At 69.1% G+C, this 48,318-nt stretch carries 46 protein-coding genes; 35 read left to right on the plus strand and 11 right to left on the minus strand.

Annotated elements, in window-relative coordinates; translation table 11 throughout:
- On the plus strand, nt 1-327 hold a 327-nt coding region (locus ASF45_RS20550), incomplete at its 5' end, for an HD-GYP domain-containing protein (RefSeq protein ID WP_156473111.1).
- Between the two features lie 220 nt (nt 328-547).
- Here ASF45_RS20550 and ASF45_RS20555 read toward each other — a convergent pair.
- Both ASF45_RS20555 and ASF45_RS20560 read right to left on the minus strand, forming a co-directional pair.
- On the minus strand, nt 548-2,254 hold the full coding sequence (locus ASF45_RS20555) for a bifunctional diguanylate cyclase/phosphodiesterase (RefSeq protein WP_162244038.1): 1,707 nt from the start codon (nt 2,252-2,254) through the stop codon (nt 548-550).
- 77 nt (nt 2,255-2,331) lie between these two features.
- The gene (locus ASF45_RS20560) at nt 2,332-3,105 is read right to left on the minus strand and encodes a PP2C family serine/threonine-protein phosphatase (protein WP_056667091.1); all 774 of its coding nucleotides are present in this window, start codon (nt 3,103-3,105) and stop codon (nt 2,332-2,334) included.
- Between the two features lie 78 nt (nt 3,106-3,183).
- Here ASF45_RS20560 and ASF45_RS20565 point away from each other — a divergent pair, with 78 nt between their 5' ends.
- Nucleotides 3,184-3,387 carry a YdcH family protein gene (locus ASF45_RS20565; protein WP_056667094.1) on the plus strand — a complete coding sequence of 68 codons (204 nt, stop codon included), beginning with the start codon at nt 3,184-3,186 and terminating at the stop codon, nt 3,385-3,387.
- Nucleotides 3,357-5,408: an ATP-dependent DNA helicase gene (locus ASF45_RS20570; RefSeq protein ID WP_082551167.1), complete on the plus strand. Its 2,052-nt coding sequence runs from the start codon at nt 3,357-3,359 to the stop codon at nt 5,406-5,408. The genes ASF45_RS20565 and ASF45_RS20570 overlap by 31 nt, the downstream gene beginning before the upstream one ends.
- Here the strand turns inward: ASF45_RS20570 and ASF45_RS20575 are convergent.
- Entirely contained in the window at nt 5,371-6,174 is an 804-nt protein-coding gene (locus tag ASF45_RS20575; protein WP_056667098.1) for an outer membrane protein assembly factor BamD, read from the minus strand. The genes ASF45_RS20570 and ASF45_RS20575 overlap by 38 nt on opposite strands.
- Nucleotides 6,175-6,233: 59 nt before the next feature.
- Here ASF45_RS20575 and ASF45_RS20580 point away from each other — a divergent pair, with 59 nt between their 5' ends.
- From ASF45_RS20580 to ASF45_RS20685, 22 genes are all read left to right on the plus strand, one after another.
- Nucleotides 6,234-7,205, plus strand: coding sequence for an RluA family pseudouridine synthase (locus ASF45_RS20580; RefSeq protein ID WP_056667101.1), 972 nt, complete (start codon nt 6,234-6,236; stop codon nt 7,203-7,205).
- A gap of 138 nt (nt 7,206-7,343) precedes the next feature.
- A complete protein-coding gene (scpB, locus tag ASF45_RS20585) occupies nt 7,344-8,042 on the plus strand; it encodes an SMC-Scp complex subunit ScpB (RefSeq protein WP_056667104.1) in 699 nt (232 codons plus the stop codon).
- Nucleotides 8,039-9,484 (plus strand): pseudouridine synthase, encoded by a 1,446-nt coding sequence (locus ASF45_RS20590; protein WP_056667108.1) that lies wholly within the window; start codon nt 8,039-8,041, stop codon nt 9,482-9,484. Before scpB ends, ASF45_RS20590 begins: the two co-directional genes overlap by 4 nt.
- A gap of 144 nt (nt 9,485-9,628) precedes the next feature.
- Nucleotides 9,629-10,054, plus strand: coding sequence for a nucleoside-diphosphate kinase (gene ndk / locus ASF45_RS20595; protein ID WP_056667110.1), 426 nt, complete (start codon nt 9,629-9,631; stop codon nt 10,052-10,054).
- A gap of 75 nt (nt 10,055-10,129) precedes the next feature.
- On the plus strand, nt 10,130-11,278 hold the full coding sequence (rlmN, locus tag ASF45_RS20600; RefSeq protein ID WP_056667113.1) for a 23S rRNA (adenine(2503)-C(2))-methyltransferase RlmN: 1,149 nt from the start codon (nt 10,130-10,132) through the stop codon (nt 11,276-11,278).
- A 10-nt stretch (nt 11,279-11,288) separates the two neighbouring features.
- Entirely contained in the window at nt 11,289-12,113 is an 825-nt protein-coding gene (gene pilW / locus ASF45_RS20605; protein WP_156473112.1) for a type IV pilus biogenesis/stability protein PilW, read from the plus strand.
- A complete protein-coding gene (locus ASF45_RS20610) occupies nt 12,106-12,969 on the plus strand; it encodes a helix-turn-helix domain-containing protein (protein WP_056667120.1) in 864 nt (287 codons plus the stop codon). Before pilW ends, ASF45_RS20610 begins: the two co-directional genes overlap by 8 nt.
- 2 nt (nt 12,970-12,971) lie before the next feature.
- A complete protein-coding gene (gene ispG / locus ASF45_RS20615) occupies nt 12,972-14,261 on the plus strand; it encodes a flavodoxin-dependent (E)-4-hydroxy-3-methylbut-2-enyl-diphosphate synthase (protein WP_056667122.1) in 1,290 nt (429 codons plus the stop codon).
- 14 nt (nt 14,262-14,275) lie between these two features.
- The gene (gene hisS / locus ASF45_RS20620; protein WP_056667125.1) at nt 14,276-15,589 is read left to right on the plus strand and encodes a histidine--tRNA ligase; all 1,314 of its coding nucleotides are present in this window, start codon (nt 14,276-14,278) and stop codon (nt 15,587-15,589) included.
- 34 nt (nt 15,590-15,623) lie between these two features.
- Nucleotides 15,624-16,295 carry a tetratricopeptide repeat protein gene (locus ASF45_RS20625; protein ID WP_056667128.1) on the plus strand — a complete coding sequence of 224 codons (672 nt, stop codon included), beginning with the start codon at nt 15,624-15,626 and terminating at the stop codon, nt 16,293-16,295.
- Nucleotides 16,295-17,431 carry an outer membrane protein assembly factor BamB gene (bamB, locus tag ASF45_RS20630; protein WP_235580987.1) on the plus strand — a complete coding sequence of 379 codons (1,137 nt, stop codon included), beginning with the start codon at nt 16,295-16,297 and terminating at the stop codon, nt 17,429-17,431. Before ASF45_RS20625 ends, bamB begins: the two co-directional genes overlap by 1 nt.
- A 10-nt stretch (nt 17,432-17,441) precedes the next feature.
- Complete coding sequence (der, locus tag ASF45_RS20635; RefSeq protein ID WP_056667134.1) at nt 17,442-18,785, plus strand: ribosome biogenesis GTPase Der; 1,344 nt, start codon at nt 17,442-17,444, stop codon at nt 18,783-18,785.
- Nucleotides 18,786-18,917: 132 nt separating this feature from the next.
- Nucleotides 18,918-19,187 (plus strand): RNA chaperone Hfq, encoded by a 270-nt coding sequence (hfq, locus tag ASF45_RS20640; RefSeq protein WP_082551168.1) that lies wholly within the window; start codon nt 18,918-18,920, stop codon nt 19,185-19,187.
- Nucleotides 19,188-19,310: 123 nt separating this feature from the next.
- Nucleotides 19,311-20,456: a GTPase HflX gene (gene hflX, locus ASF45_RS20645; protein ID WP_056667201.1), complete on the plus strand. Its 1,146-nt coding sequence runs from the start codon at nt 19,311-19,313 to the stop codon at nt 20,454-20,456.
- Nucleotides 20,457-20,475: 19 nt separating this feature from the next.
- Nucleotides 20,476-21,858 (plus strand): FtsH protease activity modulator HflK, encoded by a 1,383-nt coding sequence (gene hflK, locus ASF45_RS20650; RefSeq protein ID WP_056667140.1) that lies wholly within the window; start codon nt 20,476-20,478, stop codon nt 21,856-21,858.
- A 12-nt stretch (nt 21,859-21,870) separates the two neighbouring features.
- Nucleotides 21,871-22,767, plus strand: a complete 897-nt coding sequence (gene hflC, locus ASF45_RS20655; RefSeq protein WP_056667141.1) for a protease modulator HflC — start codon at nt 21,871-21,873, stop codon at nt 22,765-22,767.
- A gap of 16 nt (nt 22,768-22,783) precedes the next feature.
- The gene (locus tag ASF45_RS20660; protein WP_056667144.1) at nt 22,784-22,966 is read left to right on the plus strand and encodes a DUF2065 family protein; all 183 of its coding nucleotides are present in this window, start codon (nt 22,784-22,786) and stop codon (nt 22,964-22,966) included.
- A 74-nt stretch (nt 22,967-23,040) separates the two neighbouring features.
- On the plus strand, nt 23,041-24,189 hold the full coding sequence (locus ASF45_RS20665) for an ATP phosphoribosyltransferase regulatory subunit (RefSeq protein WP_056667147.1): 1,149 nt from the start codon (nt 23,041-23,043) through the stop codon (nt 24,187-24,189).
- A 27-nt stretch (nt 24,190-24,216) separates the two neighbouring features.
- The gene (locus ASF45_RS20670) at nt 24,217-25,560 is read left to right on the plus strand and encodes an adenylosuccinate synthase (RefSeq protein WP_056667149.1); all 1,344 of its coding nucleotides are present in this window, start codon (nt 24,217-24,219) and stop codon (nt 25,558-25,560) included.
- Nucleotides 25,561-25,588: 28 nt separating this feature from the next.
- Complete coding sequence (locus ASF45_RS20675; protein ID WP_056667153.1) at nt 25,589-26,113, plus strand: phosphoribosyltransferase; 525 nt, start codon at nt 25,589-25,591, stop codon at nt 26,111-26,113.
- Nucleotides 26,114-26,145: 32 nt separating this feature from the next.
- Entirely contained in the window at nt 26,146-27,366 is a 1,221-nt protein-coding gene (locus ASF45_RS20680) for a PLP-dependent transferase (RefSeq protein WP_056667157.1), read from the plus strand.
- Nucleotides 27,367-27,458: 92 nt separating this feature from the next.
- A complete protein-coding gene (locus tag ASF45_RS20685; protein ID WP_056667158.1) occupies nt 27,459-27,644 on the plus strand; it encodes a hypothetical protein in 186 nt (61 codons plus the stop codon).
- Nucleotides 27,645-27,686: 42 nt separating this feature from the next.
- Here the strand turns inward: ASF45_RS20685 and ASF45_RS20690 are convergent, their stop codons facing one another.
- A complete protein-coding gene (locus tag ASF45_RS20690) occupies nt 27,687-28,334 on the minus strand; it encodes an arylesterase (RefSeq protein WP_369802149.1) in 648 nt (215 codons plus the stop codon).
- Between the two features lie 16 nt (nt 28,335-28,350).
- Here ASF45_RS20690 and ASF45_RS20695 point away from each other — a divergent pair, with 16 nt between their 5' ends.
- The 4 genes from ASF45_RS20695 (at nt 28,351) to xdp1 (ending at nt 33,736) form a co-directional block, all read left to right on the plus strand.
- The gene (locus ASF45_RS20695) at nt 28,351-29,034 is read left to right on the plus strand and encodes an ABC transporter ATP-binding protein (RefSeq protein ID WP_056667213.1); all 684 of its coding nucleotides are present in this window, start codon (nt 28,351-28,353) and stop codon (nt 29,032-29,034) included.
- Nucleotides 29,035-29,068: 34 nt separating this feature from the next.
- Nucleotides 29,069-29,806, plus strand: a complete 738-nt coding sequence (gene rlmB, locus ASF45_RS20700; protein ID WP_056667161.1) for a 23S rRNA (guanosine(2251)-2'-O)-methyltransferase RlmB — start codon at nt 29,069-29,071, stop codon at nt 29,804-29,806.
- 141 nt (nt 29,807-29,947) lie between these two features.
- Entirely contained in the window at nt 29,948-32,773 is a 2,826-nt protein-coding gene (prsT, locus tag ASF45_RS20705; RefSeq protein ID WP_056667164.1) for an XrtA/PEP-CTERM system TPR-repeat protein PrsT, read from the plus strand.
- A gap of 144 nt (nt 32,774-32,917) precedes the next feature.
- On the plus strand, nt 32,918-33,736 hold the full coding sequence (gene xdp1 / locus ASF45_RS20710; protein ID WP_056667167.1) for an exosortase-dependent surface protein XDP1: 819 nt from the start codon (nt 32,918-32,920) through the stop codon (nt 33,734-33,736).
- 69 nt (nt 33,737-33,805) lie between these two features.
- Here xdp1 and ASF45_RS20715 read toward each other — a convergent pair whose 3' ends face one another.
- Both ASF45_RS20715 and ASF45_RS20720 read right to left on the minus strand, forming a co-directional pair.
- Nucleotides 33,806-35,053: a CaiB/BaiF CoA-transferase family protein gene (locus ASF45_RS20715; protein ID WP_056667169.1), complete on the minus strand. Its 1,248-nt coding sequence runs from the start codon at nt 35,051-35,053 to the stop codon at nt 33,806-33,808.
- Nucleotides 35,054-35,055: 2 nt separating this feature from the next.
- The gene (locus ASF45_RS20720; protein ID WP_056667172.1) at nt 35,056-36,252 is read right to left on the minus strand and encodes an acyl-CoA dehydrogenase; all 1,197 of its coding nucleotides are present in this window, start codon (nt 36,250-36,252) and stop codon (nt 35,056-35,058) included.
- A 155-nt stretch (nt 36,253-36,407) separates the two neighbouring features.
- On the opposite strand from ASF45_RS20720, the gene ASF45_RS20725 reads away from it, so the two are divergent.
- Nucleotides 36,408-37,343: a LysR substrate-binding domain-containing protein gene (locus ASF45_RS20725; protein ID WP_056667176.1), complete on the plus strand. Its 936-nt coding sequence runs from the start codon at nt 36,408-36,410 to the stop codon at nt 37,341-37,343.
- Between the two features lie 154 nt (nt 37,344-37,497).
- Here the strand turns inward: ASF45_RS20725 and ASF45_RS20730 are convergent, their stop codons facing one another.
- The 3 genes from ASF45_RS20730 to ASF45_RS20740 are packed head-to-tail and all read right to left on the minus strand — an operon-like array spanning nt 37,498 to nt 39,357.
- Nucleotides 37,498-38,469, minus strand: a complete 972-nt coding sequence (locus ASF45_RS20730; protein ID WP_082551171.1) for a LysR substrate-binding domain-containing protein — start codon at nt 38,467-38,469, stop codon at nt 37,498-37,500.
- Nucleotides 38,470-38,473: 4 nt separating this feature from the next.
- A complete protein-coding gene (locus ASF45_RS20735) occupies nt 38,474-38,806 on the minus strand; it encodes a multidrug efflux SMR transporter (RefSeq protein ID WP_056667179.1) in 333 nt (110 codons plus the stop codon).
- Entirely contained in the window at nt 38,803-39,357 is a 555-nt protein-coding gene (locus ASF45_RS20740; RefSeq protein ID WP_056667182.1) for a TetR/AcrR family transcriptional regulator, read from the minus strand. Before ASF45_RS20740 ends, ASF45_RS20735 begins: the two co-directional genes overlap by 4 nt.
- Nucleotides 39,358-39,494: 137 nt before the next feature.
- Here ASF45_RS20740 and tssJ point away from each other — a divergent pair, with 137 nt between their 5' ends.
- The 5 genes from tssJ to tagF are packed head-to-tail and all read left to right on the plus strand — an operon-like array spanning nt 39,495 to nt 46,994.
- Nucleotides 39,495-40,004: a type VI secretion system lipoprotein TssJ gene (tssJ, locus tag ASF45_RS20745; protein WP_056667184.1), complete on the plus strand. Its 510-nt coding sequence runs from the start codon at nt 39,495-39,497 to the stop codon at nt 40,002-40,004.
- Nucleotides 40,001-41,407: a type VI secretion system baseplate subunit TssK gene (gene tssK, locus ASF45_RS20750; RefSeq protein ID WP_082551172.1), complete on the plus strand. Its 1,407-nt coding sequence runs from the start codon at nt 40,001-40,003 to the stop codon at nt 41,405-41,407. The genes tssJ and tssK overlap by 4 nt, the downstream gene beginning before the upstream one ends.
- Before the next feature lie 12 nt (nt 41,408-41,419).
- Nucleotides 41,420-42,763 carry a DotU family type VI secretion system protein gene (locus tag ASF45_RS20755; RefSeq protein WP_056667187.1) on the plus strand — a complete coding sequence of 448 codons (1,344 nt, stop codon included), beginning with the start codon at nt 41,420-41,422 and terminating at the stop codon, nt 42,761-42,763.
- Entirely contained in the window at nt 42,760-46,305 is a 3,546-nt protein-coding gene (tssM, locus tag ASF45_RS20760) for a type VI secretion system membrane subunit TssM (RefSeq protein WP_056667190.1), read from the plus strand. Before ASF45_RS20755 ends, tssM begins: the two co-directional genes overlap by 4 nt.
- Complete coding sequence (gene tagF, locus ASF45_RS20765; RefSeq protein WP_056667193.1) at nt 46,305-46,994, plus strand: type VI secretion system-associated protein TagF; 690 nt, start codon at nt 46,305-46,307, stop codon at nt 46,992-46,994. Before tssM ends, tagF begins: the two co-directional genes overlap by 1 nt.
- 266 nt (nt 46,995-47,260) lie before the next feature.
- On the opposite strand, the gene ASF45_RS34715 is transcribed toward tagF, so the two are convergent.
- Both ASF45_RS34715 and ASF45_RS20770 read right to left on the minus strand, forming a co-directional pair.
- On the minus strand, nt 47,261-47,722 hold the full coding sequence (locus ASF45_RS34715) for a GyrI-like domain-containing protein (RefSeq protein WP_162244039.1): 462 nt from the start codon (nt 47,720-47,722) through the stop codon (nt 47,261-47,263).
- A gap of 36 nt (nt 47,723-47,758) precedes the next feature.
- The gene (locus ASF45_RS20770) at nt 47,759-48,106 is read right to left on the minus strand and encodes a hypothetical protein (protein WP_056667195.1); all 348 of its coding nucleotides are present in this window, start codon (nt 48,104-48,106) and stop codon (nt 47,759-47,761) included.
- Nucleotides 48,107-48,318 lie beyond the last annotated feature (212 nt).

A 48,318-nucleotide genomic window follows, 5' to 3' on the forward strand; every position in this document is an offset into this window, starting at 1 on the left:
GAGCAGCGCCTTGGCATGAAGGTGGACTTCCTGTCGCTGGCCAAGGAGATCGCGCTGTCGCACCAGGAGAAGTGGGACGGCTCGGGCTACCCGCAGGCACTGGCGGGCGATGCGATTGCGCTGTCGGCGCGGCTCATGGCGTTGGCCGACGTGTACGACGCGCTGATCAGCAAGCGCGTGTACAAGCCGGCCTTCCCGCACGAGGAGGCCGTGCGCATCGTGGTGGAAGGCCGTGGCAAGCATTTCGACCCCGATGTGGTCGACGCCTTCCTGGCCGTGGCCGAGGATTTCCGCCAGATCGCCGCGGCGCACCGCGACGACGACTGACGGGGAGGGCGGGGCTTGGAGCGGCTGACAAGACGTTCAGGAGTTCGCAAACAGATGACGCAGCATGCCGGGGAAAGCAGAGCGACCGGATGTTTCGTGAAAGCCGTGCTGGTAGCGCTGCAGGGGCCGCACGGCGTGTGAAGCGCGTCGATGTGGGTGTACCGGCGATGTCTCAGCCGTACCAAGCCCAGAACCCAGATGCACAAGAAGACGCGCGGGATCAGGGCTGCTGCAGGTCGCGCACGAAGGCTTCGAGTTGCGCGGCCGACAGCGGCCGGCTGAACAGGTAGCCCTGGGCCTCGTCGCAGCCCTGCTGGCGCAGAAAGCGCAGCTGGGCTTCGGTCTCCACGCCTTCCGCGATGGTCTGCAGGCCCAGGCTGCTGGCCATGTGGATGACGGCGGCGACGATGGCGCGGTCGTCCGCGTCGACGCTGATGTCGCGCACGAAGGACTGGTCGATCTTGAGCTTGTAGGCGCGAAAGCGCTTGAGGTAACTCAGCGAGGAATGGCCGGTGCCGAAGTCGTCGATCGACACGCGCAGGCCGCGCTCGTGCAGCGCCTGCAGCACGGCGATGGCATGCTGTGGGTCCTGCATGGCGGCGCCTTCGGTCAGCTCCAGCTCCAGATCGGACGGTGCGAGGCCGGCCTCGCGCAGCACGTCGTCGATCAGCGCAGGCAGCTGTGTCTGCTGCAATTGCATGGCCGACAGGTTGACTGCCATGGTCAGGCCTGGCAGGCCGCGGTCGCGCCAGGCCTTGAGCTGGAAGGCTGCGTTGCGCAGTGCCCACTCGCCGAGCGTGTCGATGAGGCCGCAGGCCTCGGCCAGTGGAATGAATTCGGCCGGGGAGACATTGCCGAGTTCCGGATGGCGCCAGCGCAGCAGCGCCTCGACACCGGTCACATGGCCACTGCGCAGATCCACCATGGGCTGGAAGACCAGTGCGAACTGCTGGCGTTCCAGCGCGCGGCGTAGTGCGTTCTCCATGGCCAGTGCGCGCGCCGCCTCGCTCTGCATGGCCGGCGTGAAGAAGCGGTAGGCGCTGCCGCCGCTGCGCTTGGCCTGGTGCACGGCCGCATCGGCGCGCTGCGTGAGCGTGTCGAAGTCCTCGCCGTCCTGTGGGTACATCGCGATGCCGATGGAGGAGGAGATGCTCAGTTCGCGTTGCGCGATGTCGTAGACGGGTGCGGTGCGCGCCATGAGCTTGTCGGCCACATGGGCTGCGCCATGCACATCGGTATCGGGCAGCACGAGCATGAATTCGTCGCCGCCCAGGCGTGCGACCAGGTCGCGTTCACGCACGGCCGAGCGCAGACGCGTTGCCAGCGCGGCCAGCAGTTGGTCGCCGATGCGGTGCCCCAGCGAATCGTTGACGTACTTGAAGCGGTCCAGGTCCAGGTACAGCACGGCCAGCGGCTTGGTGCCTGCATGCGCCTGCGCGATCGCCTGCGTGGCAGCGCGCGCCAGCAGGGTGCGGTTGGGCAGGTTGGTCAGTTCATCGATGTCGGCCTGGCGCCACGCGCGCGAAGCACTCTCCGCGTACTGCGCGACCTGCTCCTGCAGCAGCTGCACCTGGCGTTGCAATGCGTCGGCAGGGTCCGCGGCCAGGCCGGCATCCGTCAACAGCCAGACCGTGCCGGCTTCCGGCCGGCCGGCGTGCTGCGCCTGCACGCGCGCATGGCAGCGCAGGGCGCTGCCGTCCTGGCGCTGCAACGTCAGCACCGTGCTGAACACCTGGCCGGCCTTCAGCGCGGCGGCGCAGCGGCGCTCCACCTCCACCCATTGCGCATCGTCCGCATGCCAGGCGCGCGAGGTCAGGCCCACAAGGTCCTGTGCAGCATGGCCCAGCATGTCGGCCAGCGCAGCGTTGCAGTACTGGATGCGCAGATCCCGCAGCCAGGCCACGCCGGCGGGCAGGGCGTCCAGCACAATGCGCAGTCCGTCGGAGGGCGTGAGGAGCGATGGAGAGTCGTGTGACGCGCGCAGCGGGCTGGCCATTGGGAGGATCAGTCTTCCAGGGGCGAGATGCCGACCACCACCAAGGACAGGTTGTCGCCGCCGCCGCGCGCACGCGAGCGTGCTTTGTCCACCAACAGTTCGGCGGCATCGCGCGGCGATACCGCCGCCAGCAGGGCGCCGAGCTCGGCGTCGTTGAAGTAGTGCCATAAGCCGTCGCTGCAGGCCAGCAGCACGTCGCCGGGTGCGAGTTGCGCGATGCGGTGTTCGTCCAGGGGGGGCTCGGCCTCGCTGCCCAGGCAGCCGATCAGGATGTTGGAATCGGGATGGACACGCGCCTGCTCTTCGCTCAATTCGCCGCGGTCTACGAGCGACTGCACGTACGAATGGTCACGCGTGCGGTGGATCAGCCGGCCCTGGTGGAAGTGGTAGATGCGCGAGTCGCCGACATGCGCCCACTGGCAGTCGCCCTTGGGCAGTACAAGGAAGGCTGCGATCGTGCTGTGCGGTTCCTGCTCGGCCGAGATGGCCGTCAGCTTGATCACCATGTGCGCCTGCGCGACCACGCTGCGCAGCAATGCCGCGCTGTCGTCGCCGACCGGGTCGAAGCGCTCGAACAGCTGCCGCGCGGTCAGCAGCACCTGGTCGGCGGCCTCACGCCCGCCGCTGCGCCCGCCCATGCCGTCGGCCACCACGCCGAGCAGACAGCCCTTGATGCGCGGATGCTGCAGCAGTGCCACCTGGTCCTGCTGGTACTGCCGATCACCCTTGTGGATGCCGGTCGCGGCGCTGATCCGGAATCCTGGAGGGAGCGGCTGGGGCATCGTGGGTGCTGGGCGTCTTGTAACGAGCGCGTATTATCAAACGATCCGGCGCATCTCCCGTGCACGCCGGCCCCCATCTTGTCTGCCAATCTCCACTCCCCCGAACGCCAGCTGATCGAGTTGCGCATCGAGCATGCCGACCTCGACGCCCTGGTGGACCGCATGGCCCACGCCACACCTGTCGACGAGTTGCTGGTGCAGCGCCTGAAGAAGCGCCGCCTCGCCCTGCGCGACCGCATCGCCCGGTTGGAATGGCAACTCGAGCCCAAGGAGCCTGCGTGAACCCAACGCCCGGCGCCGCGGTGCCGGCGCTGGTGCAGCAGGTGCGCGCGGCCTTCGCCGAAGGCGGCGTGCTGGCCCGCGCTGCCGAGCACTATCGGCCGCGCCAGGGCCAGATCGACATGGCCGAGGCCGTGGCCCGCACCATCGCGGATGGCGGCGCCCTGGTCGTGGAGGCGGGCACCGGCGTCGGCAAGACCTTCTCGTACCTCGTGCCGGCGCTGCTGAGCGGCGAGCGCGTGCTGGTTTCCACCGCCACCAAGACCTTGCAGGACCAACTGTTCGGCCGCGACCTGCCGCGCCTGCGCGATGCGCTGGGCCTGGCCTTGCGCGCGGCCCTGCTCAAGGGGCGCGGCAGCTACCTGTGCCTGCACCGCATGCGGCAGGCCGGCCAGACACTGGCCCGCGAGGAGACCGCGGCCTGGCGCATGCTGACCGCGGTGCAGCACTGGGCGACAGCCACGCGCACGGGCGATCTGGCCGAGCTGGCGGGCCTGGACGAGCGCTCGCCCATCACGCCGCTGGTCAGTTCCACGCGCGAGAACTGCCTGGGCAGCGACTGCCCCGATGTCCAGGCCTGCCATGTGTACCGCGCACGGCGCGAGGCCATGGCGGCCGACGTGGTGGTGGTCAACCACCACCTGTTCTTCGCCGACCTGGCGGTGCGCGAGTCGGGCATGGCCGAATTGCTGCCCACGGTGCGCGTGGCGATCTTCGATGAGGCGCACCAGCTCAACGAGACCGGCGTGCAGTTCCTGGGCCAGCAGCTGGGCACGGGCCAGTTGTTGGACTTCGTGCGCGACGCCCTGGCCACCGTGGGGCCGCTGGCGGGTGGCCTGGTCGACTGGCAGGCCGAACTGGAGCCCGTGGAACGCAGTGCGCGCGACCTGCGCATGCTGGCCGGGCCGGCGGCGCCGGGCACCCGCCTGCGCTGGCTCGGGCTGGCTCCCGAGGGGCTCGACGCGAGCGAATGGGCCGAGACCCTGCAAGCGCTCGCGGCGGCGTTGCAGCGCCTGTGCGGCTGGCTGGAGGGCGTGGTGGCCATGTCGCCCGACCTCGCGCGGCTGCACGCACGCGCAGCTGCGCTGGCCGAGCGTGTCGCGCAGTTCGCGGCGGTGGGGGCCGACGGCGTGGTGCGCTGGGTCGATGTGGGCCTGCAACTGCGGCTGGTCGAGGCGCCGCTGTCCATCGGCACCGCCGTGCACGCCCAGCTGTTGCAGCAGCCCGGCCGGTCTTGTGTCTTCACCTCGGCCACGCTGGGGGACGACCCGGGCCTGCGCTGGTTCACCGAGCCGTGTGGGCTGGAGCAGGCCGAGATCCTGCGCGTGGACAGCCCTTTCGACTACGCACGCCAGGCTGCTCTGTACGTGCCGCGCAGCTTGCCCAAGCCGGCCGATGCGGCCCACGGTGGCGCCGTGGCAGCGCTCGTCGCCGACGCGGCCATGCGGCTGGGCGGCCGCACGTTGGTGCTGACCACCACGCTGCGTGCGCTGCGCAGCATCGGCCAGGCGTTGCAGGCGCAACTGCAGGGGCAGATCGAGGTGCTGGTGCAGGGCCAGATGGCGCGCCAGCGCATCCTGGACCGCTTCCGCGAGGGCGGGCAGGGCGGCGCTGCGGGCTGTGTGCTGGTGGCCTCGGCCTCGTTCTGGGAGGGGGTGGACGTGCCGGGCGATGCGCTGCAGCTGGTGGTCATCGACAAGCTGCCGTTTCCGCCGCCGAACGACCCCTTGGTCGAAGCGCGGGCCCAGCAGATCGAGCTGGCCGGCGGCAGCGCCTTCAAGGAGTACTTCCTGGCCGAGGCTGCGGTGGCGCTCAAGCAGGGTGCCGGGCGGCTCATCCGCCGCGAGAGCGACCGCGGCGTGCTGGTCGTGGGGGATGCCCGGCTGGTGCAGATGGGCTATGGCAAGCGGTTGCGGGCGGCGCTGCCGCCCATGCGTCAGCTGCAGGACGAGGCCGAATTCCTGCAGGCACTGGACGATCTGGTCGCTACCAGACCTTCCACCACGGATCGTCCTTGGGCTTGAAGCCGCCACGCTGCACGAAGGCGCTCTGCGGGTAGTTGGTCTCCAGCACGCGGCGGGCATCGTCGCGCAGCTGGGTCATGCCCAGGGCTTCGTAGCTCTTGTAGATGATGTACAGCGCTTCTTCGAGGGCTGGCACTTCGCGGTAGTCGGCCAGCGCGATCTGGGCGCGGTTGATCGCCGCCACATAGGCGCCGCGCGTGTAGTAGTAGCGCGCCACATGCACTTCGTACTGCGCCAGCGAGTTGACGATGTAGTTCATGCGCTGGCGCGCATCGGGCGTGTAGCGCGAGTCCGGGAAGCGCGTCACCAGTTCCTTGAAGGCCTCGAACGAATCCTTGGCAGCCTTCTGGTCGCGCTCGGACAGGTCCTGCCGGCTGATGAACGCGAACATGCCCATGTTCTCGTTGAAATTGACGATGCCCTTCAGGTACAGCGCGTAGTCCAGCGCCGGGCTGGCCGGGTGCAGCTTGATGAAGCGGTCCAGCGTGGCGATGGCCTGGGCCTGCTCGTTCGACTTGTGGTACGCGTAGGCCTTTTCCAGCTGGGCCTGCTGGGCCAGCGGCGTGCCGGCAGCCCGGCCTTCGAGCTTCTCGAACAGCGTGATGGCGCGCTCGTAGCCGCCCGAGCCGAGCTCTTCCTTGGCCTCGCTGTAGATGCGGTTGGGGCTCCAGTTCGCGGTCTCGTCCACCGACTTGGTTGCGCAGCCCACCAAGGCAGCGGCCAGCAGCAGGGGCGCGAGCGCCGATAATTTGGAACGATGGAACACGGGCAGATCCCTTGAAAGAAGCGGCGGCAATTATATCGACCGCCCCCCCTGGCGACCCGATGGCGGAAGGCCCCGAGGACGAGCAGGGCTTGGCCGCCGAGGTGGAGCTGCGCCAGGTCGTGGTGGATGCCGGCCTGCACGGCCAACGGCTCGACCGGGCGCTGGCGACGCTGGTGTCGGAGTTCTCGCGCAGCTACCTGCAGCAACTGATCGAGGCCGATGCCGTGCAGTTGAACGGCCGGCCAGCGCGCAAGAGCGCGGCACGCGTGCACGTGGGCGATGCGCTGCAGGTGGAATTGCGGCCGACACAGCAGAGCCAGGCCTTCGTCGCCCAGGACATGGCGCTGGACACCGTGTACGAGGACGCCCACCTGCGCGTGCTGCACAAACCCGCGGGTTTGGTCGTGCATCCGGCGCCGGGCAACTGGAGCGGCACCCTGCTCAACGGCCTGCTGGCGCTGGATCCGGCCGCGGCCACGCTGCCGCGCGCCGGCATCGTTCACCGGCTCGACAAGGACACCAGCGGCCTCATGGTCGTGGCGCGCACGCGGGCCTGCATGGACGCGCTGGTGACCCTGATCGCGCAGCGCGCCGTGAGCCGCCAGTACCTGGCGCTCGCGCACCGGCCCTGGAGCGGCCCGGCGCACCGCACGGTGGATGCAGCCATCGGCCGCGATCCACGCAACCGCCTGCGCATGGCCGTGGTGGATCTCGCGCGCGAGGCGGGCAAGACCGCCCGCACGGACTTCGACTGCCTGGACCAGGTGGAGCAGGGGTGCTGGCTGCGCTGCACGCTGCACACCGGCCGCACCCACCAGATCCGTGTGCACGCGGCGTCGCTGGGCCATCCGCTGGTGGCCGACACCTTGTATGGCGGCGCGCCGGCCGCGGGCCTGTCGCGCCAGGCCCTGCACGCCTTCCGGCTCGCATTCGTGCACCCGATGACGGGCCAGGCCCTCGAGCTGTTCGCCCCCCTGCCTGGAGACATGCGCCAGGCGCTGGACGCCTGGGGGCTGCGCTACAATCCTTGACCAGCGCGCCTGGCCTGACCCAAGGTCGGCAGCGCGAATGCCAGATACGCCCGATGCGCTCGCCGAGGCGGCAACCAGTCCACCCAGACGCATCCGTGCCCGCACCGCCCCGGTGCTTTTCCCGGAACCGTAGCAGCCATGAATTCGGCAGAGGCCAAGCATGTCCTCGAGGCGGCCTTGATGTGTTCGCCGCAGCCCTTGCCTGTGCGCGAGCTGCGCGTGCTGTTCGACGACGTGCTCGGCGCCGACACCATCAAGACCCTGCTGGCCGAGCTGCAACTGGAGTGGGCCCAGCGGGGGTTGGAGCTGGTCAGCGTGTCCTCGGGCTGGCGTTTCCAGAGCCGGCCCGCGATGCGCGCCTACTTAGACCGCCTGCACCCCGAGAAGCCGCCGCGCTACACGCGCGCCGCGCTCGAGACGCTGGCCATCATCGCCTACCGCCAGCCCGCGACGCGCGGCGACATGGAGGACATCCGTGGCGTCAGCATCAACGCCCAGGTGCTCAAGCAGCTCGAAGACCGCGGCTGGGTCGAGGTGATCGGCCACCGCGAGACCGTCGGCCGCCCGGCCCTGTTCGCGACCACGCGCCAGTTCCTGGACGACCTGGGGCTGGAGTCGCTGGACCAGCTGCCCGTGGCCGACGATCCGGCCCAGCGTGCGCAGTTGATGGCGGCATTGGCCTCGGCCGATCCGGCCCAGGTGGCTTTGCCCATCGACGAGGTGGAGCCGGCCATGGACGCCGACGAGCCACCCACCCCCCCCGAACCTTCCCCCGACACGAACCCCGACGACGGCGCATCCCGCGCAGCGTCCGAACCAGCGGATCCCAGCCCATGAACGACATTCCCGGCACCGCGCCCGAAGGCGAAGACAACGGCGCGCACGCGGCGGCGCCGCCGCCCGCCGAACAGGCCGAACCGGTTGCAGAGCAGGCCGGGTTGGCGTCCCTATCCGAAGCGGCAGCCGGCCAGCCCGAGGCCGCGCCGCTCGAGAGCCGCTTTGCCGACGTGGTGTCTGGTCGCTTCGACGAGGACGAGGAGGCTGCCGACCTGGCCCCGCCCAAGCGCGTGCTGGCGCCGCAGCCCGAGACACCCAAGCTGCACAAGATCCTGGCCCAGGCCGGCCTCGGCTCACGGCTGGAAATGGAGCAGCTCATCACCGAGGGTCGCATCTCCGTCAACAACGAGCCCGCCCACATCGGCCAGCGCATCCAGTACGGCGACCAGATCAAGGTCAACGGCAAGCCCATCCGCGTGCGCATCGACGCGCCGCCGCCGCGTGTGATCGCCTACCACAAGCCGACCGGGGAAGTCGTGACGCACGACGATCCGCAGAACCGGCCAACGGTGTTCCGCAAGCTGCCCAAGCTGTTCCAAGGCAAGTGGCAGTCGGTCGGGCGGCTGGACCTCAACACCGAAGGCCTGCTGCTGTTCACCAACTCGGGTGAGCTGGCCAACAAGCTCATGCACCCGCGCTTTGGCCTGGAGCGCGAGTACGCCGTGCGCGTGCTGGGTGCGCTCAGCAACGAAGAGAAGCAGCGCCTGCTCGACGGCGTGCGTCTGGACGATGGCCAGGCGCAGTTCGGCAGCATCGAGGACGGCGGCGGCGAGGGGTCCAATTGCTGGTACCGGGTCACGATCTCCGAAGGGCGCAACCGTGAAGTGCGGCGCATGTTCGAAGCCGTTGGCCATGCCGTCAGCCGGCTGATCCGCATCCGCTACGGTGCGATGCAGCTGCCGCGCGGTCTCAAGCGCGGTGCCTCGCTGGAGCTGGACACGCGCGACATCCAGGCGCTGATGCATGCAGCGGGCGCGCAGGCGCCCCAGCCCCGTGCTGAGCGTGCGTCCGGTGGACGCAACCAGGCGCCCGACCGCCGTGGCGGTGGCCGCAATGCACGCGGTGGGCAGGGCCCGCGCCAGGGCGCAGGCGGCGAAGGCGGCATGCCTGCGCAACCGCGTGGCAACGGCGGTGGTCGCGGCAAGCGTGGCGGCCCCAATCCGGGCGGTGCTGGCAACGCCGGTGCGCGCCGCGACGCGGGCGGCCATTCCGAGGGTGCCATCCCCAATCCGCTGACGGTCAGTACCCCGGGCGGCCAGCGCCGCGCTCCGCGTGACGGCGGCGGAGGCGGTGGCAACGGTGGCCAGCCGGATCCGATGAAGACGTCTTTCGGCTACATCGGTGCCGACAGCTTCACGCGCCAGCGCCAGGGCCAGGGCCAGCAACGCCGTGGCGGCGGTGGTGGCGGCGGATCGCAGCGGCGCGGTGGCCGCGGCCGCTGAAGACCTGCATTTCCCTGGCGCGTGCGCAGCTTTCGAATACAGACATCCGCACGGGCTAAAATCACGGGCTTTGCGCGCTTCGGCGCGTTCGCTTTTTCTCAAACGATCCAAGCCTCACGGCTCAACCCAAGGACACTCCAAAAAATGGCACTCGAACGCACCCTCTCCATCATCAAGCCCGACGCCGTCGCCAAGAACGTGATCGGCCAGATCTACGCCCGTTTCGAAGCCGCCGGCCTGAAGATCGCCGCTGCCCGCCTGGTGCAGCTGTCGCGCGCCGAAGCCGAGCAGTTCTACGGCGTGCACAAGGAGCGCCCCTTCTTCAAGGACCTGGTCGAGTTCATGATCTCCGGCCCCGTCATGGTCCAGGTGCTGGAAGGCGAGAACGCGATCCTGAAGAACCGTGACCTGATGGGCGCCACAGACCCGAAGAAGGCAGCCGCCGGCACCATCCGCGCCGACTTCGCCGACAGCATCGACGCCAACGCCGTGCATGGCTCGGACGCTGCCGAAACCGCCCAGGTCGAAGTCGCCTTCTTCTTCCCGGGCCTCAACATCTACGCACGCTGAGATGCTACATCCCGCGCCTTGCCACCCCGCCCGGGGTCGTCGCCGGCGCGGGCTGAGCGCGGCGGGGGCTTCTGTATGAGCGCACCCGCCGTCAACCTGCTGGAGTTCGATCTCGACGGCCTCGCGGCCTTCTGCGAAGGCCTGGGCGAGAAGCGCTTCCGCGCCACCCAGCTGTTCCGCTGGATCCACCAGCGCGGTGCCAGCGATTTCAGCCAGATGAGCGACCTGGCCAAGTCGCTGCGCGGCAAGCTCGAGGGCGCTGCGCAGATCACGGCGCTGCCTGTCATCACCCAGAACATCTCGCAGGACGGCACCGTCAAGTGGCTGTTCGACGTCGGTGCGGGCGATGCGGTCGAGGCCGTGTTCATTCCCGAGGACGACCGCGGCACGCTGTGCATCTCCTCGCAGGCTGGCTGCGCCGTCGGCTGCCGCTTCTGCTCCACCGGCCACCAGGGCTTTTCGCGCAACCTCACGACCGGCGAGATCCTCGCCCAGCTGTGGTTCGCCGAGCATTTCCTGCGCAAGCACCTGGGCGTGGCCGAGCGCGTCATCTCCAACGTGGTGATGATGGGCATGGGCGAGCCGTTGCAAAACTATGCGGCCCTGGTGCCGGCCCTGCGCGTGATGCTGGACGACCATGGCTACGGTCTGTCGCGCCGGCGTGTGACGGTGTCCACCTCGGGCGTGGTGCCCATGATGGACCGGCTCGGCCAGGACTGCCCGGTGGCGCTGGCCGTGTCGCTGCACGCGCCCAACGACGCACTGCGCGACAAGCTGGTGCCGCTGAACCGCAAGTACCCGCTGGCCGAGCTGATGGAGGCCTGCCAGCGCTACCTCGCGCACGCACCGCGCGACTTCATCACCTTCGAATACTGCATGCTCGATGGCGTGAACGACCAGCCCGAGCATGCGCGCGAGCTCATCGCGCTCATCGAGCGCTACCGCACCGGTGGTGTCTGGTGCAAGCTCAATCTCATTCCGTTCAACCCGTTCCCGGCTTCGGGGCTCAAGCGCTCGCCGGCGCCGCAGGTCAGCGCCTTCGCCAAGCTGCTGCTCGACGCCGGCCTGGTCACCACGGTGCGCAAGACGCGCGGCGACGACATCGACGCCGCCTGCGGCCAACTGGCCGGCGATGTGAAAGACCGCACGCGCGTGACCCAGCGCATTGCGCTGCAACGCCAGGTGCCGCTGCAGGTGGTCGCGGCGCCGCCAGAGGGAAGCTGAAACGATGCGCATGACGACGCACCTGCCCGGCAGCACGCTGGCCCTTGGTCTCGTCGGCCTGGCGCTGTCCGGCGCGGCGTTGCTGTCCGGCTGCGCCGCCCCGGCCGGCGGCGCGCGCGGCACCGACCCCTCGGGCGTCGTGCTCCCTTCGGAGGAAACGGAGGCGCGCAAGCGGGCCCGCGTGCGGCTCGAACTGGCCTCGCGCTATTTCGACCAGGGCCAGACCAATGTGGCGCTGGAGGAGGTCAAGCTCGCGCTGGCCACCGATCCCAGCTTCGCCGAAGCCTTCAACCTGCGCGCGCTGGTCTACATGCGGCTCAACGACCTGGCGCTGGCCGAGGAGAGCTTTCGCCAGGCCCAGCGGCTGAGTCCGCGCGATCCCGGCACGGCCCACAACTACGGCTGGTTCCTGTGCCAGCAGAGCCGCTACGACCAGGCCGTGGCGCAGTTCGCCGTGGCGCTGGAGCACCTGACCTATACCGACAAGGCCAAGACCTGGCTGGCGCAGGGCATGTGCCAGCAGCGGGCCGGCCAGGTGACCGAGGCCGAGCGCAGCCTGATGCATTCGTACGAACTCGATCCGGCCAACCCGATCACCGGGTACAACCTGGCGCAGTCGCTGTTCAAGCGCGGCGACCAGCAGCGCGCGCAGTTCTACATCCGCCGCATCAACAACAGCGAGTACGCCAACGCCGAGTCTCTGTGGCTGGGCATCAAGGTCGAGCGCAGCCTGGGCAACCGCCAGGCTGCCGAGCAGCTGGGCACGCAATTGCGCAACCGTTTCGTGCAGTCCCGCGAGTACATGGCTCTGGAGCGCCAAGCTTTCGATGAGTGACAAGAACCTTTCCCCCGACGTGGCCCCCCCACCTTCCGACCAGGCCAGCAGCGGCGCACAGCGCGCCGGAGCCATGCTGCGCCAGGCACGCGAGGACGCAGGCCTGCATGTGGAGGCCTTGGCCGTCGCCCTGAAGGTGACGGTCAAGAAGCTGGAGGCCCTGGAGGCCGGCCGCATCGATCTGTTGCCCGATCCCACCTTCGCGCGTGGGCTGGCGGCCAGCATCTGCCGCGGCCTCAAGCTCGATCCCAAGCCCGTGCTCGACCTGATGCCCGGCATTGCGGGCGAGCGCAGGGCCGTGTCGCCGCCGGCCATCAACGCGCGCTTCGAGCCCGGTGCCGCAGCGTCGGGCAGCGCCGCGCTGCGCAGCAGCCCGAGTCCGGCGATGTGGATCGTGGCCGTGCTGCTGCTGGGTGCGCTGGCCATCTACCTGTGGCCGGGCATGGGCAACAGCCCGGCCGATGCCGACAGCGGGTCTGCCGCCACGCCCTTGGGCGCGCCGAGCACCGTGACCGAGAGCGTGACGGCAGAGCCGGCACCGGCCACGGCACCGACCGTGACCGAGCCGGCGCTGGCTGCCAGCGCTCCGGCTGCACCGGCGCCGGCCGCGGTGGCCGCGCCCGCGCTGCTGCAGTTCGTCGCCAAGAGCGAGACCTGGGTGCAGGTGACCGATGCGACCGGCGCCACGCCGCTGCGCCGCAGCCTCGTGGCCGGCGAGACCGTGACCGCCACCGGCACGCTGCCCTTGGCCGTGGTGGTGGGCCGCATCGATGCGGTCGAGGTGCAGGTGCGCGGCGAGCCACGCGACCTGCGCGCCATCGCCAAGAACAACGTCGCACGTTTCGAGGTGAAGTGACCATGCCGGACGCCGTCGATCCCAGCATCCCCTGTGCCATCGAGCCTGTGGCTCCGGCCGCGCGCCGCAGCCTGCAGGCCGAGGTCCGTTGGAAGGACCATCTGCTCACGCTGGGCGGCGATGCGCCCGTGCGCGTGCAGTCCATGACCAACACCGACACGGCCGACGCCATTGGCACCGCGATCCAAGTCAAGGAACTCGCGCTGGCGGGCTCCGAGATGGTCCGCATCACGGTCAACACGCCCGAGGCGGCCGAAGCTGTGCCGCACATCCGCGAGCAGCTCGACCGCATGGACATCCATGTGCCGCTGATCGGCGACTTCCACTACAACGGCCACCGGTTGCTGACCGACTTCCCGGCCTGCGCGGAGGCCCTGTCCAAGTACCGCATCAACCCCGGCAACGTGGGCAAGGGCGACAAGCACGACAGGCAGTTCGGCCAGATGATCGAGGCCGCCATGCGCTGGAACAAGCCGGTGCGCATCGGCGTCAACTGGGGCAGCCTGGACCAGGAGCTGCTGGCCAGCCTCATGGACGCGAACAGCGCGCGCGCGCAGCCGCTGGACGCCAAGCAGATCATGTACGAGGCGCTGATCACCTCGGCCATCTCCTCGGCCCAGCTGGCCGAAGGCATGGGCATGGCAGCGCAGCAGATCATCCTGTCGTGCAAGGTCAGCGGTGTGCAGGACCTGATCACGGTCTACGGCGAACTGGCGCGCCGCTGTCGCTACCCGCTGCACCTGGGCCTGACCGAGGCCGGCATGGGCACCAAGGGCACGGTGGCTTCTTCGGCCGCGCTGGCGGTGCTGCTGCAGCAGGGCATCGGCGACACCATCCGCGTGTCGCTCACGCCGCAGCCGGGCGAGGCGCGCACGCAGGAGGTGGTGGTGGCGTCCGAGATCCTGCAGGCCCTGGGCATGCGCAGCTTCGTGCCCAGCGTGACGGCCTGCCCGGGCTGCGGCCGCACCACCAGCACCACCTTCCAGGAACTGACCAAGCAGATCGACGACTTCCTGCGGCTGCAGATGCCGGTTTGGCGCAACCGCTATCCCGGCGTGGAGAAGCTCAAGGTCGCCGTGATGGGCTGCATCGTCAACGGCCCGGGCGAGAGCAAGCATGCCGACATCGGCATCAGCCTGCCCGGCACCGGCGAGGCCCCGGCCGCGCCCGTCTTCATCGACGGCGAGAAGGCCATGACGCTGCGCGGCGAAGGCATCGCGCAGGAGTTCCAGCAGGTCGTCGAGAACTACATCGAAAAGCGTTTCGGCCAAGGCTCCACGGCCGTCGCCTGAACAACCGGATTCCCATGGCTGACAAGATCAATGCCGTCAAAGGCATGAACGACATATTGCCGGCGAGCGTGCCGCGCACCGACAAACTGCCCGACTCGGCGCTGTGGCACTGGTTCGAGAGCACCGTGCGCGAGGTGATGGCGCGCTACGGCTACCAGTACATCGTGACGCCCGTGGTCGAGCCCACGGCGCTGTTCGTGCGCGGCCTGGGCGAGGTGACCGACATCGTCGAGAAGGAGATGTACTCCTTCACCGATTCCATGAACGGCGACAAGCTCACGCTGCGGCCCGAGGCCACGGCCGGCATCGTGCGCGCGATGGTCGAGCACAACGCGCTGTACAACGGTCCGCTGCGGCTGTGGACGGCGGGCCCGATGTTCCGCCACGAGCGGCCGCAGAAGGGCCGCTACCGCCAGTTCCACCAGCTCGACGTCGAGGCCCTGGGCTTCGCCGGCCCGGACGTGGACGCCGAACTGATCCTGCTGGTGCGCGCGCTGTGGAAGCAGCTGGGTCTCGTCGAAGGCCAGCACGTGCGGCTGGAACTCAACAGCCTGGGCCAGCCGGCCGAGCGCCAGGCGCACCGCGATGCGCTGGTGCGCCACTTCGAGGCCCATGCCGAGCTGCTGGACGAGGACGCCAAGCGCCGCCTGCACAGCAATCCGCTGCGCATCCTGGACACCAAGAACCCGGCCATGCAGGCCATGGTCGAGGCCGCACCGCAGCTCATGGACTTCCTGGGCGACGAGTCGCGCGCGCACTTCGACGCCGTGCGCGCCGTGCTCGACGCCGCTGGCCTGGAATACCGCGTGAACCCGCGCCTGGTGCGCGGCATGGACTACTACAACCTCACGGTGTTCGAGTGGGTCACCGACCAGCTGGGCTCGCAGGGCACGGTCTGCGGCGGTGGCCGCTACGACGGGCTGATCGCGCAGATGGGCGGCAAGAGCGCGCCGGCCGTGGGCTTCGGCCTGGGCATCGAGCGCCTGCTGCTGCTGATCCAGGGCCTGGGCCTGGCGGTGCCCGATGCGGCGCCCGCGGCCTACGCCATCGTCACCGCGCCCGAGCTGCTGCCGCGGGCCATGGTCGTCCTGGAGCAGTTGCGCGAGACCGGCCTCAAGGTCGTGCTGCATGCCGGCGGCGGCAGCATGAAGTCGCAGTTCAAGAAGGCCGATGCCAGCGGCGCGCAGCACGCGCTGATCTTCGGTGCCGACGAAGCGGCGGCCGGCGAGCTGACCGTCAAGGCGCTGCGCGACGGGCAGGGCGCCCAGCAGCGCCGCTCTCTTTCCAATGTGGCCGAGTGGGCCGCATCCCTACAATCGCGCGCTTGATTTCGTGCGCTGACCGCGCCTTTCGCTCTTCCTCATGGCAAAACATCTCGATCTCGAAGAACAGGAACAGCTCGACCAGGTCAAGCACCTGTGGCAGCGCTACGGCAATGCCATCACCTGGCTGCTGATTCTGGTCCTCGCCGGTTTTGCCGGCTGGAACGGCTGGCAGTACTGGCAACGCAACCAGGCGGCCAAGGCCGCCGCGCTGTACGACGAAGTGGACCGCGCGGCCAAGGCCGGCGACACCGCCCGGCTGGAGCGGGCCTTCGGCGACATCCGCGATGGCTACGGCAGCACCACCTACGCGCAGCAGGCTGGCCTGCTGGCCGGCAAGGTCCTGCAAGAAAAGGGCAATGCCGACGCCGCGAAGGCGGCGCTGGGCTGGGTGGCCGAGAAGTCTTCCGACCCCGCCTACCAGGCCCTGGCCAAGCTGCGCCTGGCTGGCTTGCTGTTCGATGCCAAGGCCTATGACGACGCCTTGAAGCAGCTCGGCGGCGACTTCGCCGGCGAGTTCGCCGCGCTGGCGGCAGACCGCCGAGGCGACATCCTGGCCGCACAGGACAAGAAGGCGGAGGCGCTCGCGGAGTACCGCAAGGCCTACGCCGGCCTGGACGCCCGGTCGGGCTACCGCCGCATGGTCGAGGTCAAGCTCAACGCGATGGGCGTCGACCCGACGACCACTGCCACCACCGGAGCCGCCAAATGATGGCGCGTCGCCTCACCAGCCGCCTGGCGTCCACCGCGACGCTGCTGGGCCTGACGGCCGCCCTGCTGGCGGGCTGCGGCAGCGGCGGCAAGCCCAAGCCGGCGGAACTGGGCCCCAACCCGGGCCTGCTCGGCGTGCGCCAGGTCTGGACCGCCAAGATTGGCGAGATCGGCTACCCGCTGGACGTGCAGGTCACGGGCCAGCAGGTGGCGCTGGCCAGCAGCGACGGCACGGTGCTGGCGCTGGACGCGCGCACCGGCCGCGAACTGTGGCGCGCGGCCACCAAGGCCAAGCTGTCGGCCGGTGTGGGCAGCGACGGCCAGCGCACGGCCGTGGCCACGCAGGCCAATGAGATCGTGGCCTTCGAGGCCGGGCGCGAACTGTGGCGCCAGAAGCTGCCGGCCCAGGTCGCCACGGCGCCCTTCGTGGCCGGTGGCCGCGTGTTCGTGCTGTCGGCCGACCGGTCGGTCACGGCGCTGGACGGCGCCAGCGGCCGCCGCCTGTGGACCCAGCAACGCCCGGGTGATCCGCTGGTGCTGCGCCAGAGCGGCGTGATCCTGGCCATCGGCGACACCTTGGTCGTGGGACTGTCCGGCCGGCTGGTCGGCCTGAACCCATTGAACGGCCAGGTGCGCTGGGACGTGCCCGTGGCCACGCCGCGTGGCACCAACGACGTGGAGCGCCTGGTCGACCTGGTCGGCCGCGTGAGCCGCGTCGGCGACTCCGTCTGCGTGCGTGCCTTCCAGATCGGTGTGGGCTGTGTGGATGCAGCGCGCGGCAACCTGGTCTGGACCAAGCCTTCGTCGGGCTATGTGGGAGTGCATGGCGACGACCGCATGGTCTACGGCCCCGAAAGCGACGGCAAGCTCGTCGCCTGGAGCCGCAGCAACGGCGCGCAGGCCTGGGCGACCGAACGCCTGCGCTACCGGCAGCTGACGGCGCCGCTGGCGCTGGGCCGTTCGGTCATCGTCGGCGACGAGACCGGCCTTGTGCATTTCCTGTCGCGCGAGGACGGCTCGCCGCTCACGCGCGTGAGCACCGATGGCTCGCCCATCGTGGCCGCCCCGGTCGTGGCTGGCGACACCCTGGTGGTCGTCACGCGCAACGGCAACGTGTACGGCTACGCGCCCGAGTGAACTGGACAAGATGAAACCCGTCATCGCCCTGGTGGGCCGACCCAATGTCGGCAAGTCCACGCTGTTCAACCGGCTGACGCGTTCGCGCGACGCCATCGTGGCGGACTTCGCCGGGCTCACGCGCGACCGCCACTACGGCAATGGCAAGCAGGGCAAGCACGAGTACATCGTCATCGACACCGGCGGCTTCGAGCCCACGGCCGAGAGCGGCATCTACAAGGAGATGGCCAAGCAGACGCGCCAGGCGGTGGCCGAGGCGGATGTGGTGATCTTCGTGCTCGATGCGCGCGGCGGCCTGTCGGCCCAGGACCACGACATCGGCAACTACCTGCGCCGCCTGGGCAAGCCCTGCGTGCTGGCGGCCAACAAGGCCGAAGGCATGCACGACGGCCAGCAGCTGGTGGAGTTCTTCGAGCTCGGCCTGGGCGAGGTGCATGCGGTGTCTGCCGCGCACGGCCAGGGCGTGCGCACGCTGGTCGAGCTGGCGCTGGCGCCGCTGGGCCTGCCGGAGGATCCCGCGGAGGCTGCGGACAATGAGCCCGGCGTGATCCGCTTGGCCGTGGCCGGCCGGCCCAACGTCGGCAAGTCCACGCTGATCAACACCTGGCTGGGTGAAGAGCGGCTGGTGGCCTTCGACATGCCGGGCACCACGCGCGACGCGATCAGCGTGCCGTTCGAGCGCCACGGCCAGCGCTTCGAACTCATCGACACGGCTGGCCTGCGCCGTCGCGGCAAGGTGTTCGAAGCGATCGAAAAATTCTCAGTCGTCAAGACGCTGCAGGCCATCGAGGGCGCCAACGTGGTGCTGCTGCTGCTCGACGCCACGCAGGGCGTGACCGACCAGGACGCCCACATCGCGGGCTACATCCTGGAAAGCGGCCGCGCCGTGGTGGTGGCCATCAACAAGTGGGATGCCGTGGATGCCTACCAGCGTGAGCTCGTGCAGCGCTCCATCGAGACCCGGCTGCCCTTCCTCAAGTTCGCTGCGCTGCATTTCATCTCGGCCAAGAAGCGCCAGGGCATCGGGCCGCTGTGGGGTGCCATCGCGCAGGCGCACAAAGCCGCCATGTGCAAGATGTCGACGCCGGTGCTCACGCGCCTGCTGCTGGAGGCGGTGCAGTTCCAGTCGCCCAAGCGCAGCGGCATGTTCAGGCCCAAGATGCGCTATGCGCACCAAGGCGGCATGAACCCGCCCATCATCGTGATCCATGGCAACTCGCTGGAGCACGTGACCGAGGCCTACAAGCGTTTCCTGGAAGGGCGGTTCCGCAAGGAATTCGACCTGACCGGCACGCCGCTGCGCATCGAGATGCGCACCTCGTCCAACCCCTTCGCCGACAAGACCGACCGTTGATGCGGCGAGCCTGGTGCACCGCGCAGGTGCATGCGGCGGGCGTGTCTCAACACGCAATCTAAGGACATCAGTGTTTCTACGGAGGGTGCCCACCCTCTGTGGTATGGTCCCCTTCTTCCAAATAACAACGGTTTGAACACGGAGGATATCGTGAGCAACAAAGGTCAACTTTTGCAGGATCCTTTCCTGAATACGCTGCGCCGCGAGCATGTGCCGGTGTCGATCTACCTGGTCAACGGCATCAAGCTGCAAGGCCAGATCGAGTCGTTCGACCAGTACGTCGTCCTGCTGCGCAACACGGTGACCCAGATGGTGTACAAGCACGCCATCTCCACCATCGTTCCGGGTCGCGCCGTGAACTTCCAACCGGCACAGGACGACAACGCGGACGCCGCGGCCTGACGTCCTGCCGCCGGCACTTGTGTGTCGGCTCCCCGCGCACCACCCAGGGTGGTGCGCACATTCGGTTCTCTCCGATTGACTGAAATTCCTGTTGCGGACGCTGCGGCGGCCTCTGCCATTTTGGTGGGAGTCGATTTCGGCCTTCCGCATTTCGACGCCGAGCTTGAAGAGCTCGGCCTGCTGGCCCAGACCGCCGGGCTGCAGCCCGTGGCCCGCGTCACCTGCAAACGCAAGGCGCCCGATGCCGCGCTGTTCATCGGCAGCGGCAAGGCCGAAGAGATCAAGCTGCTGGCGCGCATGCACAAGGCGACCGAGGTGCTGTTCGACCAGGCCCTGAGCCCGGCCCAGCAGCGCAACCTCGAACGTGCGCTGGAGCTGCCGGTCAACGACCGGACCATGCTGATCCTGACGATCTTCTCGCAGCGTGCGCGCAGCCACGAAGGCAAGTTGCAGGTCGAGCTGGCACGGCTGCAATACCTGTCGACGCGCCTGGTGCGGCGTTGGTCCCACCTGGAGCGCCAGCGCGGGGGCATCGGCACGCGCGGCGGCCCGGGCGAGCGCCAGATCGAACTGGACCGCCGCATGATCGGCGAGTCCATCAAGCGCACACGCGAGCGCCTGTCCAAGGTCGTGCGCCAGCGCGGCACGCAACGGCGCCAGCGCGAGCGGCGCGACGCGTTCACGATCTCGCTGGTGGGCTACACCAACGCCGGCAAGTCCAGCCTGTTCAACGCGATGGTCAAGGCGCGCGCCTACGCCGCCGACCAGCTGTTCGCCACGCTGGACACGACCACGCGCCAGTTGTACCTCGGCGAGGCAGGGCGGTCGGTGTCGCTGTCGGACACCGTGGGGTTCATCCGCGACCTGCCGCACGGCCTGGTCGATGCGTTCCGCGCGACCTTGCAGGAGGCGGCCGACGCCGACCTGCTGCTGCATGTGGTCGATGCGTCCAACCCGCACCATCCCGAGCAGATGGAGGAAGTCCGTCAGGTGCTGGCCGACATCGGTGCCGACGAGGTACCGATGCTGCTGGTGTTCAACAAGCTCGATGCGCTGACACCCGAGCAACGCCCGCTGCATTTGGCCGACACCGTGGAGATCGATGGCCGGCAGATCGGGCGGGTCTTCGTCAGCGCGCGGACCGGCGAGGGCATGCCTGCGCTGCGTGCGGAACTTGCGCGCCGCGCAGAGCAGATCGCGCCCGCGCAGGCCGCTGATTCCCCTGGGTATGATGAGGCCGATCCCCGTTTCGGCACAATCGTCCGTTGACCAAAAGAGACCAGAGCGCATGAACCTTTCTTCTCGGCCGTCGGCTTGGGCAGGCCTTCCCGGCCGCATCCGCGGCATGTTCAATCTGAACGATCCCCGCTGGGGCCGTGGAGACGACAAGGCGAGTGATTCGGACGAGAAGCCCGACACGCGCCGTCCCGACAGCAACGAGCGTCCCTACGAGCCTCAGCGCCCCACGCCCAACCGCGGTGGCAACCAGGGCCCGCCGGATCTGGACGAACTCTGGCGCGACTTCAATCGCAAGCTCGGCGGCCTGTTCGGCGGTGGTCGCAACGGTGGCCGCGGCAACATGGGCTCGGGCAACGGCGGAGGCTTCCAGCCCGACATGAAGGGTGCCGGCATCGGCATCGGCCTGATCGGAGCGGTCGCTGTGCTGATCTGGTTGGGCACCGGCTTCTTCATCGTGCAGGAAGGCCAGCAGGCCGTCATCACGCAGTTCGGCCGCTACCACTCGACCGTGGGCGCCGGCTTCAACTGGCGGCTGCCGTACCCGGTCCAGCGTCACGAGCTGGTGTTCGTGACGCAGATCCGTTCCATCGACATCGGCCGCGACGTGATCATCAAGGCCACCGGCCTGCGCGATTCGGCCATGCTGACCGAAGACGAGAACATCGTCGAGATCCGGTTCGCGGTGCAGTACCGCCTGAATGATGCGCGCGCCTTCCTGTTCGAGAGCAAGGACCCGACCGCGGCCGTGGTGCAGGCGGCCGAGACGGCCGTGCGCGAAGTGGTCGGCAAGATGCGCATGGACTCGGCCCTGGCCGAGGAGCGTGACCAGATCGGCCCGCGCGTGCGCACGCTGATGCAGACCATTCTGGACCGCTACAAGGTCGGCATCGAGATCGTCGGCATCAACCTGCAGCAGAGCGGCGTGCGCCCGCCCGAGCAGGTGCAGGCCGCGTTCGACGACGTGCTCAAGGCCGGCCAGGAGCGCGAGCGCGCCAAGAACGAGGCCCAGGCCTATGCCAACGACGTGATCCCGCGCGCCACCGGTACCGCGTCGCGGCTGATGGAAGAAGCGCAGGCCTATAAGTCGCGTATCACGGCCCAGGCCGACGGTGATGCGCAGCGCTTCCGCTCGGTGCTGGCCGAGTACCAGAAGGCGCCGCAGGTCACGCGCGATCGCCTGTATACGGAGACCATGCAGCAGGTCTATGCCAACGTCACCAAGGTGATGGTGGACTCGCGCCAGGGCTCCAACCTGCTGTACCTGCCGCTGGACAAGCTCATGCAGGCGTCCGGCCAGTCGGCCAGCGTCATCGGTGATCCGGCCCTGGCAGGCAGTGGCCAGGCCACGTCGAGCGCACCGGCGGCACCGCCTTTGTCCAGTGGCGACCTGCGTGCCCGCGACGGCCGCACCCGCGAACGTGATTTGCGCTAGGAGACGCGCCAAGTGAACAGAATCGGATTCATCGCATCCTCGCTGCTGGTGCTGCTGGCACTGGCGAGCTCCATGCTGTTCGTGGTGGACCAGCGCCAGTACGGCGTGGTCTACGCGCTCGGCCAGATCAAGAAGGTCATCACCGAGCCCGGCCTCAACTTCAAGATGCCGCCGCCGTTCCAGAACGTGCGCTACCTCGACAAGCGTCTGCTGACGCTGGAGAGCAGCGACTCCGAGCCCATGCTGACGGCCGAGAAGCAGCGCGTGGTGATCGACTGGTACATCCGCTGGCGCGTGACCGATCCGTCGGAATACATCCGCAACGTGGGCCTGGACGAAAGCGCCGGTGCCAACCAGCTGAACCGCGTCGTGCGCAATGCGTTCCAGGAAGAGATCAACCGCCGCACCGTGCGCGACCTGCTGTCCTCGCGGCGCGAGGAACTCATGGCCGACGTCAAGCGCGAGGTGCTGGAGGTCGTGCGCGGTGGCCGCCCCTGGGGCATCGACGTGGTGGACGTGCGCATCACGCGTGTCGACTACGTGGAGTCCATCACCGAGTCGGTCTACCGCCGCATGGAAGCCGAGCGCAAGCGCGTCGCCAACGAATTGCGCTCCACCGGTGCGGCCGAAGGCGAGAAGATCCGCGCCGAGGCCGACCGCCAGCGCGAGGTGACGATCGCCAACGCCTACCGCGATGCGCAGAAGGCCAAGGGTGAGGGCGACGCCCAGGCCGCGGCGCTGTACAGCGACGCCTTCGGCCGCGACCCGCAGTTCGCACAGTTCTACCGCAGCCTGGAAGCCTACCGCGCGAGCTTCAACAAGAAGAGCGACGTGATGGTGGTCGACCCCTCGTCCGACTTTTTCCGGGCCATGCGCGGGGCGAACCAGCCCGCTCCAGCCGGCCGCTGAGCCGCGGCCGCGCCCCGTGGACACCCTCTGGGCGGCACTGGCCTTGGTGCTGGTCATCGAAGGCCTGATGCCGTTTCTGTCGCCGGGTGGCTGGCGCCGCATGTTCATGCAGGTGCTGCAGCTGTCTGACGGGCAGATCCGCTTCTTCGGCATGTGCGCCGTGCTGCTGGGCTTGCTGCTGCTGGCCCTGTTGTCCTGAGTCCTCGTCGCTCGGACTATCTGGCCTCAATCCGAGGCCGGTAGAATCCCTTTTTTAACAGCGCACTGATTTCCATGTCTGCCTGGGTCCTGCCGGATCACATCGCCGATGTATTGCCTTCCGAGGCCCGGCACATCGAAGAACTCCGCCGCGAATTGCTGGACACCGCTCGGGGCTACGGCTACGAGCTGGTGATGCCGCCGCTGCTGGAGCACCTGGAATCGCTGCTCACCGGGACCGGCGAGGCGCTGGATCTGCTCACCTTCAAGTTGGTCGACCAGCTGTCCGGCCGCATGCTGGGTCTGCGCGCCGACACCACGCCGCAGGTGGCGCGCATCGACGCGCATCTGCTCAACCGCCAGGGCGTGGCCCGGTTGTGCTACTGCGGCCCCGTTGCCCACACCCGCCCCGACCGTGCCTACGCCACGCGCGAGCCGCTGCAGTTCGGTGCCGAGATCTATGGCCACGAGGGCCTGGAAGCCGACTTCGAGGTGCTGCTGCTGGCATTGGACTGCCTGTCGGCTGCCCAGTTGCGCGACCTCACGGTGGACCTGTCGGACGCGCGCATCGTGCAGGCCTTGCTCGCCGACAGTGCGCTGGCACCGGCCGAACTCGCCCGCATCCATGCCGCGCTGACGACCAAGGACGCCGGCGAACTGGCCGCACTGACCGCCAAGTTGCCGGCAGTGGACCGCGAGGGCCTGCAGACCCTGCTGCAGCTGTACGGCGGCACCAGCGTGCTCGACGAGGCCGAACGCGTGCTGCCGAACCGGCCTGCGCTGCGCCATGCCCTGGCCGAGCTGCGCCGCTGCGCGGCTCTGTTGGGTGAGCGCGCCAATGTGCGCGTGGACCTGGCCGACCTGCGCGGCTACGCCTACTACAGCGGCGTGCGGTTCTCGATCTATGCGGCGCATGGCGACGCCCTGGTGCGCGGTGGCCGCTATGACGAGGTCGGCGCGGTGTTCGGCCGCAACCGGCCGGCCGTGGGCTTCAGCCTGGACCTCAAGCAACTCGTCGCGGCCGTGCCGCCGCGTCCGCTGCGTGCGGCCATCCGCGCACCCTGGGGTGAAGACGGCGCCCTGCGCTCCGCCATCGCGGCCTTGCGCCGCGGCGGCGAGACGGTGGTCTGCGCCTTGCCGGGCCATGAAAGTGAAATCGATGAGTTCCATTGCGACCGCGTGCTGACGCACAAGGGCGGCGAATGGGTCGTGCAAGCCATCTGAACCTGCCTAGCTTTGGGCACTCGAGACATGAACACAGGTAATCGCGCGGCCGTCGGTCGCAACGTGGTCGTCGTTGGCACCCAGTGGGGTGACGAAGGCAAGGGCAAGCTGGTCGACTGGCTGACCGAGAGCGCCCAGGGCGTGGTGCGTTTCCAGGGCGGCCACAACGCCGGCCACACGCTGGTCATCAACGGCAAGAAGACGGCGCTGCATCTGATCCCCAGCGGCATCATGCGTCCAGGCGTCAAGTGCTACATCGGCAATGGCGTGGTGCTGTCGGCCGCCAAGCTGCTCGAGGAAATCCAGGGCCTGGAGGCCGCTGGTGTGGAGGTGCGTTCGCGCCTGCGCATCAGCGAGGCCTGCCCGCTGATCCTGCCGTTCCACGCGGCGCTGGACGTGGCGCGCGAGGCCGCGCGCGAGAAGGTCGGCATCGAGAAGATCGGCACCACCGGCCGCGGCATCGGCCCGGCCTACGAGGACAAGATCGCGCGCCGCGCGCTGCGCGTACAGGACCTGAAGTACCCCGAGCGCTTCGCCACCAAGCTGCGCGAACTGCTGGCGCTGCACAACTTCGTGCTGACCGAGTTCCTGCATGCGGCGCCGATCGACTACGACCAGGTCTATGCCGAGTCCATGCAGCATGCCGAGCAGCTGCGTCCCATGATCGCCGACGTTTCGCGCGAGTTGAACGCGGCCCACCAGGCCGGCGCCAACCTGTTGTTCGAAGGCGCCCAGGGCACGCTGCTGGACGTGGACCACGGCACCTATCCCTACGTCACCTCCAGCAACTGCGTGGCCGGCAATGCCGCCGCCGGTGCCGGTGTCGGCCCCAGCCTGCTGCACTATGTGCTGGGCATCACCAAGGCCTATTGCACGCGTGTCGGCGGTGGCCCCTTCCCCACCGAGCTCGAATGGGAGAAGCCCGGCACGCCGGGCTACCACATGAGCACCGTCGGCGCAGAGAAGGGCGTGACCACGGGCCGTTCGCGCCGCTGTGGCTGGTTCGATTCCGCGCTGCTCAAGCGCTCGGCCCAGGTCAACGGCCTGTCGGGCCTGTGCATCACCAAGCTCGACGTGTTGGACGGCCTGGAAGAGCTCAAGCTGTGCACGGGCTACAAGCTCGACGGTGAGCTGATCGACATCCTGCCGATGGGTGCGGACGAGATCGCGCGCTGCGAGCCGGTCTACGAGACCCTGCCGGGCTGGACCGACTCCACCGTGGGCGTGACCGACTACGACGCGCTGCCGGCCGCCGCGCGGCGCTACCTGGAGCGCATCGAGCAGACCACCGGTGTGCCGATCGCGATGGTGTCCACGAGCCCAGACCGCGACCACACCATCCTGATGCACAACCCCTACCAGGCATCCTGAGTCCCAGGCCCGCCCCACGGAGAACCCCATGCTGACCGAAGACGGCAAACACCTGTACGTGAGCTACGACGAGTACCACAACCTGATCGAGAAGCTCGCCATCAAGGTACACCAGTCGGGCTGGGAGTTCGACAACATCCTGTGCCTGGCCCGCGGCGGCATGCGGCCTGGCGACATCCTGTCGCGCATCTTCGACAAGCCGCTGGCCATCATGTCCACGAGTTCGTACCGCGCCGATGCCGGCACGCGGCAGGGCTCGCTGGACATCGCGCGCTACATCACCACGCCCAAGGGCGAGATCGCCGGCAAGGTGCTGCTGGTCGACGACCTGGCCGACAGCGGCCACACGCTGAACGCCGTGATCAAGCTGCTCAAGACCAGCTACGCGCCCATCACCGAGCTGCGCAGCGCCGTCCTGTGGACCAAGGGCGTCTCGCTGTTCACGCCCGACTACTCCGTCGAATTCCTGCCCACCAATCCCTGGATCCACCAGCCGTTCGAAGGCTACGACACCATGGGTCCTGCGCAGCTGCTGGAGAAGTGGAAGGTCTGATCGCGCAGTGGAGGGGCGGCTAACATGGCCGCATGCCTTGCCCCACCACCGATCTGATCCACCATCCCTACGTCCCGCCGGCGGAGTTCGCCGCGCCGCAGCCCGGCGTGTTCAAGGCCTCCACCGTCATCTTTCCGAACGTGGCGGCCATGCGCAGCCGCGAGTGGCGGGACAAGTCCGCCTACACCTACGGCCTGCACGGCACGCCCACGACCTTCATCCTAGAGGAGCGTCTGGCCGCCATCGAGGGTGGCCTGCAGTGCCTGCTCGTGCCCAGCGGCTTGGCGGCCATCGCCAACGTGGCGCTGTCGTTGCTGCGCAGCGGCGACGAGATGCTGATTCCGGACAACGCCTACGGCCCCAACAAGACGCTGGCGCGCGGCGAGTTGCAGGCCTGGGGCATCACACACCGCTTCTACGATCCCATGGACCCGGACGACCTGGCGGCCAAGATCGGGGCGCGCACCCGACTGGTCTGGCTGGAGGCCGCCGGCTCGGTGACGCTGGAGTTTCCGGACCTCGTGCAGCAGGCGCAGATCTGCCGCGCGCGTGGCGTCACGACGGCACTGGACAACACCTGGGGCGCCGGCCTGGCCTTCGATCCCTTCGACCTCGGCACGCTGGACGCGCCACTGGCCGTCGACATCTCGGTGCATGCGTTGACCAAGTACCCGAGTGGCGGTGGCGACGTGCTGATGGGCAGCATCGTCACGCGCGACGATGCGCTGCACCAGCGGCTCAAGATGACCCATATGCGGCTGGGCCTGGGTGTTGGCGTCAACGATGCCGAGACGGTGATGCGCTCGCTGCCGAGCATGGCCTTGCGTTACCGAGCGCACGATGCGTCGGCACGCACGCTGGCCAACTGGTGCCGTGGGCGGCAGGAATTCGTGCAGGTGTTGCATCCGGCACTGGAGGGTTCACCGGGCCATGCGCACTGGGCCGCGCTGTGCGCGCGCGGCGAACCCGCCCGGCTCGGGCGCGCAGCCGGCTTGTTCAGCGTGATCATCGACCCGCGCTACACGCAGGCGCAGGTCGATGCCTTCTGCGATGCGCTGCGCCTGTTCAAGCTCGGGTACAGCTGGGGCGGTCCGATGAGCCTGGTCGTGCCGTACGAGCTGGCGCAGATGCGCACGCAGTGGCCGGCCCATTTGGCGCAGGGCACATTGGTCCGTTTCTCCACAGGCTTGGAGGATGCCTGCGATCTACAGGCCGATCTGGAGCAAGCCGTGGTGGCCGCCTTTGCCGCCTGATCGTGTACATGTCCAGCGCAAAAAAACTCCGTATTCACGTGCCTCCCCGCTTGGGGTAGAGTGACACGATCCAACCCACCAGCGAGCACACATTGGCAACTCCCAATTACGGATACGAGAAGCGGCAAAAGGAATTGGCCAAGAAGCGCAAGAAGGAAGACAAGCTCAAGGCCAAGGCCGAACGCAAGCTGCATGGCCCTGGCGAAGATGGTGAGGCGCCGGCCGACGAGTCCGCAGAAACCGAGGCCGGAGCCACGCCGCCTGCCCAGGACGCCTGACCGGGGCAAGCGCAACGCCGGTGCGGCACCGGCTTTCGGTTTTCAGCGCAGCTGTTTGCGCAGCTCTGGCCAGACGTTGTCCAGCATGGCCGCCTGCGCTTCTTCACGCGGATGGATGCGGTCGGCCTGGAACAATGCCGCCGCATTCGCCCCGTCGGCAATCCCCTTCAGCAGAAACGGCACCAGCCCGGCCTTGTGCTCACGCGCCACATCTCCGAACAGCGTGCTGAACTGGCGACCGTAGTCGGCGCCATAGTTGGGAGGCATCTGCATGCCCACGATCAGCACCTTGGCGCCCGCCTGCTGCGCCGCCTGGGTCATGGCCGCCAGATTGTCGGCCGTGTTCTTGAGCGGCAGGCCGCGCAGGGCGTCGTTGCCGCCCAGTTCCAGCACCACGTGGGTGGGCTGGTAGGTCTTGAGCAGGGGCGCCAGACGGGCGCGCCCACCCGAGGTGGTATCCCCGCTGATGCTGGCGTTGCGCACCTCGGCCGCGATCTTCTGCTCGGCCAGCCGCTGCTCCAGCAAGGCCACCCAGCCCGTGCCCCGCTTGAGGCCGTACTCGGCCGACAGGCTGTCGCCGACCACGAGGATGCGCGGGGCGCCGGCGGTGGCCGCTTTGGCGCTCTGCGCCCACGATGGCCCGGCCAGCAAGGGGATGTACAGGCCCGCGATAAAGTGTCGTCGTCTCAAACCAAGAAGCCTTTCAATGTCCCAATCCCCCGGTGCCGCGCTGGTGTCTGTCGAGCATGTGTTCAAGTCGGTGGCCGACTCGACGGGCACGCTCGACATTCTGCGCGATATCGATTTCGCCCTGGCTGCGCGGGAAACCGCGGCCATCGTCGGAGCCTCTGGTTCGGGCAAGAGCACCTTGCTGTCCATCATCGCGGGCCTGGACACGCCGACGCGCGGCACGGTCCGCATCGCCGGCCACGATTTGTTCGCGCTCGACGAGGACCGGCGCGCGGCGCTGCGGGCCCAGCAGGTGGGCTTCGTGTTCCAGAGTTTCCAGTTGATGGGCAACCTGACCGCGCTGGAGAACGTCATGCTGCCGCTGGAACTGGCGGCACGGCGCGACGCGCGCCAGGCCGCCACCGAGATGCTCGCGCGGGTCGGGCTGTCGGAGCGGCTGTCGCACTACCCGAAGGTTCTGTCCGGCGGCGAGCAGCAGCGCGTGGCCCTGGCACGCGCCTTCGTGGTGCAGCCGGCCGTGCTCCTGGCCGACGAGCCGACCGGCAGCCTGGACTTCGCGACAGGCGAGAAGGTCATGGAGCTGATGTTCGAACTCAACCGTGAACTCGGCACGACGCTGGTGCTCGTCACCCACGACCGGGGGATCGCCGCGCGCTGCGAGCGGCGCATCACCATCGAAGCCGGCCGCATCGCGGCCTGAAGGCGCTCGGAGGGCGCGCCGATAATCGGCCCCCATGTCAGCCCCCAAAGTTTTGTTTGGCTTCCACGCGGTCAGCGTGCGCCTGAAGACCGCTCCGCAGTCCATCGTCGAGATCTACTACGAGCCGACCCGGCGCGACGCGCGCATGCGCCAGTTCCTCGACCGCGCCCGCGAAGCCGGCGCGCGCCTGATCGAGGCCGATGGCTTGCGACTTGCCAAACTGGCTGGCAGCCACGGCCACCAGGGCGTCGCGGCCCGCGTGCAGCCGCTGCCGCAGCAACACTCGCTGGACGAGTTCCTCGACGGGCTGGACGGACCGCCCCTGCTGCTGGTGCTGGACGGCGTCACCGATCCGCACAACCTGGGCGCCTGCCTGCGCGTGGCCGACGGCGCCGGCGCCCACGCCGTCATCGCACCCAAGGACCACGCCGCCGGCATCAACGCCACGGTCGCCAAGGTCGCCAGCGGAGCGGCGGAGACAGTTCCCTACTTCATGGTCACCAATCTGGCGCGTACCCTGGGTGAGCTCAAGGAGCGCGGCATCTGGTGCATCGGCACCAGTGGGGACGCCGACAAGACGCTGTACCAGACGGACCTGGTCGGCCCGGTGGCCCTGGTGTTGGGTGCAGAAGGCGAGGGCATGCGGCAGCTGACGCGCAAGACCTGCGATGCGCTGGTCCGCATCCCGATGCAAGGCGGGGTGGAAAGCCTCAACGTCTCGGTGGCCAGCGGGGTCTGCTTGTACGAGGCGTTGCGCCAGCGCGGCATTTGACGCGTTGCTACCACCAGTTGCCGTGAAATCGGCAACAAAGGATGGCTGAATTTGCTTGATTTGTAAGCGGAAGCAGGGCTTCCCGTTACAGTTCGCTGCATTTTCCGCTCACGTCGGCCTCGCGCGGCCGGCGCATCCGCCATGAACCCGCACTTGCCCGTCCTGCGCAGCTCCTCGCGCGCCCTGTGCCTGACCCTGTTGTTGGCTGCCACCTGCGCCGGTGCGGTCGACGGCAAGGCCGGGCGCTACTACGAAGACGCGCTCAACCGCTATGAGCAACGCGATGTGCCCGGCGCCATCATCCAGCTCAAGAACGCGTTGCAGATCGACAAGAACATGCTGCCGGTGCAGCTGTTGCTGGGCCAGGCGCTGCTGGCCAACGGCGAGGTGGCCGCTGCAGAAGTCGCCTTTGCCGAAGCACTGCGGCTGGGGGTGGACCGGGCCGAAGTCGTGCTGCCGATGGCGCGCGCCTACCTGGCCCAGGGCAAGCACCGCCAGGTGCTTGAGCAACCGGCCTTCGCCGTGGGCGGGCTGCCCGTGCGCACGCAGATCGAGCTGTGGGTGCTGCGTTCGTCCGCCATGTCCGATCTTGGCGATGCACGCGGTGCCATGCATGCCGTCGAGCAGGCGCGCGCGCTGGACACGCGGGCACCGGATTCGTGGCTGGCCGAGGTGCCGGTGCGGATCCGCGGACGCCAGTTCGCCGAGGCCGCTGCGGCGGCCGAGCGCGCGCTGGCGCTGGCGCCGCAACTGGCAGAGGCACGCTACCAGCGCGGCTCGGTCTACCACGTCCTGGGCGACGTGCGCGCTGCGATCGCGGCCTACGACCAGGTACTGGCCCTGGAGGCCGACCATCTGGAAGCACGCGTCGCGCGGGCCGGGCTGTACCTGGACATGCGGCGCCACGCCGACGCGGCCACCGACCTGGCGCACCTGCAGCGGCTGTTCGACAAGGAGCCGCGCGCCGCCTACCTGCGCGCGCTGCTGGCCGAGCGCGAAGGCAAGATGGCGCAGGCCAAAGAGCATCTGGCCCAAGTGACGGCGCTGCTGGATCCGGTTCCGGTGGAATCCATCCAGTACCGCTCGCAGCTGCTGCTGCTCAACGGGCTGGCCCACCTGGGCCTGGGCGAGGCCGAAAAGGCCCAGGCTTACTTCGAGTCTCTGCAGCGGGTCCAGGGCGGGACGCCGGCCTCCAAGCTGCTGGCGCAGCTGCAGATACAGCGTGGAGAGACCGAACGCGGCGTCGGCACGCTGGAGGCCTATGTGCGGACTGCACCCGGGGACAAGCAGGCGCTGATGCAACTGGCGGGCGCCTACATGGCGCAAGGCAGGAACGCCCAGGCCATCACGCTGATGCAGGAGGCATTGCGCGGGGAAGACCGGCCCGACCTGCGCGCCGCCCTGGGCATGGGCTTGATCGGCAGCGGCCATACCGGCCAGGGCGTGAACGAACTGGAGGCCGCGCTGCGCAAAGACCCGGGCCAGGCCCAGGCCGGTACCGTGCTGGTGGGCCTGTACCTGCGGGCAGGGCAGGGCGCCAAGGCGGCCAAGGTGGCCCAGGAACTGGTCAAGCGCGCCCCGGACAACGCGGCGTTCCAGGATCTGCTGGGCATGGCGCAGGCACAAACCGGCGACACGCAAGCGGCCAAAGCCGCATTCGAGCGCGCCATGCAGCTGGATGCGGCCTTGATGGCCCCCAAGCTCCACATGGCGCGCCTGGAGATCGGCACGCGCCAGTACGACGCGGCCGCCAGACGGCTGCAGGCACTGCTGGCCGGCGACGAGAAGAACATGGACGTCCTGCTCGAACTGGCCTTGCTGGCCGAGCGGCGTGGCCAGCTGCCGCAGATGGAGGAATGGCTGCGCAAGGCCGAAGACCATGCGGGCCCGTCGGAACTGCGTCCGGGCCAGGCGTTGGTGGACCTGTACCTGCGCCAGCAGAAGCCCGGCCCGGCGCTGGAGGCAGCGCGGCGTGTCTATGCCAAGGCACCGCCGGACGACCTACCGACCCAGATCGCCTACGGGCGGGCCCAGGCGGCCAACGGCGAGCGCATGGGGGCCCGTGCGGCCTACACGGCGGCCTCGCGGCTGGCCGATGCCAATGCGCCCCTGCAGGTGCGCATCGCTTCGTTGCAACTGGCCGTCCAGCACGCCGAGGGCGCGGCCTACAGCCTGGACAAGGCCTTGACGGCGCGGCCAGACTTTCTGCCGGCCCAGGCATTGATGGTGGACGTGGACATCCTGCGCAAGGACCTGGCAGGGGCGGAGCGCCGCGCCCGGCGGATCGTCGAGCAGCATCCCAAGCTCGCCGTCGGCTACAGCCTGCAGGGCGATGCCGCCATGGCGCGCGGGCAACAGGGCGCTGCCATCGAGCTGTACCGGCGCGCACACCAGACCGAACCCTCCACCGACACATTCCTGCGGCTGTCCGACGTGCTGTGGACTGTCGATGGCGGCAAGCCCGCGGTGCAGTTCGCCGAGCAATGGTCGCGCCAACGGCCGGGGGATGCACAAGCGCAGCGGGTGCTCGCCGATGCCTATGCCCGTGCCGGCCAGTTCGCCCAGGCGCGGACCGCCTACGAGGCCTTGATCAAAGCCGGGCCGCAGGACGCGGAGCTGCTGAACAACCTGGCCAATGTGCTGCTGCGCCTGAAGGACCCCGGCGCGGTGGCCGTCGCCGAGCGCGCCCTGGCATTGCTACCGACCGATGCCAGCGTGCTGGACACGCTCGGCTGGGCGCTGTTCCAGGCGGGTGGGGACAAGCAGCGCGAGCGCGCGCTGGGCCTGTTGCGCGATGCGCGCCTGCGTGCGCCGGCCAACTCCACCATCCGCTACCACCTCGCGGCGGTGTTGGCCCAATCGGGGCGCACCGCGGAAGCCCGGGCCGAAGCGCGGGGCGCCCTGGACGCGGGAGAGTCGTTCGAGTACCGCGCAGAAGTGCAGCAGTTGCTCCAAACCCTGCGCTGATTTGTCGGATTTTTATGCATCCAAATGTTTCGGTCACTGCGTGTGACGGCCAATGCGTTGATTCGTAACGAAATTTTTCGTTGGCACAAATTTGGCTTACAAGTTCGCGAATATTGTTTCGAATTCGACCGGAGGACCTTTCAGATGAGCAAGAAGAAGCTGCTGCCGCTGTTGACAGGGGTGGCATTGACGGTGATGGCCGGTGGCGCATGGGCCGATTGGTCGTTCAACGGCAAGTACCAATCCAGCAATGTGGCCACCGACCAGGGCGTCACGGCCACGGCCACGGCCTACTACATCGCCAACAGCAGCGGCAACGCCTTCGTGGCGAAGACCGACAAGGTCTCGGCCACGAACACCAAGCTGACCTTCAACGGAACGTCGGGCCTGGGCGTGTCGTCGAATGGCGAGAGCGGCAGCCCCAACCACGCCATGGACAACACGGCGCGCACGGACATGGTCCTGTTCAGCTTCAGCGGCCTCGTCGAGCTCGACTACGTGTCGCTGGGCTGGACCAGCAACAGCAGCGGTTCCAACACCAGCAGCAGCCGCGACGCCGATTTCAGCGTGCTGCGGTTCACAGGCCTGGATCTGCCCACGAACAAGGACAAGACGCCCTACACCATCGTCGGGAAGACCTGGGCGACGCTGATGACAGAAGGCTGGGAACTCGTCTCCGACGTCGATGGCAAGGACGCCAAAAAGTACGCCGTGAACGGCCAGGACAACACCAAGGTTGAGGACAAGGTCTCCAGCTGGTGGATCGTCAGTGCCTTCAATACGGGCTTCGGCGGCAACAGCGGCCTGTCCGGCGGCAACGACTTCTTCAAGCTCGCCAGCCTGTCCGGCACGGTGCACGAGCGTCCGACCACCGAGGTCCCGGAGCCCACCTCGCTGGCGCTGCTGGGCCTGGCGGCACTGGGCCTGGCGGCCACGCGCCGGCGCATCCAGCGCAAGGCCTGAGCTGCCCTGAAGTTCGAACAGGGAAAAACGGCGCCCCGCGGGGGCGCCGTTTTTCTTTGGTGGCCGTGTTCAGACCGTGCCGCTGGCGCGCAGGGCGGCGATGTCGCCGGCCTGCAGGCCCAGTTCGCGCAGGACCTCGTCCGTGTGCTGCCCCAATGCCGGCGGTGCATTGCGCAGCACCGGCGGATGCTCCGACAGCCGCAAGGGGCTGGCCACGCCGGCCACCGACGCGATGCCGTCGCCTGCATGGCGGGGCAGATCCAGCCGCAGGCCGCGCGCCACCACGTGGGGGTCGGCAAAAGCCTGCCCGATGTCGTTGATCGGCCCGCAGGGCACGGCCTTGTCTTCCAGCAGCGCCACCCACTGCGCCGTGCTGCGTTGGCGTGTGAGTTCTTCCATGGCCGGGATCAGCGTGGCGCGGTGGTGCACGCGCGCCGTGTTGGTGGCAAAGCGCGCGTCGCGCGACCACTCCGGGCGGCCCGCCGCCTCGCACCAGCGCGCGAACTGGCCGTCGTTGCCGATGGCCAGCAGCATGGCACCGTCCGCCGTCGGAAAGTCCTGATAGGGCGCCAGGCTCGGGTGCGAATTGCCCTGGCGCTGAGGTACCTTGCCGGTGTTGAGGTAGCCGGCCGCCTGGTTGGCCAGGATGGCCATGCCCACGTCGAGCAATGCCATGTCGATGTGCTGGCCGCGGCCCGTCTGCTCGCGCGCGCGCAAGGCCGCCATCACGGCGGTGGACGCGTAGACGCCCGTGAACAGATCGGTCAGCGCGACCCCGACGCGCACACCGCCGCCGCCGGGCTCGCCATCGGCGCGGCCGGTGATGCTCATCATGCCGCTGGACGCCTGGATCAGCAGGTCGTAGCCCGCGCGCTCAGCGTAGGGGCCGGTCTGGCCGAAGCCCGTCACCGAGCAGTAGACCAGCCGCGGGTTCAGCGCCGACAGGCTGGCGTAGTCCAGCCCGTACTTCGCTAGGCCGCCCACCTTGAAGTTCTCCACCAGCACATCGGCCTGCTCGGCCAGTTGCCGGATCAGGGCCTGGCCTTGCGGCTTGGACATGTCGATGGTGACGGAGCGCTTGTTGCGGTTGCACGCGGCGAAGTAGCTGGCCTGGTCGGTGTCCTGGCCCTGCGCATCCTGCAGGAACGGTGGCCCCCAGTGGCGCGTGTCGTCGCCGGCACCCGGCAGCTCGACCTTGACCACGTCGGCACCCAGGTCGGCCAGGATCTGGGTGCACCAGGGGCCGGCCAGCACGCGTGACAGGTCCAGCACCTTGATGCCGGCCAATGCGCCGGCTGCAGCAGATGCCTCAGCCATGGTCAGTTGGCGAAGGCGGCGATGCCAGTCTGCGCGCGGCCCAGGATCAGCGCATGGACGTCGTGCGTGCCTTCGTAGGTGTTGACCACCTCGAGGTTGACCAAGTGGCGCGCCACGCCGAACTCGTCGGAGATGCCGTTGCCGCCGAGCATGTCGCGCGCCAGGCGGGCGATGTCCAGCGCCTTGCCGCAGTTGTTGCGCTTGATCAGCGAGGTGATCTCCACCACGTTCTGGTGCTCGTCCTTGATGCGGCCTACGCGCAGCGCGGCCTGCAGGCCCAGTGCGATCTCGGTCTGCATGTCGGCCAGCTTCTTCTGCACCAGCTGGTTGGCGGCCAGTGGGCGGCCGAACTGCTTGCGGTCCAGCGTGTACTGCAGGGCCGTGTACCAGCAGAACTCGGCCGCGCCCATGGCGCCCCAGGCGATGCCGAACCGCGCGCTGTTCAGGCAGGTGAACGGGCCCTTCAGGCCTTGCACCTCGGGGAAGGCGTTCTCTTCGGGCACGAACACGTCGTCCATGACGATCTCACCCGTGATGGAAGCACGCAGGCCCACCTTGCCATGGATCGCGGGCGCCGTGAGGCCCTTCATGCCCTTGTCCAGCACGAAGCCGCGGATCGGGCCGAGCTGGCCGCCAGCGGACACTTCCTTGGCCCAGACCACGAACACGTCGGCGATCGGCGAGTTGGTGATCCACATCTTGCTGCCCTTGAGCTTGTAGCCGCCGTCGACCTTGTAGGCGCGCGTGGCCATGGAGCCGGGGTCGGAGCCGTGGTCGGGTTCGGTCAGGCCGAAGCATCCGATGAACTCGCCGCTGGCAAGCTTGGGCAGGTACTTCTGCTTCTGCGCTTCGGTGCCGAATTCGTTGATCGGCACCATCACCAGGGAGGACTGCACCGAGGCCATGGAACGAAAACCCGAGTCCACGCGTTCGACTTCGCGCGCCACCAGGCCATAGCTCACGTAGTTCAGGCCAGCGCCGCCGTATTGCGTGGGGATCGTGGGGCCGAGCAGGCCCAGTTCACCCATCTCGCGAAAGATCGAGGTGTCCACCGACTCGTTGCGGAACATGGACTGCACGCGCGGCATCAGCCGGTCCTGGCAGTAAGCACGCGCCGCGTCGCGGATCATGCGCTCGTCCTCGGTCAGTTGCTGGTCGAGCAGAAAGGGGTCTTGCCAGTCGAAGCGCGTGGTGGCCATGGGGTCTCCTGAAGGGGCTGATTGCAAAGGCGCCCATCCTAGCCCCGGCTGAAGGGGGCGGCAAACGATGATTCTTGATCGAGATATGAGATTGGAGAATATTTAGCTGCTTTCTCTATAGTTTGTGCGCTCCAAATGTGTATATTTCGAATACTTTGCGCCGCAAACTCCCGTCTACCCAGGCCCTGGTCTGCTTTGAGGCGGCCGCCCGCCACGAAAGCTACACGCGTGCCGCACAGGAACTCGCGCTGACCCAGGGCGCCGTGTCGCGGCAGATCGCCGCGCTGGAGGCGTTCGTGGGCATCGTGCTGTTCCGCCGCACGCGCCATGGTGTGGCCCTGACCGACAGCGGACGCGACTACGCGCGCCAAGTGGCACGGCGGCTCGATGCGCTCGAGCTGGACACATTGAACGCCATGGCGCGCCAGCACAGCGGCAACTCGCTGGCGCTGGCGGCCGTGGCCACGTTCGCCACGCGCTGGCTGATCCCGCGCCTGCCGGCCTTGGCCCAGCGGCACCCGCAGATCACCGTCAACATCGAGACGCGCACGCGGCCCTTTCTCTTCAGCGACGACGGCTTCGACGCGGCGCTGTACGCCGGCACGCCGGAGCAGGTGCAGAACTGGCCCGGCACCAGTGCTGTGCTGCTCATGAGCGAGGAGGTGCTGCCGGTCTGCAGCGCGGCGTTGCTGCAGGGCCGCGGCGCGCTCACACCCGCGCAGGTCGCCGAACTGCCACTGCTGCAGCAGAGCACGCGTCCGGACGCCTGGCGGCTGTGGTTCGAGGCCATGGGCGTGCAGGCTGCGCACTGGCAGAGCGGGCCACGCTACGAGCTGTTCTCGATGTCGGCCACGGCCGCTGCGCACGGGCTCGGTGTGGCGCTGGTGCCGCGCATGCTCGTTGCCCAGGATCTGGCGCGTGGCGACCTCGTGCTGGCCTGCGACCGGGCCCTGCGCGGCAACCGCGGCTACTACCTGATCAGCCCCGAACGGCGGGACCCGCCCGCGGCACTGGCGCAGTTCCGCGACTGGTTGATGGAATGTGCCAGGGCCGACACGGGCGGATGCCACACAGGCGCGGGTTTCTCCTGACGTCGAAGCCACTTACACAAGGTGGCCCACCACGCATGTGATCCGCTTCACGCTACCCTCAGACGTGTGTAACTTCCTGATTTTTCGTGATTTATTTGGTGAGCTGGCAACTGGCCCGCAGATTGCTATGTGGCATGCATGCTGGAAATCATCGTCATTTTGTATGTAATTTTCCTGGCGGTCGGGCTTCGCAAGATCCCCTGACGGCGGGCAGCGCTCCCTCGCCCGCCTGCGCGGCCGGGTCGGCGAGCCGTTGCGCCAGGAAATCCAGGAAGCATGCAATGCGCGCGGCCAGCTGCGTGTTGCGGTAGTACACCGCGTTGACGGACTCGCGCACGTCCACCGCCAGGCGCGGCAGCACCTCCACCAGATCGCCACGCTGCCGATCGGGCGTGGTCATGAAATCGGCCAGGCAGCAAATGCCGGCACCGGCCAGCGCCAGCTGGCGCAGCGTCTCCCCACTCGATGCGGTCATGCCCGGGCTGATGGGCCACTCGTCGCCATGCGGCCCGCGCAGTGGCCAGCGGTTCAGCGCATCGGGCTGGTTGAAGCCGAGCAGGCGGTGCTGCGCCAGGCTTGCCAGGCTGGTCGGCTTGCCATGCGCCGCCAGGTAGGCCGGGCTCGCCAGCACACGGCGCCGGCTCGTGCACAGTGGGCGCGCATGCAGCGTGGAATCGCGCAGAGGGCCGATGCGGATGGCGATGTCGGTGCGACGCGCCAGCAGATCGATGTTGAGCTCGTCGGTCTCCAGCTCCAGCGTGATCTGGGGGTACAGCTGCTGGAACTGCGGCACCAGCGGCACGATGGCGTGCAGCATGAACGGCGTGGCGGCGTTCACGCGCAGCCGGCCGGCCGGCTGCTGGCGGCGCAGCGCCATGTGCTCCTCGGCGTCGTCGATGGCCGCCAGGATCGCGCGCGTGCGCACGAGAAAGGCCTGGCCTTCCTCGGTCAGCGCGATGCGCCGGGTGGTGCGGCGCAGCAGCGTGGTGGCGAGCTTCTTCTCCAACCGGCCCAGCGCGCGGCTCACGCCCGACACCGTCTGCTCCAGCTGTTCGGCCGCACCCGTGATGGAGCCGGTCGCGACAACGGCCGCGAAAGCCTGCAATTCGTCCAGGGTGGTCTTCATGGCCTCAGTGGCCAGTGGTCGCAGAGAACACGTTGATCACCAGGACGCCAGCGACGATCAAGCCCATGCCCGCCAGCGCGGGTGCATCCAACCGCTGACCGAACAGCACGAAGGCCACCACCGCCGTGATCACGATGCCCACGCCGGACCAGATCGCGTAAGCCACTCCCACCGGCATGCTGCGCAGCACCAGCGACAGGCAGTAGAACGAGGCGGCATAGCCCAGCACCGTCGCCAGCGCGGGCCCCGGCTGCGTGAAGCCGTCCGAGGCCTTGAGCATCGCCGTGGCGAACACCTCCAGCACGATGGCCGCGCCCAGGAGCAGGTAGGTCGTCATGCCTTCGCCGCCTCGCTGCGCGCGAGCAGCGCATCCTGCAGGGCCCGGCGCTCCCCGGCCGACAGCTTGTAGATGCCAAGCAGGTCGGACAGCCACAGGCCGTCCGCCGCCAGCCGCACGATGAGGTCCTGCGTGCCTTCGGCGTTGTCGCGCCGGCAGCTGCCGACCCAGTCGCTCCACTGGCGCGCCAGCGGCCGCTCGACCACGCAGGCCGCGAGCACGGCGCGCCAGCGGCGCGTCACATGGCGCCGCGTGCCTGCGCGCACGGTGGCGCGCAGGTAGCTGGCGGCCCCCAGCGGGCTGCCGCCATGGCGCGCGGCATCGCGGCCCAGGTCGTCCAGGAATTCGGCCTGCGTGCTGTTCCACAGGGCTTGCAGCAAGGCTTCGCGCGTGCCGAAGTGGTGCTGCACTGCGCCCTTCGTCACGCCGGCTGCTTCGGCCACGCTGCCAATGGACAGCGGCGCGCCCTCGGTCAGGAGATCGGCGGCGGCCGCAAGGATGCGGGCGTGCACCTCGACCGGGGCGCGGGTGCGTTTGCGGATATCGTCCATGGTGCCTTACAAAAATACGAGTGTATTTTAATGAAGCGCTGGTCGGCCGTGCAGCGCGCCTGCGATGACCTTCGTCATGCGTCTGCACGGGGTCGGCTGGCTATGCTGGCCGCCAGGGTTTCCCTTGGGGGATACGGATGCGCACCGCAGTCAATCGATCGGGATGTTCGACACACCGCAGCCACCCGCTCGGCTGGCTCGTCCGTGCTGCCGCGCTGCTGGCCCTGCTGTCGGCGTGCGGCGGCCCACCCAAGGCGCCGCCCACCACCGTGGCCGGCAGCGTGGCTGCGGTGGCGGGCGTCAACCCCAGCGTGAGCGGGCGGCCCTCGCCGCTGCTGCTGCGCGTCTACGAACTCAAGACGGACACCGTGTTCGCCGCCGCCGACTTCGTCTCGCTGTACCAGCGCGACCAGGCCGAACTGGGCGCCGACCTGGTCGGCCGCGAGGAGATCATGCTGGCGCCTGGCGAAAGCCGCCCCATCAACCGCACGCTGGCACCCGAGACCCGTTTCCTCGCCGTGTTCGCCGCCTACCGCGATGTCGAGCATGCGCGCTGGCGCGCCGTGCTGGCCGTGCGGCCGGGTCAGGCCCAGCGCATCACGATCCGCGCGAGCGAACTGGCGGTGACGGCCGAGTTGGCGCCATGAGCGCACAGCCCGACGAAGGGGGCGGTATCGGCCCTGTGTCCACGCCCGGTGCACCGCTGCCGGCCGCCGACAAGGTGGTCTGGACGCAGGGCATGTTCCTGCTGCCGCACCACTTCCAGCAGGAGACGCGTTACCTGGAAACTCTGGTCGACCGCCGCGTGCGCCTGCTGGCCGTGTACGGCTGGGGCTTCAGCGAACTCGTGCTCGACGAATCGCTGCTGCCGCAGGGCCAACTGGGCCTGGTGCGGGCCCAGGGTGTGCTGCCCGATGGCACGCCGTTCTGCGTCCCGCAGGCCGACGCGGCGCCGTTGCCGCTCGCGCTGCCCAATGACGTGCAGAACGAACTTGTCTACCTGGCCGCTCCGCTGGCGCGCGACGGTGTCGACGAGGTCGATTTCGAGGGCGCTGACGCCGCGTCCGGCGGCCGGCCCCAGCACCGCTACCGCATCGCCGACCATGCGCTGCGCGACCGCACCAGCGCCGGTGACGACCCAGAGCCCGTGCAGACCGCTGCGCTGTGCCTGCGCCTGGTGCGTGCGCGCGAGCTCGGTGATGGCCAGGCGGCCCTTGGCGTGGCCCGCGTCGCCGAGCGGCGCAGTGACCGCCAGCTCGTGCTCGACCGCGCCTACACCGCCCCGCAGACACGCCTGGACGCCAGCGGCCAGCTTTCGGCCATGGCCACGCTGCTGCATGGCCTGATCCGCCAGCGTGCCGAGGCCCTGGCCGGCCGCATGGGCCAGCTCGGCCATGGCGTCTCCGAACTCAGCGATTTCCTGATGCTGCAGACGCTGAACCGTGCCGACCCGCTGTTCCGCCAGCACGCCCGCGCACCCCACGCCCACCCCGAACAGCTGCACCGTGACTGCCTGCAACTGGCCGGCGAACTGGCGACCTTCGCCGTCGCCGCGCGCCAGCCGCGCGAGTACCCGCTGTACCAGCACGAGGACCTGCAGGCCAGCTTCGCGCCGTTGCTCGACGCGCTGCGCGGCATGCTGTCCACCGTGCTGCAGCGCCATGCCGAGCAGATCGCGCTGACCGACCGCACGCACGGTGTGCGCACGGCGGTGCTGGCCGATGCCGAGATGCTGCGCAGCGCCAGCCTGGTGCTGGCCGTCAACGCGCAGCTGCCGGCCGAGCAGCTGCGCCTGCGCTTTCCCGCGCAGTCCAAGCTCGGGCCGGTGGACCGCATCCGCGACCTCGTCAACCTGCAGCTGCCCGGCGTTGCACTGCGGCCGCTGCCGGTGGCGCCGCGGCAGCTGCCCTTCCATGCCGGCCACCATTACTTCGAGCTCGACCGCGGCGGCGAACTCTGGAAGCAGCTCGAACGCAGCGGCAGCCTGGCGCTGCACGTGGCGGGCGACTTCCCCGGCCTGGAGCTCGAGCTCTGGGCCATCCGCACCTGACGGGACGGCAGCATGGACCGCCCGATCGACGACCCTTTCGCCGCGCTCGACGAGCAGCACACCTTCGTCAAGCCGCGCCCGGGCGGCGGGCCTGTGCCGCGCCCGTCCGCCAACCCCATCCCGGCTGTGGCCGCCGAGAGCGAGACCGCCGCGCCCGCACCGGGCCTGAACCCGCTCGTCACGCTGGCCAACCGATTGCTGCTGCTGGTGCCCGCGCTGCGCGCCACGCAGCGCGTGGACGACCCGGCCGCGCTGCGCCAGGCGCTGGCCCAGGGCATCCGTGACTTCTGCGCCGATGCGGCCACCGCCGGCATCGCGCCCGAGCGCATGATGGCCGCGCGCTACGTGCTGTGCACCATGCTCGACGAGGCCGCGGCCGACACGCCCTGGGGCGGCTCCGGCGCCTGGGCGCAGTACAGCTTGCTGGCCATGTTCCACAACGAGACGCGCGGCGGCGAGAAGGTGTTCCAGCTCATGGCCCGGCTGGCCGAGCAGCCGGCCGCCAACCGCGACCTGCTGGAACTTGTCTACGCCGCGCTGGCGCTCGGCTTCGAGGGCCGCTGGCGCGTCGTCGACAACGGCGCCGCGCAGCTGGAGGCCGTGCGCGACCGGCTCGCGCAGATCGTGCGCAAGGAGCGCGGCGACCATGCCCAGGCGCTGGCTGCGCACTGGCAGGTGGAGCCGCTTGCGCAGCGCCGCTTCTCGGGCTGGCTGCCGCTGGGCGCCACGGCTGCCGCTGCCGCGCTGCTGCTGGCCCTCGTGTACTCGGGCCTGTCGCTGTCGCTGGCCGAGCGTTCCGACCGCGTGTTCGGCCAGATCCAGGCGCTGCGCCTGACCCCGCCCGTCACGGCGCCCCCACCGCCCGCGCCCGTGCCGCGCCTGGCGCAGCTGCTGCAGCCCGACGTGAAAGGTGGCCTGGTGGCCGTCCGTGACGAGGTCGACCGCAGCGTCGTCACCTTGCGTGGCGACGGCCTGTTCGCGCCCGCCAGCGCCACGCCGGCCGCCGGTCAGGAGGCGCTGCTCGGCCGCATCGCCACGGCGCTCAGGCAACTGCCCGGCACCGTGCTCGTCACAGGCCACAGCGACAGCAGCCCGATCCGCACGGCGCGCTTTCCGTCCAACTGGCACCTCTCGCAGGAGCGCGCCGATGCCGTGCAGGCGCGCCTCGTGGCCGATGGCCTGCCGGCCGAGCGTGTGCGCGCCGAAGGCCGGGCCGACGCCGAGCCACTGGTGCCCAATGACAGCGCCAGCAACCGCGCCTTGAACCGCCGCGTGGAGATCACGCTGATGGTGCTGGGTCGCGCTCCGGTCGCCGCGACGGCCGCCGCGCCTGCCGCTTCGGGAGCCACGCGATGAAGAAGCTGCTGGGCTGGATCTTCAACCGCTGGCTGCTGCTGGCGTTGCTGCTCGTCGCGCTGTCGCTCGTGCTCTGGATCGCCGGACCGCTGCTGGCCATCGGCGAGGTCCGGCCGCTGGAGACCGAGCGCGCGCGCGCCATCGCCATCGTGGTCTTGCTGGTGCTGGTGGCGCTGCGCATCGCCTGGGGCCGCTGGCGCGCCAGGCGCGGCAACGCCGCCGTGGTGCAGCAACTGATCCAGCCCGCAGCCACCGGCCCGCGCGAGAGCCCCGACATGGCGGCCGTGCGCCAGCAGTTCGAGCGCGCGCTGCGCGGCCTGGAGCAGGCCCGCTTCGGCCCGCGCGGCACGCTCAAGGGCTGGGCCGCGCGCCTGGGCGGACGGCACCTGTACGAGCTGCCCTGGTACCTCATCATCGGCGCGCCGGGCTCGGGCAAGACCACCGCGCTGCGCTACAGCGGGCTGCACTTCCCGCTGGCCGAGCTGCTGGGCAAGGAGGCGCTGCGCGGCGTCGGCGGCACGCGGCATTGCGACTGGTGGTTCACCGACCGCGCGGTGCTGATCGACACCGCCGGCCGCTTCACTACCCAGGACAGCGACCCCGACAACGACCAGGCCACCTGGAACGGCTTCTTGCAGATGCTGCGCCGCACGCGCACGCGCCAGCCCGTCAACGGCGTGCTGGTCACGGTCTCGGTCAGCGACCTGCTGGCGCGCCCCGCGGCCGAGCGCGCCCAGCATGCGCTGACCGTGCGCGCGCGTCTGCAGGAGCTGCATGGCCAGCTCGGCATGGCCTTCCCGATCTACCTGATGGTCACCAAGGCCGACCTGCTGGCCGGCTTCATGGACTACTTCGCGACCCTGGACAAGGAGCAGCGCAACACGCCCTGGGGCTTCAGCTTCGCGCGCGACAGCCAGGCACCGCTGGCCGCCATGCCGGCCGAGTTCGATGCGCTGCAGCAGCGCCTGGTCGACGGCCTGGTCGCGCGGCTGCAGGCCGAGCGCGACCCGGGCCGGCGTGCGCGCATCTACGGCTTCCCGGTGCAGTTCGCGGCGCTGCGCGAGGCGTTGCAAGAGTTCGCCGAAGGCGTGTTCGCGCCCTCGGCGCTGGAGGCCAAGCCGCTGCTGCGCGGCATCTACTTCGTCAGCGGAACGCAGGAGGGCGCACCGATCGACCGCGCGCTGGGCGCCGTGGCACGCCGTTACCGCATCGAGCAGGCGCTGGTGCCGCCGCAGCAGGCCAGCGGCCGCAGCTACTTCCTGCAGCGTCTGCTCGAGGAGGTGGTCTTCGCCGAGGCGGGCCTGGCGGGCATGCGCGGCGGCGCCGAGCGCCGGCGCCGCTGGACCCTGGCGGCCGGCTACGGCGCCGTGGGCCTGGCCACGGCCGGCCTGCTTGCGGCCTGGACACTGAGCTGGCTGGACAACCGCCGCTACGTCGACGCCGTGGCCGCGCGCGCCGGCCCGGTGCAGCAGTTGCTGGCCGCCACGCCCGACCGCGCCACGCCCGAGCTGCTGCCGCTGCTGCCCGCCCTGGAGGCCACACACGCGCTGGCCCAGCCCGAGGCCGCCCCCGGCGGCTTCGGCCTGTCGCAACAGCGCAAGCTCGACAGCGCCGCCCAGGCCGCCTACGCGCGCATGCTGACCGACGCGCTGCTGCCGCGCCTGGCCCTGCGCATCGAGGAGCAGCTGCGCCAGGGCGTGGGCGCGCCCGAGGTGCAGTACGAGGCGCTCAAGGTCTACGCCATGCTGCATGCGCCGCAGCACTTCTCGGCCGAGGCCTTGCGCCGCCATGTCGAGGCCGACTGGCAGGCCACGCGGCGTGAGCTCACCCCCGCCCAGCGCGAGCAATTGCAGCGCCACCTGGACGCCTTGCTGGCCCAGGGCGGCGTGGCCTCGCCGCTGCAGGCCGACAACGCGCTCGTCACCGCCACGCGCGCCCAGCTGGCCGGCCTGCCGCTGCCCCAGCGCGTCTACAACCGACTGCGCAACCAGGGCCTGGGCCAGGAGTTCGCGCCGTTCACGGTGGCGCGCGCGGCCGGCCCCAACGCCGCGCTGGTGTTCACACGGGCCAGCGGCGCGCCGCTGACGCAGGGTGTGCCCGGCCTGTACACGCGCGAGGGCTACCTGCGCGGGTTCCAGCGCGAGGTCGGTCAGGTGGCCGACCAACTGGCGGCCGAGCAGCCCTGGGTGCTGGGCGTGGCCGACGAGCGGCGCGATGCCGCCGCCCGCGTGCGCGCCAACGCACCGCTGGTGGACGACGTGCGCCGCCTGTACCTGAGCGACTACGCCGCCACCTGGGAGGCTTTCATCGCCGACATCAAGCTGCTGCCCATGGGCCAGCTGGCGCAGTCGGTGCAGATGTCGCGCCTGCTGTCGGCCTCCGACAGCCCGCTGGCGCCATTGCTCAAGGCGATCTCGCGCGAGACCACGCTGGCCAGCGGCGGCTCCACGGTCGAGACGGCCGAGCAGCGCGCGCAGGACATGGTCCGCCAGGGGCGCGAGAAGCTGGCCGGCGTGCTGGCTTCGGGCGGCGCGGCGCCGGTGGCGGGCGCGCCCTCGCTCGAAGAGCAACTGGTCGACGCGCGCTTCGCGGGCCTGCGCCACTTCGTCACTGCGCCAGCCGGTGGCCGCGCGCCACTGGACGACACGCTGGCCCTGGTGGCCGAGGTCAACCTGCTGCTCAACGCGGCCCAGACCGCGCTGCAAGGCGGGGCGGCGCCACCGCCGTCGCCGCTGCCCAACCGCGTCAAGGCCGAGGCCGCGCGCATGCCGCAGCCGCTGCGCACCATGATGGAGACGCTGTCGCAGAGCAGCGCCAACATCGCCCAGGGCCTGTTGCGCCAGACGCTGGCGCAGGAGGTGCGCTCGCAGGTCGGCGAGTTCTGCCAGCAGGCCGTGGCCGGCCGCTACCCGCTGGTGCCGGGCTCCGCGCGCGACGTGACCCAGGCCGACTTCGCCGCGCTGTTCGGCCCCGGTGGCAAGATCGACCAGCTGTTCCAGCAGAAGCTCGCGCCCTACGTGGACACCAGTACGCGGCCCTGGCGCTTTCGCGCGGTGGAAGGCACGCCGCTGGGCGCCGACGGTGGCCAGCTGCCGCAGTTCCAGCGCGCTGCCGCGATCCGCGAGACCTTCTTCCCCGGGGCCGGCGCGCCGGCGCTGCGGCTGGACTTCAAGCCCATCGAGATGGATGCCTCGATCCAGCAGTTCATCCTGGACGTCGACGGCCAGATCGTGCGCTACGCCCATGGCCCGCAGATCCCGAGCTCGGTGCAATGGCCCGGCCCGCGCGGCAGCTCCGAGGTGCGCGTGCAGCTGAGCCCGCCCAACGCCAGCGGCGCCTCGGGGCTGGTGGATGGGGGCCCCTGGGCGCTGTTCCGGCTGTTCGACCGCGTGCAGATCGACCCCACGGGCGCGCCCGAGCGCTTTCGCGCCACCTTCGACATCGGTGGCCGCAAGGCCGTGTTCGAGGTCACCACGAGCAGCGTACGCAACCCGTTCCGTCTGCGCGAACTGCGCGAGTTCGGTTGTCCGGCGGGGCTGTGATGGATCTAGAACCGGACACCGTCACCATGCCGGCCGTGGCCGTGGCCGCGCCACCGGCCTGGTACGGCAAGCTCTCCATGCTGGGCGACTTCGCCCAGCGCCGGCTGTCGCAGGAGGTGGCTCAGGCCTGCGACCAGTGGCTGGCCGCCACCATGCACGCGCTGCCCCAGGTGCTGGGCGAGCGTTGGCCCTGGGCCTACCTCGAGGCGCCGCTGCTGCGCTTTGCCTGCGGGCCCGGCGTGCTGTCGGCGCAGTGGTGGTTCGGCGTGCTGATGCCCAGCTGCGACAAGGTGGGACGCTATTTCCCGCTCTGGGTCGGCCAGAGCGCGATGCAGCCGCCGCGCGATGCCGCGACCCTGGCCAGCCTCGTTGCCTGGTACGAGGCGCTGGCGCGCGCAGCCGTGCGCACGCTCGAAGACAGCGCCACCGTGGCGGGCTTCGAGGCCGAGCTGTCCGCCATGCCGCCCTGGCCCGCGCTAGCCGGGCAGCCGCCGGCAGCGCAGGCACTGCCCGAGGCCCTGGCCTTGCTGGCGGCCGATGCGCTGGTGGGTCGGCTGCAGGCTTGCTCGCTGTGGTGGCCGGCCACGCGCCAGCCCGCGCGCCCGGTGCAGCTGCGGCTGGCCCAGGGCCTGCCCGGTGCCGAGACGCTGGCACAGCTGCTGCTGGCCGAGCAGCCCGCGGGCTGCTGAGCGCCCCCTCCGGTGAATGACGCGGACTGTGAAAACAGACGCGTTGATTTCCAGCGTTCTTTTCACTTTCTCTCTGTCATTGGCATGACTGCTGCTGCCGGAGTCCACGAAACCTCCGCGGGCTGTGACATGGAGGGTGAGAAGAGTGCATTGCGCAGGAGCGGCAGCTACGGGCCCCAAAGCGGCGGCTCAACGCCATTGCTCAGGTGCGTGCGTCCTCGCACGTCGCCTGCAGCAATTTGTTGGAACGCAACGCCACGGTCTAGTCACCGGAGCGGCAAGTACACATCCGTGATCATTTCGTGCTCCGGGATACTTGGGCCGACGTTTACATAGTGAAAGAAGATGGGATATGTGCCCAGCTCCTCGCCACTCTTTGGCAACCACTCGCGATACAGATACACCGCCGCCGTGTTGAATCGCCTTGAGCCCAGGTGCCGTGCCACCGCGCATCGATTGGCGGGAATTGTCTTGTTCACAATGCCCAGCGTGTTGGGCTGAATGGGCTGATCGTAGGTCACACAGAAATCTACTCGGTGATCGGCCGGAGCAACTAAAAGCGGATCGGTGTAGTGGACACCATACGTTCGGTGATCGGCAGGCGAGAGATGGTGCTGGATTCGCCATCCGATGAGCTTCTTGGATGTTTCGTACTCAAGGTCAGGAGGACCGCAATGCTCCGCTACTGCGACCCTCGTTTCGGGGAAGTCAACAATTCGAACGTCCATCAGCTACTCCACTTCTCTTGCGGCCCAACGCCTGAATTAAGCCGAGCCGCGAAGCGGCTTCGGCTTGAATGAATTGTTAGATTGCCCCAGCGAGAACACTGAAGCGTCTATGGCCGATTTGATGGCCTCCCGCTCATCAGAGAAGTGAGTGGCCTCGCTGATCAAGCCGCGCTCCTGGTAGTACACGTCGAAGCCGCTGGAAGATGGGACGCAGTACCAACCATCAAACGTTTTAGGCGACCAATGAAGCCAGCTACCGTCTGAGTTGAAGCTACGGAGCTTGGCTGAGAAGTCCGGAACCAAGACCCACAGCTCGTCAAAACGGGATACGTCTCCACCGAGCAGATCTACCACTAGGTTCTTCAAGTACTCGGTAACGTACATGGGCAATCTAACGTTGGAGGTAAGGGGCTGCGGCGCGAAAGCGATTGACCGGAGAAGCCACGCCGGTTCCGCAGTCCCGCTTGACCGAATACGAAGGGACTTCCCCAGTCCCAACACGGTGTCCAGGCACCAAGATTGACTCGCGGAAGTTCAATCTGAAACGGAAAAGGGGAAGTCCATGGCGGAGATTACACGGGCGCCGGTGGCGCGGG

Origin of the sequence: Pseudorhodoferax sp. Leaf265 (assembly GCF_001422365.1) — a bacterium.
Lineage (GTDB): Bacteria > Pseudomonadota > Gammaproteobacteria > Burkholderiales > Burkholderiaceae_C > Pseudorhodoferax.

Bases quoted from the DNA above. Each gene is read 5' to 3' on its own strand.
- bamB (WP_235580987.1), top strand. From the start codon at position 16,295: ATGGCGCGTCGCCTCACCAGCCGCCTGGCGTCCACCGCGACGCTGCTG.
- ASF45_RS20715 (WP_056667169.1), bottom strand. From the start codon at position 35,053: ATGGCTGAGGCATCTGCTGCAGCCGGCGCATTGGCCGGCATCAAGGTG.
- ASF45_RS20740 (WP_056667182.1), bottom strand. From the start codon at position 39,357: ATGGACGATATCCGCAAACGCACCCGCGCCCCGGTCGAGGTGCACGCC.
- ASF45_RS20720 (WP_056667172.1), bottom strand. From the start codon at position 36,252: ATGGCCACCACGCGCTTCGACTGGCAAGACCCCTTTCTGCTCGACCAG.
- scpB (WP_056667104.1), top strand. From the start codon at position 7,344: ATGAATTCGGCAGAGGCCAAGCATGTCCTCGAGGCGGCCTTGATGTGT.
- ispG (WP_056667122.1), top strand. From the start codon at position 12,972: ATGCCGGACGCCGTCGATCCCAGCATCCCCTGTGCCATCGAGCCTGTG.
- tssK (WP_082551172.1), top strand. From the start codon at position 40,001: ATGAGCGCACAGCCCGACGAAGGGGGCGGTATCGGCCCTGTGTCCACG.
- ASF45_RS20730 (WP_082551171.1), bottom strand. From the start codon at position 38,469: ATGAAGACCACCCTGGACGAATTGCAGGCTTTCGCGGCCGTTGTCGCG.
- ndk (WP_056667110.1), top strand. From the start codon at position 9,629: ATGGCACTCGAACGCACCCTCTCCATCATCAAGCCCGACGCCGTCGCC.
- tssM (WP_056667190.1), top strand. From the start codon at position 42,760: ATGAAGAAGCTGCTGGGCTGGATCTTCAACCGCTGGCTGCTGCTGGCG.
- ASF45_RS20580 (WP_056667101.1), top strand. From the start codon at position 6,234: ATGGCGGAAGGCCCCGAGGACGAGCAGGGCTTGGCCGCCGAGGTGGAG.
- tssJ (WP_056667184.1), top strand. From the start codon at position 39,495: ATGCGCACCGCAGTCAATCGATCGGGATGTTCGACACACCGCAGCCAC.
- tagF (WP_056667193.1), top strand. From the start codon at position 46,305: ATGGATCTAGAACCGGACACCGTCACCATGCCGGCCGTGGCCGTGGCC.
- pilW (WP_156473112.1), top strand. From the start codon at position 11,289: ATGACGACGCACCTGCCCGGCAGCACGCTGGCCCTTGGTCTCGTCGGC.
- rlmN (WP_056667113.1), top strand. From the start codon at position 10,130: ATGAGCGCACCCGCCGTCAACCTGCTGGAGTTCGATCTCGACGGCCTC.
- der (WP_056667134.1), top strand. From the start codon at position 17,442: ATGAAACCCGTCATCGCCCTGGTGGGCCGACCCAATGTCGGCAAGTCC.
- ASF45_RS34715 (WP_162244039.1), bottom strand. From the start codon at position 47,722: ATGGACGTTCGAATTGTTGACTTCCCCGAAACGAGGGTCGCAGTAGCG.
- ASF45_RS20590 (WP_056667108.1), top strand. From the start codon at position 8,039: ATGAACGACATTCCCGGCACCGCGCCCGAAGGCGAAGACAACGGCGCG.
- ASF45_RS20570 (WP_082551167.1), top strand. From the start codon at position 3,357: ATGGCAACTCGAGCCCAAGGAGCCTGCGTGAACCCAACGCCCGGCGCC.
- ASF45_RS20755 (WP_056667187.1), top strand. From the start codon at position 41,420: ATGGACCGCCCGATCGACGACCCTTTCGCCGCGCTCGACGAGCAGCAC.
- ASF45_RS20735 (WP_056667179.1), bottom strand. From the start codon at position 38,806: ATGACGACCTACCTGCTCCTGGGCGCGGCCATCGTGCTGGAGGTGTTC.
- prsT (WP_056667164.1), top strand. From the start codon at position 29,948: ATGAACCCGCACTTGCCCGTCCTGCGCAGCTCCTCGCGCGCCCTGTGC.
- ASF45_RS20625 (WP_056667128.1), top strand. From the start codon at position 15,624: ATGGCAAAACATCTCGATCTCGAAGAACAGGAACAGCTCGACCAGGTC.
- rlmB (WP_056667161.1), top strand. From the start codon at position 29,069: ATGTCAGCCCCCAAAGTTTTGTTTGGCTTCCACGCGGTCAGCGTGCGC.
- ASF45_RS20680 (WP_056667157.1), top strand. From the start codon at position 26,146: ATGCCTTGCCCCACCACCGATCTGATCCACCATCCCTACGTCCCGCCG.
- ASF45_RS20670 (WP_056667149.1), top strand. From the start codon at position 24,217: ATGAACACAGGTAATCGCGCGGCCGTCGGTCGCAACGTGGTCGTCGTT.
- ASF45_RS20675 (WP_056667153.1), top strand. From the start codon at position 25,589: ATGCTGACCGAAGACGGCAAACACCTGTACGTGAGCTACGACGAGTAC.
- ASF45_RS20560 (WP_056667091.1), bottom strand. From the start codon at position 3,105: ATGCCCCAGCCGCTCCCTCCAGGATTCCGGATCAGCGCCGCGACCGGC.
- ASF45_RS20770 (WP_056667195.1), bottom strand. From the start codon at position 48,106: ATGTACGTTACCGAGTACTTGAAGAACCTAGTGGTAGATCTGCTCGGT.
- hflK (WP_056667140.1), top strand. From the start codon at position 20,476: ATGAACCTTTCTTCTCGGCCGTCGGCTTGGGCAGGCCTTCCCGGCCGC.
- ASF45_RS20695 (WP_056667213.1), top strand. From the start codon at position 28,351: ATGTCCCAATCCCCCGGTGCCGCGCTGGTGTCTGTCGAGCATGTGTTC.
- ASF45_RS20610 (WP_056667120.1), top strand. From the start codon at position 12,106: ATGAGTGACAAGAACCTTTCCCCCGACGTGGCCCCCCCACCTTCCGAC.
- ASF45_RS20665 (WP_056667147.1), top strand. From the start codon at position 23,041: ATGTCTGCCTGGGTCCTGCCGGATCACATCGCCGATGTATTGCCTTCC.
- hisS (WP_056667125.1), top strand. From the start codon at position 14,276: ATGGCTGACAAGATCAATGCCGTCAAAGGCATGAACGACATATTGCCG.
- xdp1 (WP_056667167.1), top strand. From the start codon at position 32,918: ATGAGCAAGAAGAAGCTGCTGCCGCTGTTGACAGGGGTGGCATTGACG.